Below are 55,869 nucleotides of genomic sequence, written 5' to 3'. Positions count from 1 at the left end.
GTCCTTCATGGCGAGGCCTCGTTGCCGGTGTCCTCGTCGGTGGCGGTGGTCACCGCGAGAGGTTCGGCCGGAGCGGCGTCATCCAGGAGGTCGTCGGGCAGGCCGGTGTCCTGCAAGGCGGGGGAACTGGTGAACTCCCACCACTGCGTCGCTTCGCTGTAACTCTGGCGCATGTACCCAGCCAATTGCTGCAAGTCCGCCGGCATCACCTCGTCCGGGTCCGGCGCCGGCAGCGGCATGCGCACTTTCCAGAGCTGACCGCCCTGCAGCAGCGCGAAGCATTGGCCCTTGGGTAGGCCGACGACATGCGACGGCTCAATCATCGGCACGCTGGACATGCTGATGCGGTCCTGCGTGTTCGACGTGAAGTCCGTCGCCCCGCGAATGTCCGAGCTGTCGGTCGCGCCGCTGACGATGGTGGTCGTATAGACCTCGACCTTCGGCAGTTGCCGGGTCAGTAGTTCAGCAGTGGCCGTCTCGCGCACACGGAGCATGAACAGGTTGTTGAAGTTGCCGATGACCTGACCGGCCTTGGCGCGGTTGCCGATGCGGGCCTCGATGTCCGAGAGGGTCTGCGTGTAGGCCGTGACTTGCAGGCCGGCACCGCCGCCCTTGTTGATCAATGGAATGAACTCGTCGCCCATCAACTCATTGAATTCGTCGGCGTGGACATTGATGGGCACGCGCGCACCGGCCGACGCGCCCGGCAGGCCATCGTCGATCCCATGTTTGTAGATGTGCCCGGCGACCGACACGAGATCGCTGAACATCGAGTTGCCGACCGCTGCGGCGACCTCGGCGTCGGAGAGCGCATCCAGGCCCACATAGACGATGGCCCTCTTACGGATGATCTGCATCCAATCGAAGATCGGGCGCGGGTCGGCCAGGTCGGAGTAGTTCGGGGCCAGGAGCTGCGCGATCTTGCCGCTGGTGAGCTTCTCCAGCAGCGGCAGCAGCGATGCGACGATCTTGTCGAAATAGGTCTTGTCGTAGCGGACGGCCGAGCGCAGGCCGTCCAGCACCGGGTCGTAGTTGCGTGCCTGTGAGAGGTACTGCTCCAGCGCCACCACGCGCTTCTCGCGCCCGATCATGTTGCGCGGGATGTTCTTCTCGTTGAGCTTGGCCTCGATCTGGACGATTACCTCCCAGGCCTTGGGCTCTGTCTTGGCGAAGTAGTGCTGGGCGTACTCGATGAACAGCGCGTCGATGTTGATGACATGCCGCTGGATCAGCATGTAGTCCGGGCGCTGTCCCAGCTCCACCAAGGCGCGGGCGATGATGTTGACGAAGCGCCAGGCGAACTCGCGAAACGCCGCGCTGTTGCCTTCGCCGGAAAGCTGCCCCGCAACGCGGGTGGCGACTTCCGATATGCGCCCGAATCGCCCCACGGCGTTGTAGCGCGCGGAGATGTCCGGCCATCCTAGGTGGAAGACGTAGAACTCCCCTTCACGGCCCGCGCGCTTGGCCTCGACGTACATCCGCTTCAGGAGATCGGCATCGCCCTTCGGGTCGATGACGATCACGACCTCGTGCTCGCCCGCGGCGTTCACGCGCCGGATGTCCTGGGTCACGAACAGTTCGGCCAGCCGCGTCTTGCCCACGCGCGTCGTGCCCAGCACCAGCGAGTGGCCGACGCGCTCGCCCAGCGGCAGGCTGACGTCCACCTCTTCGGGCTCGATGCCGTGCAGCCGAGGCAGGCCGCCCACCGGCGGCAACGGGCGCACCGGATTGAAAGGCACATCCCAGCCGGTGAGCGCAGGCAGCCGGGACAGCGGGAACGGCGCGAACTCTAACCGTTCTTCCAGCCTTCGCGCCAGCCGGTATGCTGGTGTCGGCTCGACGTACCGGCGGAATTCAGGCCGGTACGTCTGCATCAGCCTATGGGTGTGCTTCTGCTCCCACAGGAACCCGCGCCCCACGAACAGCCGCTGCTGGCTGACCGGCACGTCCTTGCTGGTCATCACGTACCGAGGCAAGCGGCGGATGTTGCGCCGGTAGCGCAGGATGATGCGGGCATCGCGGTAGCGGATGGCACCGTAGGCGCCGAACGCCAGCGCGCTGCCGATGCCCATGGACGGGCTCAGCGCGAGCGACCATGGGGCCACCAGGGACAGAAACGCGGCGCCCGCGCATGCGGCAACGGTGTATAGCTCCACCGCTGGGCGAAGCAGTACCTCGACCGGCTGTTTCCCCGACATGGCTTCATTGCTCGATGCCGGTGGCCGTGATCAGCGCCGGGTAGTGCCGCAAGCCGAGGCGCTCGGCCAGGTCGTCGCCGGACGCGGGCGCGAGGGGGACGCCGGGCACCAGTGCGCGCAGCCGCGCCAGGCCCTGCATGGTCTCGACGTTGACCACGAGACCAACCGCGCCACGCTCGCGCAGCGCGGTCGCCTGGCGACGAAGCCAGGCCCGGGACGCCTCGTCGTCGCCGACGACCACGAAAGGCCGCAGGCCCGGAGCCTCGATGACCCGCCGCGCGACGGTGCCGGGCGTGAGCTTGGCACTGCGCACCGGCAGCATCGCGGCCTCGTCCGCCGACGTGGCGGGAACCTGGGGCGTTGGGATGGGCGGCCGGCTCGGCGCGTTGGCACGCGGCTGGAGGTTCAGGGTTTCGTAGTACGGCAGCGCCGACGTGCCCCCGCGGTCTTCGACCACGATCAGCGGCTCGCCGGCAAGCGAGGCCAGCGGCAGACCCGCCAGCAGCACGAGCAGGCCCTTCACCGTGAGTTGGGCCAGATGGGATGTCGTCATGGGGAACTCTCCTGGCGCGCGGTGAGGACCGCGGCGGTTGGGCGCGTGCCCTGCACGCGGGCAAGGTGGCGGGATACGCTGCGGCGATAGCGGGCGGCAGGCTCGCCGCCCGCAGGACGGTGGTAGCGGCCGATCGCCAGCAACCAGTCCTCGCCGGGGGTGTGCTGCTCGCGCAGGATCTCGGCAGCGATGGCGAGGTTGCGGTATGGGTCGAGCAAATCGCAGGCGCTGGCGTAGCGCTGCTGGTGGTAGCCGAGGTTGATCTGGCCCAGGCCCGCGTCGATGCGCGTGTGCGGCGTGGAGCGCATCACCTGCTGCAAGCCCGCGCAGGCATCGGCGCGGGTCGCATAGCGGCGCGACTGGCCGGCGACATTGAGCGACCACGGCCACGGGACGATGCGCCCGTTGCGGCGGATGCCGCTCTCCTGCAAGGCCACGGCGTAGAGCACTGTCGAGGGGATGCCTGCGCGCTGCGCGGCGAGCTGGTAGGCCGGTGGCGGAACCTCCTGGGCCTGGGCGACGCAGGCGCACAGGCCAGCGGCGAGCACCAGTGCGCGCAGGGGTGCGGCTATGGCTGGCGCTGCCATTGGCCGTTTGCCTCGCGCACGACCGCAGGCAAATCGCCCGGCAGGCCCAGCGACAGCCAGCGGCCGCCGTCGTGGTTGAGCGTAATGCTGCCGCCACGCACGCGCGCCGGGTCGACGTTCGCGCGCTTGGCCCAGTCGCGGATGCGCGCGTCGTCCTGGCGGCTGCCGACCATGTACAGGTCGAATTCGGCGCCCGCCGATTGCAGGCGCTGCACGAGCTGGCCGCAGGCCACGCATCCGTCCTTGACGAACACTGCCGTGCGGCCGGAGCCGCGCGTGGCGCCGGCGACCGGCTTGTCGTCCGGCAGGTTCACCCGCTGCATGCCGGGGTTCAGGCGCTGCCAGGCCTCGTCGTAGGCGCGCTGATAGGCGAGCAGCTTCTCGACGCGGCGCGCCTCGACCTGCACCTGCAGTTCTGCGTAGCGGCGCCGTTCCTCGTCGGTGCGGGCCTCGATGCCCAGGGCCGACAGCGGGTCCAGGTTGGGCGAGTAGATGCCCAGCGGCCCGTCCATCAGTTCGCGGTAGCGCGCCCATTCCTGCGGTTGCAGGCCCCAGTCGCTCGCCACCCGGTCGTCCAGGATGCGGGCGGCCAGCGGGCGCTCCTGGCTTTGCGCATTGCGGGCGGGAGCCGTGGCGGGCTGCTGCGCCCAGGCGGGCCACTGGGTGGACGCCAGCAGGAGAACGGAAAGGATGATCGATGGCTGCATGCGATCTGCTCCGCTTAGGGAATCGCCACGCGGCGGGTCAGTTCGCCGGCCTGGAACACCGCGGCGTTGCCCTCGACGGCCTGCAAGCGCCACGGGCCGACCGCATCACCGGGTAGTAGCACCTGAAGCTGGTCGGGCGTGAAGTCGCCAGTGCTTGGTGCGACGGACACGCTGCGCTCGCCGGCACGCAGTTCGGCACCGACGATGCGGAACGGCAGCGGCGGTGGTTCGGACTTGGCGGCGGCCTTGTTCGCTGCGCGTGGCCGGGCGGGTGCTGCGGCGCGTGCGGCGGTCTGCCGCGCCTTGACCTGCTCGACTTCGGCGCGCAGCGCCTGAAGGTCGTCGGCAGCGGCATAGGCGCTCAGCGATTTCTCGACCTGGGCCGCACGTGCTTCCAGGATTTGGTGGGTGTCTTTGAGGTCTGCCGCCGTGGCGACGGCCGGACGCTGCTGGATGGCCTCGATGGTCTCGGCCAGGTTTGTCGCCTGCGCTTCGAGGCGTTGCAGGCGGGAATCGAGGCGCTCCTGGTCGGCCTGGTCGTTCATCGCCTGGTAGCCGAGGGCAACGAGGACACTGAGGCCGATCAGCCAGAGCCACATCAGGCTCTGCACCACCACGGCGGCCGTTGAACGATGGGCGGGCTGCGGGGCGTTCATGGCTGGCCTCCCGATGCCGCGGGCGCCAGCGGGAACGTCTGCACCGCCTCGGTGGCGGGTGGCGCGGGTACGTTGTCGACGATCATGCTGTCGCCGGGCCGCTCGAAGCAGATTTGCCGCGCGCGGTCATCCGCGTGCAGTTCCCAGGCCGGACCAGCCAAGGTGAGCAGCGCATCGCGCAGGGTCATGGGGCCGAGGTGCAGGTGCGCCGCCGGCAGCGGCAGTGTGTAGAGCTCGATCACCGCGTGCGCCGTCTGGCACAAGCCGTAACCGCTGCGCTTGAGCACATGCCGTAGCCCGTCGCCGACCGTAGCGCGTGCATCCTCGGGCATCGACACGTCGATGGTCTGCAAAAGTAGGTCGCGCTGCGCCGCCCTGGGTGTCAGTTCCACGAGGGTGTAGCGGCCGTAGCGCACGACGGGGATGTACTCCGGCGCCTCGGGCTCGGGCGCGGCCGAGACTTCCTCGATGGTGTCGGGCGCGACCGGCGCGCTCGTCGTGGCGCAGCCGCCAGCCAGCACCGACCAAAGCAGGCCGAGAAAACCCGCCAGCAGGCGGCGTTCGGGATGGTGAAACCAGGGTGGAGAGGGGCACATGGCGCGTCGTCCTGAAACATCGAGCCCTCACCATCGCCGCTCGGGCCACGAGCGGCAGCAAACAATGTGAACCAGGCATCGCCCGATTTCCCGGCAGCCTCCCTCCAAAAAAAAGGCCCCCGAAGGGGCCAGTGAAGGTGCAGCCACGTCCACGGAGACCGTGGGCGTGGCTGCAAGGTGAGAACAACGGAAAGCCGGCGGCGCGAGGCCGGCGTTGGCGTGGGGATCAGGCGGCGACCAGTTGCCGGGCCAATGCAACCTCGACGGAATCACCGTCCTGGTTGAGCACATCCAGGCCCGATTCGGGCACGTCGCCCGAGGTGGACTGCGAGACCATGATCTTCTTGGCCATCAGCTCCAGGCAGGTCATCTGCGAGGAACCGGCGTAGCCGAGGTAGATCACGCGCACCGGCTGTTTCTGTCCAATGCGCCAGGAGCGGCGTGCCGCCTGCTGGAGCGAGTACACGTTGTAGCCCGACTGCATGAAAACGATCGTCGGGAAGTCCAACAGGTCCAAGCCCGTCTTGACGAGCTCGGGGTTGGTGATGAGCACGTCGATACCACGGTCCAGTTGCTCGGCGATCCAGTCCTCGCGGCGGCTGGCGTCCACGCTTGCGCGCAGCACCGCCACCCGAAAACCTTCCTGCTCCAGCAGCACCTTCAAGCGCGACGTGGTGTCGCGCGTGCCGGTATAGACCGTGTAGGCCAGGACCTTGCGGCCCTGCGCCTTCTCCTCTTTGCAGATGTCGATCAGCTCGCGCTCTTTCGGCGTCACCTCGAACTCGTTGAACTGAGCCGGGACGAACGCCAAGGTGTTGCGCGTGCGCGGATGCACTACGGCTTCCGACCGGAAGCAGCAGTCCGGCCAGGCCAGCAGCACGTTGAGCACCACACCCAGCAGCGTCGTATCGCGTCGCGCCAGAGCCTGTTTCAGCTCCGCGGTCAGCCGACCCGCCAGGTCGCGGTAGGCCGCGGCTTGCGCCGTGTCCATTGCGACTTCACGGAACTCCTCGTCATACGGCGGCAGGACGTTGCCGCCGATGTCCTTGAGCTTGAGGAAGATTGTGAACGGCAGGATGCACCGCAAGACGCCTTTCGGCCCGAAGCCGGGAGCCTTGACCGTGCGCACCGATACTTTGGTGCCCCTGGCCGTCTTGTGCGCCGTGCCGGTGCTTTCGGAGTAGATGTCCTTGAGGACCCCGTGGTCCCTCATGAACGCCATGGCCGCCGAGGTCATGCTGCCGCTCGTGGTCGGGCGGTAGCCGTCTTCGATCATCCGCCCGGGCAGGGCTCGGAACAGCAGGTAGAACAGGTCGTCCCCGTAGCCGCCCATCAGCGTGCCTGTCAGCAGCAAGGTCTTGCGAGCCTTCGCCGCCAGCACGCCCATCGCCTGACCCTGGGCACTGCCACCGTTCTTGTACTCGTGCGCCTCGTCCGCGATGCACAAGTCGAACGTGCCTTGCGGCAGATAGCGCTTGATGAACTCGGACGGCTGGTAGCCGCCTTCGCCAAAGCCGAACTCCATGTTCGCCATTGCTCTTTCCATGCGATGCGCCTGGCGGTCAGAGAAGACCAGTTCGCCGTTGCCATCCATCAAGTTGATGAACTCGTGGATGTTGTCGCCCAGCATCGACGCCAGGAACCCGTCGCCGAACTTCTGCATCAGCTTCTGCGCGGTGACTTCCCCGATCGTCGGGATGCGCTTCAAGGCTTTCAGCACGGCCGAGGACTGGTCGCTGCCGGACAGGCTGCGCGGGCGGATCAGTGTCCACAGGGGGGCGGCGCAATGGCTGCACTTCCTGCGGTATTCCTCGGCTTGGAGCGCGACCGGGTTGACCGGCTCGCCGTCGAGGTCGGTGATGACCGTGCCGCAGTCCGGGCACGCCGCCACGTTGCCGTGACGGGTACGCCGCTGGGTGAAGACGGGCTTCCAGTGGAACCCCATCCGCATCCTGACCCGGCCCAAGACAAAGAACTCCTGGCCCGTGGGCTGGACATTCAACTGCTCGCGCAGCTTGATGAGCTTGACGAGTATGTCCGGCCCGTTGAGCACCCATACCTTGGCGCCTGCCACCGTCTCCTGGATCTCGCGCCGCCACTTGTAAACAAGGTGCGGCGGCGAAAGAACCAGGGTGCGGCGGTAGCCTTCGGCGTTGAGCACAGCGGCCGTGGCGATGCCGACGGTTGTCTTGCCGCAGCCCATTTCGCCATTGACGATCGCGGCGCGTTCGCCACGATCGATCAGCAGCTCGGCAGCGGCGTGGACGACTTCGGCCTGGGCCGGGAACAGCTTGCGCTTGAGGCTGGCGACGACGAGTTGCCGGTGCGCCTGCGGCTGGCCGTTATAGACCGGCGGGTTCGCGCTATTGAGGGCGTCGAGCAGTTCGTCGCCGAACTCGCCGACGAAATCCTGAAGGCTCAGGGTCAGAGGGGAAGATTCCGCATCGAGTAGTTCGCCCTGTACGGGCGCGGCTTCAGCGGTAGTGGTTTCGAGATCGAGGGACATGGTGATGCTCCAATGAAAAATGGGGCATGCACCACCCCCAGCGGGGCAATGGCATGCCCCGCAGTGGGAAGGAAATCGGCGCTTGGCCGAGGTGGTCGAAGTTGCCGGCCGTGGCGGCCTGCTGGGGAATCGTGCTCAGTCTTCGGACGGCAGCCCGATGACGGTGGCGCTGCGCTCCGCATCGGTGACGATGCGGATGGGCAGCCCCGGATGGATCACATAGCAGGATTCCAGCGATGCACCGGATTGCAGTGCAGTGCTGTTGGCCTGCCATTGCTGGAGGTTGACGTCGCCACGGGTGTGGCGCCTGAAGTACGGGATCGGGTCGAGGCGACCCGTTCGGACCAAGCGATCGATGCCCCTGCTGGAGATGAGCGCGCCGATTGGAAACGCCAGCCTGTGGCAGTAGGTTTCAATGCGATGTGATGCCATGGGCTCCTCCTTGATGAGTCATTGAGCCACGACACCCCTGGCGGAGTGAAGTGGCTCCGGCAGGTGGATGAAGACGACGATGGTGCTGTCAGATCATGTCCCGTTCTTCGGGAAGCTGGATCACCGTGGTCTGATGGTCCTCGCTGGTTTTGACGATCAACACCAGTTCGGGCGTGATCCTGAAGTGGGAGATCATCGGATCGTCCCCACGGATTGCGACATCGTTGGCTTGACGGGTGGCCTCATCGGTCTCGCCCCAGTCACCGCGCACATGGCGCTGGACAAGAGCCAAGGGGTCGATCAGGCCTTTGCGGGCCAGCCAATGCACCTTCTCGCTCAACTGCAACGTACCTGGTGCGAACAACGGTTGTTTCTGCGGCGCGGGCCGCTTGAACAGGCTTGAGAACATGGGTGTTTCTCCTTCGATGTGGTACAGCAGGACGGCAGCGCGTCCGGTGGATTAACGGATGGTCAGGACCTCGCCCCGTGTAGCGGAGCCGGGCGTCATGTCCCACGCGCGGATGACGGGCACGAACTTGTCGGTGAGGATGCGGGTCTCGGCGATGGAGCCGTCTTCGCGTTCGGTGAATTCGCGCTGGAGCGTCTTGTCCTTGTGGGTGTCACCTTTGACGACGAGCACGCGCCCGGTCTTGGAGCGCACAACCCCCGAGATCGCGCCCGCAGCCAGAGCGAGGGCGAGATGCCAGTGGGACAAGGCACGCGCTGGCGGACGCAGCGATTGCTGCGCGGCCCCCAGGTGCGTGTCCTGCGACGGCCAGAGGCCTTGGAGCCGACCTACCTCATCGGCGAACTGCTCCGGCTCCATCGTCACGCGGAAGAAATGCTTCGGCTCGGCCGGACTGGCGGGGACGATGTACGGCAGGAACGGCCATTCACTCGGCAGCTCCTCGGCTTCGACTTCACCAAGCCCGACCTGCAGCAGCAGATTGCGCACGGCCTTGAGACCATCGGGTGCCAGCTCGCGCTGGCGCACCCTGCGGCCGAAGATCACCACCTGCTTGAACTGCGTCTCCACCGCTCGGTAGATCCGCAGGTCCGTGTAGTGGCGCGTCAGCCAGCAGACCAGCTCGGCGTCCAGCACGTAGCCGGGGACGATGAAGACCAGCACACCGCCGTATTGCAGCAACGACAAGCTGCGCTGATAGAACAGCTTTTCGAGGCGTGCCCGGCCCTGGCCTTGATAGCCGATGTTGCCGTTGACGTCCTTGGACAGATCGCCATACGGCGGGTTGAGCCAGAGCAGCCCGAACGACTGCTTGGAGATCATCGTATCCATCAGATCCGCGTGCAGGCAGTGATCGACCAGGCCGCCGGCATGGCGTGCCCGCTCCGCGTCGAACTCGACGGCGAAAGCCTTGGCCTGCTCGCGCCCGAGGGCATGAGCGGCTTCGGCGATCGCCACGCCTTCGCCGGCGCAGGGATCGAGGATGCACATCGGCCCATCGCTGGGCATCAGTGCGTTGAGGGCTCTTTCGAGCGTGGGTTCGTCGGTCGGGTAATACCCGTTCTTGGCGAAATTGCGGGCGAGCCGCGGGAACATGAGGGCCATGGAAGTCTCCTGGTTGGCGGGGATGAAGTGCGAGAGCACGCCTTGGCGTGCTCTCGCGGGTGGGTCAAGCCGCTACCGCTTCCGGCGTCCAAATCTTGGCCGGATAGGGATAGGCGGTGAGCACGTCACTGCGGATCAGGGAGCCCAGCGCCAGGGTCAGCGCCGGCACGTCGATGGCGAGCCGATGGCCTTCCAGCGGCCCGAGGGCGAACGGAAGGCGGGCCAGCATCTCGCGGGTCTGTAGCAGCTCCAGCACGGTTTCGCGCCAGTGGCCGAGCAGCGGCAGTGGGCAGGTGTCCCGTACCAGCATCCACAGGCGGTCAAGCCGGTGGGCGCTGCCCTTGGGCAGCAATGCCAGTGCGCTGGCGTTGGCCTTGTCGGGCTTGACGCAGCGGCGGTCGAACAGCCACACGTTGGACAGCGAACCGAACAGCGTTCGCCGGTAGGCGCGGGTCATGCGCTTTTCCAGACGATCGACGTTGCTGACGAACACCGGGACGCTGCCGCCCTGGTCGGTGATGACGTGGAACTGGTCCAGGCCCTGTTCGTCGCGCCCGAGGGTCAGACGAGCGAGGAACTGCTGGACGGCGGTGTCGCGCGCCCAGATCGACAGAAAGATCAGGTTGCCCTGGTCATCGCCGACGCAAGCGTCGGCCATCACGTCGGAGCATTCGTCGATGCGATACAGCGTGGTGGAAGAAGTGTTTGCGGGCATGGTGGTGTCCTCGGATCAACGGGAACAGCACCGCCCGCTGGGGCAAGTACTGCCCCAGGGGGTGGATGAAAACCGCTCAGTCCGGCTCGAATTGCCGGGTGTGAGGATTGAAGTGAAGCGCCTGGTCCACCGCGGTGATCGGCGTGAAGCCGTCCAGGTAGATGTTGTTGAGGTACTGGTCGCGGTAGGTCAGTGCCTGCCGTGCCTGTTCCTCGGTGAGTCCCTCGCTGATGAAGTACGCCAGCATTTCCTCGTCGGACGAAACTTCGTCGTTGGACAAACTCCCTTCAACGAGCTTCAGCAGCGAGGGCGGAAGCGCAGCCAGGATCGGGTCCATGTCGGTTCCTCCTGGCTCAGGCCATCAGCGCTGCGGTGGGTGCCGCAGGTGCCGTGGGTGTGCGCCGGCGCGCGTGGTAGGCGCGAACGCCTGCACGCCAGTCGGCGGACTGCTCTGGTGCGAGGTCCAGATAGGACAGCGGGCACGTGTGGTGGTACGGGTGCATGGACTCGTCCAGTGGCTTGTAGCCCCACTGGTTGCCGCTGCGTTCGAGCAGATCGCAACGGATGTAGCGCAGGGATTGGCCCGGCGCCAGATGACGATGCACGCCTTCGAGTTTGGCCGTCACTTCCGCGACGGACCACAAGACGTTGCCGCGCAGCGCGTGGGCGATGACCTTGACGCTGGCGCGCTCGGTCTCTTGCGGTGCGATCAGTTCCGCGATCAGTTCAGACCGCGATTGGGGGGAGAAATACCAGCCCATGAAAGGCCTCCTGAAGAATCGAGCCGGAGGCCCCCCCGTGGGGGAGAGCCCCCAGCGGGTGATGGAATGCCGCGCGTGCGGCGATGGAGTCCGGTGCGGACTAGGAACCGCAACCGGCTGGGCAGTAGCCCAGTTCGATACCATGGGAGCAGTAGCCGTTTGCCGCGTTCCACTCCTGGGTTTCCTGCCGTTCGGCAGGCGTTGCGTAGTCCCATTCCTGGGTCGCGATTTCCAGGGCCTGAGCCCGCTGGGTTTCCGGCAACCGACTGGCTTGCGCGTCGATCTCCGAACTGAAAAGCGTGACCCAGTGATCCCAGGACAGGCCGCAACCACGCTGGGCGTGCTCGGCGGCCGTCTTGCAGACAGCGCGCCAGGCGGGTTCGTCCAGCGTGGAATGAGGTGCATCGCAAGCGATGGTGGACATGATGGAGACCTCCAGAAGAAAGCCGGAGCCTCCCCCGCATGGGGAAGGAACCCCGGCGGGTGGATGAAGAACACCACGGATGCGGCGTCTGCGATCACGCAGGTTGCAGTTCGGCCTGGCGGCTCCACTCCTGCGTCTTGAAGTCCAGCGCGTAGCCCAGTTCACCCAGGCGGGCGATCTGCGCGCGCAGGGTGCGGCGGTCGATGGTCGAATCCAGTTTCACGGACTCTCCCAGCGGCCAGAGCAGCCCGAACAGCGCGGCGTCGCCAACTTCGGTGCTGCCGAGGGCAGCAGCCGCAGCGGGCGGCGGGGCATCCACACCAAAAGGCGTGGTATCGATCAGCGGGTCCGCGGACGCCTGCACGGATGCGGGCTTGGCGGGTCTGGATGCCTTGGCGGGCTTGGCCGGCGTTGCCGCAGGCTGCGCGCCCAGTTCTTCATCGAGCGGATCGACTTCCTGGGTGGTGAAGCTGCGTGCCTCGTCGCGGCTCAGTTTGTCGATGCCGTTGAGCGTCATCCCGTCCAGGTTGGCACGGATCTCGAACCGCATGCCGTCGCCGACGGGATAGGACTTCGGGAAGATGTAGCGGATGACGAACTCCCCGTCGTACTTGCCTTCGGGGTACTGCTCCAGCTCCGCATCCTTCACCGCGAACTTGCCGATGGGGGTGACAAGTCGGCCGACGTTGAAAGGGCCGTTTCTTCCGCGGATCGTGCGCAGCGTGAGTTGGCCTGGGACGGTGATGGGCGAACCCGATTGGTCGGGCGCCGATGTGACTGCCATGATGGTTCTCCTTGGGGAATAGGAAAAAGGCAAGGCCCCGTGAGGGGCCATGCCGGATCAGAACGAAGCAGCCAATGCCTGCTCCTGCTCCTCGACTTCACCTGCGGGCTCGCGCTCGGCGGGCTCGACAGGCAGGTCGGCAGCGGTGTCGGCGGCAACCTCGGCTTCGGGCGCGGGTGCGTCCTCGGCTTGTGGCGCCTCGGCTTGCGCCTGGCTCGTCGGATAGACCTGGGTGCCGTCGATCTTGATGAGACCGATGTGGACCAGCGTCGATTCCAGGCTCGCCCCCGGTTCCCCGGCGCGCTCGCCCTTGGTGCGGATGTACGGATCGATCTTCATGTCGTTCAGACGGAAGGCGATCAGCACCTTGCGGTCCCCTTCGATGGCCTGCACGCAACGGCGAACCAGGTGCTCGGCTTCAGGGGTAGCGACGATGGTGTCGAAGTACCGATATTCCGGTTCACCGACAGGTCCGGCCAGCGCCGCGACGCAGCACGACAGGAACGGATCGCCATCCTTGGGGGAGACGTCCTTCGGACGGCTAAGGTAGCCGATGCCGCGGGTGATCAGCTCGTGCTGCTTGATCGAAGCCAGTTCGGCCCGGTCAAGCGGCTCGGCCTTCAGCAGTCGCGCCTTCAGAGACGCGGCGGCCTGGCCCTTGTGCTCACCCTTGTCGCGGATGTACGCATCGCCCCAGAGGTCGCCGAGGCGAAAGCGCACCAGCGGCCGCTGCTTGGGATCGTCAACGCCGATGTAGCGCTCGACCAGTTTCTTGGCCTCGGCACCCGAGACCTTGACGTCGAAGTAGCGGTAGCTGGGGTCCTTGGCGGAACCGACCAGCGCGGCGATGGTGCATGCCAGGAAGGGCTGCGCACGGCGGCCGCCCCGGACGGGAACCTCGCGGGCACGCTGGATGTAGCCGATGCCCGAGGTGTGGAGGTCGAAATACGATTTCTCGTTGGACGTGGTGCTCATGGTGAATCTCCATAGGGATGAAGCGGAGACACACCGGCCCCACGCATGCGGGGAAAGGTGCGTAACCCCGCGGTGGGTTGATAAGGCGAAAGCATCCGCCACCAGAGGCTGGTGGCCGCTCGCGGATGGATGCGGTGCGAGCTGGCTCGGTCACGCAGTGGGAACTGCGCGGCAACCTCGAAGACCGATGGTTGCCTGGCATGTCGCTGACAACGTCAGCAGGCATGGGGGCAGCATGTCCAGGCCTCGCGCGCGTGGCAGCAATCAATCGGCATCCGGGTGTTTCCCTTTGTCCGGGTCGCCAAGTTCTGCCAAAAAAGAAAGCCCCCAAACTGGGGGCTTCGAGGGGTATGCAGAGATTTTTAAGCTATGCCGATTCCACCGCCGCCAGTGACAGGTACGTCGGGGTGGCGGACAGCTCCAGATCATCCGAGCTTTGCAGAATACGGGTGAAAACGCGGTCCTTCGGGTCGAAGAACTCGCCGAAGTCGTCGCCACCCAGCTCGGCGCGCGCCAGTTCCCACCAGTCGTCAAACGGGTCGGTATCCGGGTTGCAGCCGACGGCATAGGCCAGCAGCTTCACGCGGCCATCGGGACGGCGCTCTCCCTGCTCGGCGAGGAAGTACACGCCCTGGTCCTTGGCGAGGACGACGCGGCATTGGTTGGCAACGGCCTCGGCCAGCACGGGGCGCAGGTCGGAACCTTTGAATCGCAGTGACATGGTTGATCTCCTGAAGAAAAAGGCCCTCCACCCGAATGGATGGAAGGCCTATGGGGGCAAGTCGCCGGTAGGCTGCGATCAGCCGTAGCGCCGCTTGGTCGCCTTGGCGTCGATGACGCTCACGTCGATCAGGCGCCAGTGCCCGTCGTCGATAAGCCGCTCCAGCACTTCACCGAGCATGTCGAAATACACCTCGTCGTGCCGATCGACCAGTTCGCCGTCGCGGCGCAGTTCCACCGCGTAGGTGTCGCCGCCGCGGTCGTAGAGGATCGTCACCTGGCCCTCGAACTTCGAGGTCGAAACCGAGAAGCTGATCGCCGGCGGCGTCTCGATGATCTTGGACGGCTTCGGATCGACCCAGGTGAAGTCGCGGGCGCCCGCATCGACCAGCATGTGGGTGATGCGTCGGAACCCGTCGGGAGCCGGCATTTCCTCCAACTGCTGGATGAGCTGTCCCAGTTCCATGCACTGCGGCTCGGGGATGGGCAGCTTGGCAGGCGCGGAGCCGAGGATGTGCCTGGTGATGGTGTAGGGAACACCGTCCGCGGTCTTCTCGGTGATTACTTCCGGGGTGTCCGCGCGCAGGCCGTCGAAGCGGCGGCGAGCATACGGTTGGACATGCACCTTGGCGCCTTCGCTGGGAACGGTGGTCACGAAGTGGGGATCGAGCACCGCGAACTCGCTGGGCTTGAGCTTGACGACGATGGCGTCGTCGTTGGCCGCGACCACCTTGCCGTCGAAGGGCTGGGGGTCGATGGCGAAACCCAGCGTCGAGGACTGCGGCTGATCATCGAACACGCGGTACTTGAACGACCGCACGTTGCGGGGCACATGGCCTGCGACAAGCGAAGGCATCATGGATTTGATGAGGGAACGGTCCATGGGAATCTCCTTGAGGAAGAACAAGGGATTCCCCGCCCGCAAGGGAAGGGTCCCTTGTGGGTGGATGGACGCGGTGCGTCCGTAGGAAGAAACGACCAGCACGGCTTCCCGTGCTTGCAGCCTCGAAGGTCTCGGCTGCCTGGGCATGTGTCGGCAACGCCGACGAACATGGGGGCAGGATGACCTTGGGGCGGGTGGCATGCCCGCAGAAATCCGCACTGCGCGGTTCCCACTTTCATTCGCGTCGAGCAATAAAAACGCCGCAAGCGGTAGCACTGCGGCGTGTTGGGCGAGACTGGGCCAGCCAGTCAGCCGGTGCTCGATGGTTCCGGTGTGGCGGTGGACTGGAGACGCAGCGCCATCGCCGCCGTGACCAGCGCGATGGCGGCCGCGAGCCACAAGCTGGCACGCAGCCCCGTCATGAAGCTGGGTGCCTGCACCAGCAGCGCGCCGAACACCGCCACCGCCAGCGCACCGCCCACCTGCCGGCTCGTGTTGAAGACCCCGCTGGCCGTGCCCGCCAGCGCGCCAGGCACGCTGGACAGCAGCACGGCCGCCACCGGCGGCGCGACGAATGGGCCGGACAGGCCCACCAGCACCATCAGGGCGGCGATCCAGGCCACCGGCGCCGAGGCCGGCAGTGACGCCACGGCCGCCAGTCCGACGGCCATGCTGAGCAGGCCGCTCACGATCATCGTTCGCGCGCCGAAGCGATGGGCCAGCCGCGCACTGAACGGCGTCAGCACGAGCCCGATCAGCATCATCGGCAAGAACGCAATGCCTGTCGCAGGCGCCGAGAGGCCGCGATGCTGCTGCAGGTACAGGCTCATGACGAACGGCAGGCCGAAGTAGCCGACCATGAAAGTGAAGCCCACCGCCATGGAAATCCGGGCATTGCGCGGCGCCAGCAGTCCCGGGGGCACCATCGGGTGCGCGCCGCGGCGCTGCGACCAGACGAAGGTCGCCAGCGCCGCCAGCGCCAGGGCGAAGGCCGCCAGAACCGGCGTCGCGCCGAGCCCTTGCGCGCCGGCCTCGATGGCGCCGTAGATCAGCGTTCCCATGGCGAGGATGGCCGTGACCTGCCCGACCGCATCGAAGGGTGAGGCGCGACGGGGCGACGCCGGTGTCCGCGCCAGGAACGCCAGGGTTAGGAGGCCGACCGGCAGATTGACGAAGAAGATCCAGCGCCAGTCCAGCGAGACCAGCCAGCCGCCGATCACCGGGCCGGAGGTGGACGCCACCGAGCCGCCCATGGCCCACAAGGCCACCGCATGCCCGCGCCGGACGGGATCGGGATAGGCCTGCCGGATCAGCGACATCGACGCCGGCATCATCACCGCCGCGCCGACGCCTTGCACCAGGCGCGCCACCACCAGCGTCGCCAGCGTGGGTGCCCCGCCGCAGGCCATCGAGGCGAGGATGAAGACCACCAGCCCCAGGCCGAATGCCCGCCGTGCGCCGATGCGATCGACCAGCGCGCCGGCCGACAGCAGGAGCGCGCCGAACATCAGCGTGTAGCCGTCCACCACCCATTGCAGGCCGTCCACGCTGGCGCCCAGGTCATGGGCCAGCGTCGGCAGGGCCACGTTGACCACGACCGCATCCAGGGTGATGACGAAGAACCCGAGCAGCGCCGCGATCAATGTCGCCTGCGCGCGGCGCTGTGCTGCTGGCGTGGGGGCATCGGGCGCGGAGGCGGCGTCCGGTTCCGATGGCTTCACGGCAGCAGTGTCCTGGAGCCGACCATGCTCACTTGCCCGGCTTGGCCGCGAGCTGCTGTTGCAGCGCCGTGCTGGCGCGACGCGCCATGTCGGCGTCCACGCGCGCCGCCAGCACCTTGGTGAGCTGGCGCAACTGCCCGGCCGTCAGGCCCACGTTCATGCTGATGCGCATGTGGGCCTGCAGTTGCGATTCGGCCCCGGGCAACGCCGACAGCATGCCCACGGTGGCCAGCTCGCGGCTTTGCCAGTCGAGGTTGTCGCGCTCGAAGATGTCGCCGAACAGGTGGGTGCGCAGATATTCGTTCGCCGCCGGCGCGAAGTCGAACAGCGGCCCCTCGACAGGGCCGCCCGAGAGCTTGGTCTGGTTGGCCGTGCCGGCGGCCAGCAGCGCATCGCCCTTCGGAATGGGGCGGCTGGGCGCGCTGCCGGGCGCGTCCTGGATACCGCACTGTTTGCGCGCGTCGAGCACCTTCATCAATTCGCCCAGCGCATTGAGGCTGCGCGGGAAGCCGGCGTAGGCGTAGAGCTGCACCAGGATTTCGCGGGCGTCGCTGACCGTCATGCCGGCGTCCAGCCCTTGGTTCAGGGAGGCATTGAGCCGGGCCATATCGCCCGCGGCGGCGAAGGCCGCGATGGGCACGATGGCCTGCTGGCGCGCGGTGAGGGTTTCGGACAGGCTGGCTTGGATGGGGCTCATCGGTCGGGTCTCCTGCGCGCACGCAACCGTGCCTGCGGCCATCGCCAGGGCGACAGCGCAGCGGTGCGCGCGGTGGCGCTCAGCGGGCGTTGTATTGCTCATCGGTGACTTTCTCCATCCATGTGACGTTCTTGCCATCCACCGTACCGGTCACGGCCAGGTGCGTCATCGCCGTGCCGGACGCCGCGCCGTGCCAGTGCTTGACGCCCGGCGGGCACCAAACCACATCGCCGGGGCGGATGACCTGCACGGGCTTGCCCCATTCCTGCACCAGCCCGACGCCGGAGGTCACCACCAGGCGCTGCCCCGCGGGATGGGTGTGCCAAGCGGAACGCGCGCCAGGCTCGAAGCTCACCAGGCCACCGGAGGCGTTGACGTTCTTGTCGGCCGGCCAGACGGGATCGACCCGTACCCGGCCGGTGAAGAACTCGGCCGGCCCGGTGGCCGAGGCCTGTTCTCCCGCGCGCGTGATCTGCTGCGCGCGGTCGGCGGCGCCGGCCTGGGGTTCAGCGGCCAGGGCCAAGCCGTTGTTCAAGAAAGCCGCACACAAGGCGACGTTGAGAAGAGAGCGCATGGGGTGTCCTTTCCTGGTGGTGGGCGGGGTCAGGTCAGCGGCGCGGCGGTCCGGCGAGGTATTGCTCGTCGGAGACGTGCTCCAGCCACTCGACGTTCTTGCCATCGAGCGCTTCCTGGATCGCGATGTGGGTCATGGCCGTGGTCGGCGAGGCGCCGTGCCAGTGCCGGTGGCCCGGCGGGCACCAGATGACGTCGCCGGCGCGGATTTCGACGATCGGCTCGCCTTCGCACTGCGTCCAGCCGCAGCCCGCGGTGACGATCAGCGTCTGCCCCAGCGGGTGCGTGTGCCAGGCCGTGCGGGCGCCCGGCTCGAAGGTGACGGCGGCGCACGACACGCGGGCCGGTGCAGGCGGGGCGTTCAGCGGGTCGATGCGAACCGTGCCGGTGAACCACTCGGCAGGTCCTTTGACGGAAGGCTGAGATCCAGCGCGTTTGAGTTCCATGGCGGTTCCTTTCAGGGATGAGGGCTGGGCTACGAACAGCCGAGGAGCCAACGCCGAAACACCCAAGAACGGGCGAAAACAGCAGGCAATATCGTTCGTATAAAACTTTATGGTGTTCCTCATTGGCTGAGAAGATCGTAAAATCGACATACGATGGTGCAGAAAATTCACCAATGCCCAAGGAAAACCTCAACGACCTGCAAGCCTTCGTGGCGGTGGCCCGCGCACGCAGCTTCACCCGCGCCGCAGCGCAACTGGGGCTGTCGCGCTCGGCATTGAGCCACGCGATGCTGGCGCTGGAAGCGCGCCTGGGCGTGCGGCTGCTCACCCGCACCACCCGCAGCGTTTCCACCACCGAGGCCGGGGCCAGGCTGCTGGACGCGGTGGCACCCCGTCTGGACGAGATCGAACTCGAACTGGGATCGCTCAGCGCCGCGCGCGACAAGCCCGCCGGCACGGTGCGCATCACCGCGCACGACCATGCCATCTGCACCGTCCTCTGGCCCCGCTTGCTGCCGCTGCTGCGGGACTACCCCGACGTCCACCTCGAATTCAGCGTGGACTATGCGTTCACCGACATTGCGGCGCATCGTTTCGATGCCGGCGTGCGCATCGGGGATCGCGTGGACAAGGACATGATCGCGGTGCGCATCGCCCCCGACCTGCGCATGGCCGTGGCGGCGTCGCCGGAGTACCTGACCGGCAGGCCGCATCCCCGCACGCCCCATGAGCTGACCGAACACCGCTGCATCAACCTGCGCCTGCCCACGCATGGCGGCCTGTACGCCTGGGACTTCGAGAAGGATGGCGAGGCGGTCAACGTGCGTGTGGGCGGCCAGACCATCTTCAACAACACCTTCCTGATGCTCCAGGCGGCGCTGGACGGGATGGGCCTCGCCTTCGTGCCGCTGGACACCATGCAGGCCCATATCGAAGCGGGCCGGTTGGTGCCAGTGCTGCAGGACTGGTGGCCGACCTTCCCGGGCTACCACCTGTACTACGCGAACCGCCGCCAGATCGCGCCAGCGCTGGCCCTGGTGATCGAGGCGTTGCGGTGGCGGTGAAACGACGCCCTGGACGCGGGCAAAGAAAAGCCCCTCGGATGAGGGGCTGAAGGTCAAGCGTCGTACACGAAGCAGTGCGTGCGCTGCCGCGGGAAGAAGACATGCTTCCAAGAATCGCCGCTGCCGTTGCCACCATCGAACACGACCATTTCGTAGCGGTCGATGTCCGTTTCCACCAGTTCGTCCATGGCGATATGGCGCATGTGCAGCGCGCCCTTGCTGCGCTCGAATACCAGAGTCTGGCCGATGGCGTCGTCCTGGCTCATGGCGTTGACGCAGGCTCCAAGCTGGTGCTCGAAATCGGCTGCGGGCGAGATGAGGTCGGGGAACATGAGGTTGCTCCTATGAAAATGGACCAGCCCGGCTCCTGGGGAGACGGGCTGGCATGGGGGGGGCAATGAGGAAGGCCGGCGTGTCGCGCGGCTGCTAGGGCTCGGCCAGCGGCAGGCCCAGCAGCGCGGGTGCGTCGGCATCGAGGATGAGGATGCGCACATCGGCCTGGCCGGCCAGTTCAAGGATGTTCGCCAGGTCGTCCGGCATGCCCTTGTTCCGGTGCTCCTGCCGAAGCTGCTCGGCGGTGATGCCCTCGGCGTGCTCCAGGTTCTGGTCCGTCCAGGGCGTGGAGATCAGCTTGACGCCGATCGCCGGGCTGTACGGCACACGGAAGGCGATGAACAGCATGGCCTCCGGCGTGGCGATGTCCGCCAGGTCGGCGAGGTAGTGCCAGGTATCGACCGTGATGTGCTCACGGCTGATCTCCCAGCACCGGCTGTAGTAGCCGGTCTCGAAAGTCAGGCGCTGCACCACTTCCCGCGCAGCCTCGCCCGAATAGCTGTCACCGATGTGGACCGGGCGACCGTCGAAGTCGTCGCCATGGACGGCATAGACCACGGCGCCGATCACACCTTCGCCGCTGACACCTTCACCGGCATCGCATTCAGCCAGTACCTCGGCGCTCACGCCTTCGGGGCCATTGCAGACCACGGCGAAATCGTTGGTGACGATGCAGGACGATGAAACCAGTTCCTCGTCGGAGAGGTGCTCTTGCCTCGCGTGGATGCTTCGCCAGACATGCGGGCTTCCGTCCTCGTAGCTGATGGACAGCGTGCGGACGATTTTCAGATTCCAGTAGCCACGGAGAAAGGGATTGGGTTTCTGGGACATGGGAACTCTCCAGATTGAATAATGGAGCCAATTCCCGCCACCGGGAATTGGACCCGGTGGGTTGAAAATGGAAAATGCGTCAGGCGGCGCTGATCGTTGGCATCTGGGCCAGTCGGTCGGCGACGCGACGGCGCACGTTCAGGCGGAACTGCTCGTCGTTGATGCCTGCGAGCAGGTTGGCGGCCTCCAGAGCGATCAATGCCGAGGCCTCTTCGATGTCGGCGGCCAGGATCGTCTTGCGCAGTTGGTCGCCGAGTTGGAGCGCCTGCGAGGACGTTCTGAAGACCTGCACCTCGCGGCTCAGGTAGCAGCCGTCGCCGCCGAACTCGAACAGCCTCGGCTTGCTGCAATACCAGCAGCCCTCGAACTGGATGGCGCTCAGGTGATGGCCGTCATCGAAGCAGGAGGCGATCAGAAGCAAGGCTTCCAGGTCGGCGCTGTCCTCGAACTTGTGGTGTTCGATCAAGTTCTCCAGCTCCGCGTCCTGCTCGGCACCGAAGTGCGCGGCCAGCCGTTCGAGCAGAGGCGGAATCGCCAGTTCTTCGTCGTCGGGCATGTGGATGCCGAGTTGTGTGGCAAGGCCTTCCAGGCCGTCCAGCACATCCGTCCAGCATGGATCATTGGTCTCGGCGATCTGAGCGAAGTAGGCCTGCCCGTTGCCGGGATGGCCATCGTCCAGCGCGAAGGCGCCGAACAGCGCCTTGATGACGGGGGTAACACGCTCCAGCACGAGAACGCCCGTGCCTTCGTAGTAGTTGTTCGCCATGGTGGCTCCTTTCGAGAAAGCGGAGCCAGCCCATGCGGACGATGGCATCCGCAGGGTGATGAAGAAGAAATTGAGGGACATGGCCTTGTGGGCGCATGTCCCTCTCGGGGGGGACGAAAAGCAGTGGTGCGCCGGCGACCGGCTCACCAGCCGTTGTAGTTCACCAGCAGGTCGGCGATAACCTTGCGGCGTTGCAGATCGAGACCGTCGAAGTCCGACAGTCCGTTGAAGTGGCAGCGCTTGAGCATGGCACCGCCCTCGCGCGCGTTGTAGAAGCTGACCATGGCGGACAGGAACATGCGTTCTCCGCTGCTCAGGACGCCGAGGGCGTCGTTGAGTTGCAGCATGTTGGGACGCAGATCCCACTTGCTCTTGGCCTGGTTCAGACCTTCGCGGGTGCCGTCGCCGAACCATTCGGGGCCAGCGATCTCGACACCGCGCTTCCAGGCCTCGAAAAAGGCTTGGGGCGCGGCCGCGAAATGCTGTTCTTCCCGCATGATCTGATCGACGACTTCCCGTGGTAGAAGCTGGTTCATGACGTGATTGCTCCAGTTGGATCAGGGAATGGCGAGCTGGGACCAGCCGCCTCTTTCGAGGGCACGTTGAGCCGCGGCATAGCTGCGGAAGTACTCGCGGGATTCCCGCGAAACGGGGCCTTCGGTATCGCGCGTGCCGATGTAGTGACCGGCGGCGCTTTGCAGGACTTCGAGCGGCAGGAACTTGCCGCAGTAGGTCAGGGCCAGTTGGCCGAAAGAGGCTTGCTGGGACATGGACGGGCTCCTTGGAAAAGCGGGGCCTCGTCCCTCACGGGATGGCAACTCCCGCACGCGGTTGATAAAAAGCATCAGCGTCACGAGGACGCGCGTCCGCGGAATTGATGCGATGCGGACTGGTGGGCAACGCGGGAGAGACCCGCGGCAGCCTGGAACCCTGGCTGCTGGCATGTGCTGACGAATCAGCGAACATGCGGGCAGCTTCGTGCGCGGGCCGCTCTGCGTCAGTTGGAAAATGGCATCCAGCCCACCCCCGATTGATGCGCGCAGAGAAAAAGAAACCCCGCATCGAGTGCGGGGTTGTCAGGAGAGTGCGTCGGTGCTGTGTCAGTCGGGCTTGTCGCCCAGGACATGCTGCTTCCACAGCTCGAATGCCTGCTCGGGTGCAAGCTCGGCTAGGATGACGATGGGCTGGGCCTGCCGAGCGCGCAGCGAAGCGAAGTACGCCTTGCGGTCGGCAATGGCCTTGAGCTTGATGCCCTTGATGAACAGCAGTTTGCCGTCCTTGATGAACAGCACCTTGTTGCCGATGTCGCGTGTGAACGCGGCTCTTACCTTGCGTTCGGCGTGGAAGGCATCGGCCAGTTCATCGACCAGGAAGTCGAGCGTCATGTCGATGTAGTGAGGGTCTTCCCCCTCCTGGCCGAGGTCGAGCGGCGCAGGCGGCAGGCCCTTGGCGAAGGCTTCGGCCTGCGCCAGCAGCGTCACCTTGCCGCTGAGCGCCCGCAGGAGCGTCGAGCCGCCGTGGCCGTCGTTGCGGGCCTCGGCGATGGGAGTGCCGTCGAACACGACGGTGGCGCTGAAGCACATCGTTTCCTCGCTGGCGAAATCCGCCACCTTGAGGTTCTTCAGCGTGATGCGGTCTTGCTTGGTGATGTTGTCCATGGGAAGTCCTGAAATCGACCGGGTGGCGACATGCCCCCGACGGGACGTGGCGGCCATCCCGTGGGTTGGAAAAAAGAGGCATCGATGCCCCGGTGGGCACAGTTCGCCGGTGAGATGCCGAGGCGAACTGGCGGGTGGCGTGGGCGGAACCCACGGCAGCCTTGACACCCTGGCTGCGGGCTTCTGGCGATACATCGGCAATGCAGGAGGGAGAATGGCGCGGCCCGCAGGCTGCGTCGCCGATCAATCCGAAGCGGTCGAGCCCGTCTTGTGCAGGCACTGCACGAGCCGCTGCCCCAGCCATGCCATGCACGGGACGGCCATGGAGTTGCCGATTGCTTTGTAGCGCGGCGCATCCGCGGCGGGCTTGCCGCGGTAGGGGATCAGCGTGTAGTCGTCGGGCATGCCTTGCAGCCGCTCGCACTCCACGGGCATCAGCCTCCGCACCCGCCAATGCGACCAGTCGCCGGGGCCAGGGTCGTTCCAGTCGTAGCGGAAATGCGCCTCGAAGTCGGGGGCCAGGACATGGGGCTTGTCCGCACCGCCACCGCTGGTGCGCAGTGCGCCCGCTACGCTGCCGCCCAGCTCGGCGGCAAGACCCTGCTCGCGGCCGCGCAGGGACACGCAGGCCACCATAGGCACGCCGTAGCCCGGCTTGCCGTTGGACAGCACGGTGCAAGCGACCTGGCCATGGCCCGACTCGAAGCGCACTTCACCGCGGTTGTTCTGCGCGAACGCGATGGCGGGCACGACCCCGGCATTCGCATGGCTGTTGCGATGGCCGCCAGCGCGCAGCGTCGGCGTCAGGTCGAGCGTGGCATCCGCGCCGCTGCCCTGGGCGGTGAAGGCGATGATCGGAACGCCTTTGCCGGTGCCGTCCTCGCTGCTGCCCTTGCCGTTGTTGGCGGTGTCGAGGGTGTGGGCGATACTGCCGGCGACCGACTGCACCATGAACGTCTCGGTGCGAATGTCGTGCTTGGGGCCTGCGGCCATCAGGCATGCGGCCACATCGACGGGGCCAATGCCGCCGCTGAATCCGAACGTCGTCGTGACCTTGCCGTAGGGCTGCTTCAGTCCTGCGAATCCTGCAAGTCCTGCGCATGCGCCTGCTGCTTCAGCACCCGGTCCAGCATCGTGGGCAGCTTCTTGCCACGGCGCGCGGCCCGCACAAGAATCCCCGAGCAGGCCTGCGCGCTCAAAAAGTACTTCTGCGGGATCGAGGTCATCTCCACCACTTGCCACAAGAAACACGCGCTTGCGGCGTTGGGCGACACCGAAATATTGAGCGTCGAGCACGCGCCACGCGATGCGGCGGCGGGGTCCAGACACACAACCAGCGTGCGCCCACCGATCCCCTGGTGGCTGGAGCGCACGGCTTTCTCCGGCCAGTGCCCCCAGGAAGTGCCCGAAGGCATTGCTGCGGTCGTTGAGGACGCCGGGGACGTTTTCCCAGACGAGCGTGGCCGCCGGGCGGCGGTCTTGTTGGCGGGCTTGGTCGATGGCATTGGCAAGCTCCACATAGGCAAGGGAAAGGGCTCCGCGCGGGTCATCCAGCCCGCGACGGCTACCTGCAACGCTGAACGACTGGCACGGCGTGCCGCCGACCAGGATGTCGGGTGCCGGCACGGTGCCGACGCGCACCTGGCGGGCGATCGCGGTCATGTCGCCCAGGTTGGGCACGCAGGGGTAACGGTGGGCGAGCACGGCGCTCGGGAACGGCTCGATCTCGGCGAACCACGCGGCTTCGAGGCCGAGGGGTTGCCAGGCGAGGCTCACGGCCTCGATGCCGCTGCACACGCTGCCATACAGCAGTGGCGCGGCCTGGGGCGCACCGCGTGGGGTGCGAGGTTGCGGGTTCATGTCGGGTCTCCTGTTCGTGTGGCCCAGGACCGTGTGGCCGGGCCGGGACGTTGATCGGCAGGAGAAAGGCGCCGAAGGCCGTGTGGCCTTCGGCTCGGGAGGACGGAACCACCCGTGGGCTGTTGCAGGCCGGTCGTCGCTGGAACCGTCTGCTGTCAGCAATCGCACCCGGCGCATGTCGTGGTTGGCGCCGGCATCTTCTGGCGCACATCCGCGCACAAAAGGAGCCCAGTTTTTCGCCGTTGGGCACGGCATCGAATACCGCTGACCACGAAGGGTCTCCGGGTGGCTCGCAGGCCGGCAAGCCACCGGGGGACCGTTCGCGGATGCGGAAAATGCAGATCAGCAGAACGCGCCGGGAAACCCCGGACATGGTTCGTGGAGAAGCTACCTTCAGGTCCCGCGGCCGGGGACGGCTGGGCGGGACGCGCACACGGACAAGAGAAGGCGTTGCGCGCTGGGCGTCCCGCAGGGCATGCGGGACATGGGCCACGCCGCCGATGGCGGGCACGGCTCTCGGGGAGCGGGGGTCGGTCAGGAGCCCTTGCGGCCGCTACTGCGCGGGCGCGAGGCACCGCGCTTGGACGTGCCGGAATCGACCGGCAGCGTGCCTTTGCAGTCTGGGTAGCGACTGCACGACCAGAAGGGGCCGGTCTTGCCGGTGCGCTGGCGCGTCGGTGCGCCGCACTGCGGGCAAGCGGGACCCTGGGGAACCTTGATGGACAGCGAGGTGCTGCCGTACTGCGCGAGCAGTTGCGAAATCCAAGCGGCCTGCTTGCCGATGAACACGTCGAGGGTGAGCTGTCCGGCCTCGATCATGTCGAGCGCCTGCTCCCACACGGCGGTGGTTCCGGGGTCGGCAATCGCCGCGGGCACGGCGTCGATCAACGTGAATGCCGCATCCGATGCGCGAATTGAGCGTCCTTTCTTCAAGATGTAGCCGCGGGCGATCAACCCACTGATGATGTTGGCCCGTGTCGCCTCGGTGCCGATGCCGACCGTATCCTTGAGCTTCTGCTTCAGGCGCGGGTCCGTCACCAGCTTGGCGACCCCCTTCATGGACTTGACCAGTTCGCCCTGCGTGTACGGCTTGGGCGGCATCGTCTTGAGCGCCTTGATCTCGGCCTCGGCCATCTGGCATGCCATGCCCTCACGCAGCGGGGGGAGTATTTGGCTGCGCGCCGCGGCTTCCCCGTCCTCGTCCGCCTGCGGCTCGGCCAGCACCAGGCGCCAACCCTGGGCGACCACCTGCTTTCCTGTGGCCACCAGCTTCTGCTGGCCACAGGACAGTTCGGCGACCGTGCGGTCGAACTCGTGGTGAGGGAGGAACTGCGCCAGGTAGTGCGCGCGGATCAGCCGGTACACCGCCAGTTCCTTCTCGCTCATGGCCGATAGGTTCGCGGGTTCCAAGGTGGGAATGATGCCGTGGTGCGCCGTCACTTTGCCGTCGTTCCAGGCGCGCGAGCGCTGGGAGCGATCAAGCTGGCTCATGATCGGGCGCAGCGAGGGGTCGGTCTTGAGCAGGCTGTCCAGAACAGTCGGCACCTCGGCGAACATGCTTTCGGGCAGGTAGCCCGAATCGGAACGCGGGTACGTGGTGGCTTTATGGGTCTCATACAGGGCCTGGGCGATCTCCAGCGTCTCCTGCACATCCAGCCCAAGCTGCTTGGAACAAACCTCCTGAAGCGTTCCCAGGTCGAACAGCAGCGGCGGACCTTCGCGCACGCGCTCGGTCTCGACCGATACCACTTGGGCGCTGCCCGCAGTGCGGATCTGCTGCGCGGCTTGCTGGGCGATGGGCTGCTGCAGGCAGCGGCCGGCGTCGTCGGTGCAGCGATTGGGCGAAACCCACTGCGCGCTGAAACCCTGTCCACCTGCGGACAGGGACACGTCGATGGCCCAGAACGGCACCGACTTGAAGGCCGCGATCTCGCGGTCGCGGTCCACGACGAGCTTCAGGGTTGGCGTCTGGACGCGGCCGACGGACAGCACGCCGTCGTAGCCGGCCTGCCGGCCCAACACGGTGAACAGCCGGCTGAGGTTCATGCCCACGAGCCAGTCGGCGCGCGAGCGCGCCAGCGCCGAGTAGTACATCGGCAGCGTGTCGGAAGACGGCCGCAGCTTGTCGAGCGCGGTGCGGATCGACGCATCGTTGAGCGCCGACAGCCATAGCCGCTCGATGTGGCCGCGGTAGCCGCACAGCTCGATGATCTCGCGGGCGATCAGCTCGCCCTCGCGGTCGGCATCGGTGGCGATGACCAGATGGGTCGCCTTCGCCAGAAGCGCCTTGACGACCTTGAATTGCGTGGCGGTCTTCGGTTTGACCTCGACCCGCCATTGCTGGGGAATGATGGGCAACTGCTCCAGCGACCAGCGCTTGAGCGCCGCGTCATAGACCTCGGGGGCTGCCGCTTCTACAAGATGGCCGATGCACCAGGTGACGGTGACGCCGGAGCCGCTGAGACAGCCTTCACCGCGCTGCGTCGCGCCGAGGATTCGACCAATGTCTTTGCCTTGCGATGGCTTCTCGCACAAGAACAGCCGCATGTCCGTCCATCCGATTTCCGTGGTTCATTGAGTTGCTGGAATCGAGGATGCCGAGCCCCACCAGGGGCAGCAGCAAACAAGCCGCATGCGGTCGCGACCACTTTCACGGGATGGAATGGCTGGGACGGAATTGGCGTGCGGCCGAGGGTGTGCGGGCCGGGAGCCGCGATTTTTTGGAGCGCGCGGACGCCGGTGGACGTTGATGGAGCTATCCCCTGGGGATAGCTCGCGAGGGCGTGGGGCGTCGGACGACTGCCGCCGCCCCATGCTGCATCACCTCCTGCGCTTCGGCTCCTTCGGCGCGGTCGGTTCCTGGGTGGCCTGGGAATTCGGCTGCGTGTCCTGCGCGGTCTCCTGCTGCCTGGGGCTGAGGGTCATGGACTCGATGCGGAACGGCAGGATGCCGACGCTGCGCGCATTGATCTGCCAGGTCTCGCGCGGCTGGTCCTCGTTGTCCGTCCAGGGTTCGCGCTCCATGCGGCCGACGACCAGCACGCGCATGCCTTTCTGGTACAGGTCCTTCCAGTGCGCGGCGTCGCGGTGCCAGATTTCCACCGGCGCCCAGAAGCCGCCGCGATCCTCGAAGTCGCCGCCCTTGGTGGGGACGGGGTTGTCGAAATACACGTTCAGCCGCAGCAAGCGCCGCGGTTCGTCGTTGCCGTTGGGGAACTCCCGGTACTCGGGGGGCGAACCGATGTTGCCCTCGCCAGAAAAATGCGTGCTCATGTTGCAATCTCCGTGGTGGTTGAAATACCCGCACCTGGTCGGTGACGGGCGCGTGCTGGGTTCCCCGGCGCGATCACCGATCGCGCAGTGCGGGTGGGGTGGACTTGAGCCGGCGCAGGTAGGCGTCTTCCGCCGCGGCGGCCTTGCTGGCGCACTCCTGCGCTTGCCGGCCCACGGTGTGCAACAGGCTGATCTGCATGTTCAGCGTGATGCGCTGAAGCTCGATGGCGTGCAGGTCGGCCAGCAGGTTGACCGGCGTACTGGTGCTCGCCATCAGCTCCTGCCACAGGGCCACGCCCATGGCCGACCTGTCGTGCCGGCGCCAGCGAAGGAACGTCGTTCCCGCGCCAGTGGCCTGCTGGGCCAGCTCCACGGGTAGCAGATGGAAGGGATGCCCGGTTGCCTGTTGCAGCACCTGTCGCTGCGCCAAGCCGATCAACTCGTCGCGCATGGCGAAGCACTGGTTGGCCCAGGCCTCCAAGTCCCCTTTACCCTTAAAAGGCCTTAAAAGGCCTTTTTGAGAGCCTGCGTGTTCCAGTCGCATGAAGGCGGTCTGTTGCAGCGGGCGGAAGTAGCGGGTTTCGCGATTCGGGTCGCTCATGCCTGCTCGTCCTCGCCGGCCGTCGCTTCAGAGGCCTCGGTGGCGGCGGCTTCGTCACTGGCGGATGGTGTTGCGGCAGGACCATCACCGCGCTGCTGCAGGCCACGACGCACGATGGGCGGCGCGAACTTCGAGCGGCGCGTGCCTTCCAGCACGTCCTGCGGCAACTCGCCGAACTTCTCCAGCGCCGCCCGCGCTGCGGCATTCTTCGCGGCGAAGTCGTCGCGGGTGCAGCCCGAGTAACGGTACTGCTGGGCCAGGCTGAAAAGACTGCGCAGCGCATGCGCGCCTTCGTTGAGCCAGCGTTCGAGCGTCGAGCGATCGATCAGCGCGGTGTGGTGCGCGAGGATCAGCTTACGGGCGATGTCGTCGTAGTCGGCGAGCAGGTACACGGCGGCAAAGCCGAGCTGCGCATTGACGAACAGCGGCAGCTTGACCGGCTGGACGTTGAGGTTTTCGCCCAGGGTGAGTGCCGGCGGCACGCTCGCCAGGGCCTGGTCCACCTGCTCGCGCAGCGATTGCAGCGTGGTCTTCGTCTGGTCGAGCTTGTCCTCGATGCGAAGCAACCAGATGTCGCTGTACGGGTCGTCCTGCTCCGAGCCGCGCCGCATCTTGTTCATCTGGGCGATGTAGCCGTTCAGGCCGACGATGCCCGGTCGCCCTTCGGCGGCGGCGCGGCCGTGCCAGATGCGAGAGGCGTGGTGCGTGTGCAGCGTCAGCGACATCGCGCTGCGCAAGGAGCCGAGATTCAGTTGCAGAGGTTCGTTGGTCGTTGCCATGGTGTCCGCTCGTTGTTGGAAAAGAGCGGCCAGCTTCGGCAGGAAGCGGAAGGCAGTCAGTCAACAAACCGAAACCCGCCAGTCCCCGGTTCACTGCGCCGCGGGCGCATGCGGCGCGAGCTATCCCCAGGGGATAGTTCCATGGAGCGCCAAGGAACGCTGCATGCCCTGGTCAGCGCGGACAAGGCCGATCCCGCGGCAGGCGATCGAGGGCCTGGCGTGCAGCGGTTCGACGTCGTAGCTGTCAGCAGAACTATCCCCAGGGGATAGTTCTGCTGACAGCCACCGGCATCCACTTCACCGCCTTGCACACCCGATCACTTGCTGGCGAGCAGATTGCGCAGTCGCTCGATGTGCTGCTTGGCGACTTCTGGCGGCACAGGCTTGCCCTGCGGCTGGGATGGTGGCGGTGCTGGTGGTGGCCGCTCATTCGGCGGAGCGTGTGCCGATGGTGCATCCTTCTTGGCCCAGGCGTTGAACTCGCCATGGATGGCCCGCTGGATGATGCCGAACAGATACCCCGCAGGATTGCGGATGCCGTGGCTGCTGCATCGCGTGGCCCATTCGTCCAGCACGGCCTGCCTCAGCGAGGCATCGACCTGCTGCAATGCCACCCTGGCGCCTGTCTGCTGCTCTGCCTTCAGTTCCGTGAAGCGCTTGGGCCATTGCAGATCGCCCAGCGCGCGCGCTTGCGCGGTAGTACGTACTTCATTAATACGACTACTACGTACTGTACGGGCCTGCTTCGGATTCCGAAGAGAGGCGTCTGACGCGGGTTTCGGCCCTGCTTCGGATTCCGAAGTGGGGTCATCGGGATTCCGAAGAAGGCTCGTCGGCCCTTCTTCGGAATCGTGAGGGGCATCCTCATGTGGATAACTTTCGGTCGCCGTGATGCCTTGGCTGGCGAGGCGTTCGGCCAGGACCTGCAGCCGTGACGGCAGCGTGCGGCCGGACAGCAGCGGGTCGTCCGCGATTTCCTTGAGCGTGTTCAGGCCGACCATCTGGACGGCCTTCGCCGAGTGGCCGAGGGACTGGCTGACCAGCGCCAGGTAATCGGCGTCGAGCTGCATCGCTTCAAAGGGCGTCAGCGGCTCGTCGTGCAGGACATAGAGGTTGCCGAGGATGCGGCCGGTCTTGGGGTCGCGGCGGCGCCGCACCAGGCTCAACCATCGGGTGAGGCGCAGCAGCGTCAGCGCTCGCGCCACGGTTTCGTGTGAGGCTTGCCCGGCGCAGGGCATCGACGCCAGCCAGGGTCGAAGCTGTTCATACGTCGGGAACGCCGTCACGCCATCGTCGTTGAGCATCAGACGGAAGACCTGCCAGGCGTTGCGCTCCAACGGCGTCAGGCGACGGTCGAGGAACAGCCGCCGCGGTACGGTCTCGTGCCGGTTGCCGCTGAACAGGAAGGCATCGCCAGACGCCGCGCCCGTGGGCATGGCGACAGGCGTGGGTGTGGGCGGGGGCGCATCGGCGTTGGGCTTGGGCACAAGGTCTTTCAGCGCAGCGTCGAACAGGTCTGCGAGTGCGATGGGGCCACGACGTGGTGCGGTGTCGTCCACGGCCATGGTCAACCCAATCCTTGATCGACCCAGCTCTTGATCGAGGCCCAGACCACCGACAGAGGCAGCGACATGCCTTCGGCCAAGCCCATGGCGGCATCGAGGATGGAAGTCTCGTCTTCGAGATCGACGTTCCTGCTGCTGGTCACGACCTTCCATTGCCGCCACAGCTCCGTGTCCTGCTTCTCGTCCAGCACGGGATGGCGACCCTTGCGCTTGGGCAGGCCGAGGATTTCGCGGCGAAGCGCCACTTCCTGGTGGGTCAGGCCGTAGAAGCGGCTGACCATTTCGGTGCTCGCGCCGAGGCGCAGCATGCGATCGACCGTGGCGATCTCTTTCTCCACATCCTGCGCCTGCCTGAGCAGACGCCGGAGCACTTCGCGGTTGACCGTCACCGAGCACCACGACACGTTGGCGTTGGCCAGCACGCTGATCAGCGCGGGATGCTTGAGGGCATCCAGCTCTTCCTCGCCAAACCCCATCAGCTTGCAGCGGCGCAGTTGCCCATTGCGCAGGTCATAGAGGGCCTGGGCGATGACGGCCTGGTTGAGTGGGTGGGGTGCGGACATGCTGGTCTCCCTCGGTCACGTTCCAGGGTCCGCAGCGCCTGCGTCCTGGTCGAGCAGACGGCGGGCCAGCCGCAGCAACCGGAACAGCTTGACGAGTGCGGTGTCGCTCAGTCGCCGGGTTGAGTCGCCTTGTCCGTGCAGCAGCGCCGACAGGTCGATGACGAATTGCCTGTTATCCAAGCCGACGTCGGCGGGCTGTTGACCGGCCAGGCATGCCAGCAGCGCCAGGACGGCACGGCCCAGCGGCCCCGGGTCCTGGGCGTGGGTACGGCAGGCGAAACCGATGCCGTCTGGACGGTCATCGATGCACTCGTCCAGGCGGGCCTCGCCCGCGATCTCGCGGGCGAACTGCGCGACGTGGATGCGCAGGCGCTCGGGCGTGTCCAAGCTCGCGTCGATATACCAGACATCAGAGATCGGATAGAGCCCGCCGGCCTGCACGGGGATGGACTGCAAGACGTTCGCCGAGAAGTCGGGCGGCAGCGCATCGCCCAACTGGTCGGCGACCATGCGCTGGATGGACTGGAGCCGTTCGGTCGTTGGCGCCGGCGAGACGATGTGCTTCTTAAGCAGGTGGTCATCCGCTGTCGGAGTGGCCGTGCCCGCCTCGCTGGCATCCGCGTCGCTCTCGCGCGTTGAGCTGGAAGACGCAGGGCCTGCAGGCTGCGCTGCCGATGCTGGCCCTGTGGTGGGCGGCGAGGCGTTGGCAGGTGGGCGCGCGATAACCCCAGGCTCCGGCAAGGCGGGCGGTGTCGAGGGTGGCGTCGGATCGCTGACCAGAGCGCGCTGGCGGCTCTCGGATTCCGTCATGTCCAGCGCGAGCACGTCGTAATCGACGCCCAGCAGCTCGGCCATCTGACCGATCAGTTCATCCTGTACGCGCTGCGCGGAGAACTCGTCGGCCTGCACATCAAACTGCGACAAGACTTCCTGGAAGAACTCGTCGAAGTCCTGGACCAGTGTGCGGCCCTTGGCGTAACGCTCCCACGCGAACATGCAGGCCTTGCGCATGACCGACAGGCGTTCGACCTGGTGGCGGCCGAGGCCGCCATAGAGCACGGCGGGGATCGCCGGCAGGAGGTAGCGCACCGCGTCGTTCATGCGGCTGATGTGCGACTGCTGGACCGGGAAGCCATCGGCGGCCAGGCGGCGGGCCAGTTCGGACTGGCTCAGAGCGGCGCCGCTTTCCTGCTCGTAGAACTCGCGCGCCTTCTCGACACCAAGGGCGCGCTCGATGAAGGTGAGGCCGCCGCGCAGTTCGTTTTCGGCCAGGTGGCCGGTCAGCATGACGACTTCGCCGCGGCTGGGCCACGGCCGGAACAGGCACGATATGCGGAAAAACTGCTCGTCCTTGGTCTCCGACCACAGTTCACGCAGGATCGCCAGCCGCGTGTTGCCGCCGTTGCGGATGATGTAGTGGTCCTCGCCAGGCCGTCGGGTGATGGCCGGCGCCGCATCCAAGCCGCGCTCGCGGATGGATGCTTTGATTTCCTCATAGGCCGGATTGCGCTTCTTGCGCGGGTCATGGTCGTAGGGGCGTAACTGGTCCAGGGTTACGACCATGGGTGTGTCGGCGATCGGGTCGCTCAAGGCCGACGCGGACGGGCCGCTGCGCTCGAACCCGGCCGCGAGCAGCTTGCCAGCCATTTGCTGGGAGGTGATCTCAGCCATGGCTGTCTCCCTGCGCTTGGGATCTGGCCTCGCGCTCGGCGCGGCGGATCTGCGCACGGGCGTTGAGGGCGGCCCGGTGGTCGCTGGCCGTCGAACTGGTGTATATCGCGGCGCAGCCTGCCTTGGTGAATTTGAGGTGGCCGCCCGGCGTGCGCTTGACGTGCCAGCCTTCACCGACAGCGAACTCGATCAGGGCGCGCAGCCGTTTGTGGCCTCGGGCCAGTTCATGTGCGTTCGCCATGGGGCCTCCCCGTATCAAGAGGGACTGGCGAACGGCCGGACACCGCGGCAAGTCGGTGTTGCCACTGCGGGAACAGCTCGCCGGCGAGGCCGCGCATAGTGTCGAGCGCGGCGGGAGCGACTCTGCCCGGTGGCTGGCGGTATTCGACCCGATGCACTGGCAGGCCGCGCGTCGCGGCGCGCGGATAGGCTTCGATGGCCGGCACGTCGGTGGTCAGCACGCGGATGCCGGCATGGTCCTGGAACAGGTCGCGCAAGGCCTGCTGGATCAGCCGGGCGTTCGCCGACCAGGGGTGGACGCGGTTGATAAGCAGGTGCAGCGGTGGCGGCTCGATGCCGAGGTGCCGGTATGGTGCGATGTCTTCGAGCAACTGCATGGTGCCGCGCCGCAGCTCGCGCGCCGCGAGGATTTCCGGGGTCACGGGCGACAGCGCAACATCGGAGGCGAGCACCGCCATCTCCAGCAGCACCGAGCGCGCGCCCTGGGTGTCGATCAGCACCAGGTCATAGAGGGGAGCCAGGACCGGCAGCAGGTGCCGCAGCCGCAGGCGCCCATCCGGCGCGTGCAGCAGCAAGGTGTTCAACTCGCCCCGGTGGTCGTTGGAGAGCACCAGGTCCAGGCCCGAAATGATTGTGCGGGACACGAGCTGGCCGAGGTCGCGCTCGTTGAAGGCCAGCAGCTCATAGATGCCGCCAGGCGCACGATGTCCCAGTTCGTAGTAGGACGACAAGGTGGGCTGCACGTCGAGATCGAGCAACAGCACGCGCAGCCCCGCGTCGGCGACGAGCCCGCCCAGGTTCGCGGCCGTGGTGGTCTTGCCGACACCACCTTTCGTTGAAATGATGGATACAACCTGCATGGCGTTCTCCGTGTGAGGATGGAAAGTCCGCGGCAGAACGGGTCAGACCCGGTTGTTGACGCGCTCGGCGATCCACTGATCGATTTCGATGGAATCCCAGCCGACGGCGCGCACACCCAGGCGAAGCGCCTGCGGGAACTGGCGCTTCTTCATCAGGTTGTAGATGTGGGCACGCTTGAAGCCGGACTTCGCTTCAACTTCTTCCAGCCGCAGGATGCGGCGCTCGTTCGGTGGCAGTACAGGTGTTTGCGACATGTTGGTCACTCCTGAACGCTCAGTGGCGTTTGTTGGCGTGACCTCTATTCAATAGACACGGCTGCGGAAAGACATTGCAAATGCAATATCCGCGACTGCACATACAAGCTGGAAAATCTCAGAAGGTGGCGCTATGCAGCCGACGCCTGGCGGTGGCGAACTTGCCGTTCAATGTCCGCTCGGCGATCCCTATGACGCTGTGGTGATGGGCGATCAGTGCGCTGACCACGGCCTCCTGCGTCTTGAAGCTGGAGTACGGCGCGCCCGAGGGCGACTGGCCGAGCATGAGCTCCAGCATGCCTCCGATGATGTTCAGGTAGGTAGCCTCCGCCCGATCGCTGATTGGGCACTGTGCGCAGGCGGGGATCACCGTGGACTGCTTGAGCAGCGCATCGTGTTTTTCCTGCAGCTCGCGAAGTTGGCGTCTGGACTGCTCCAAGGCGGATTTCAGCGCCAACTGTTCGACCAGCATGGCTTGCCCAGTCTCCAGCGAGATCACCGGATGGGCGATGCGTTCGCTGCGCGAGAAGAGAAAGCCCGGCCGGTGCTCGGGATAATGCTGGTGCATCCAGCGCTTCAGATCGACGTGGCGGACTGTGAGATCAGGAGAGTCGATCAATGCGGCCTCAAGTGTCGTGATGCCGTTCTGTCCGAAGGGAAGTTCCCCATTCAGGATTCCATCGTAGATGCGATCGGTGTACAGACGAAGCTCATTCCAACGGGGGCAATCCAAAGAGTTCGGCAGGTTCCTTGGCGACGAGATCGAGGCCAGGATGACATGTTTGAACCGCAGCAGCCCGGCCCACCTAATGGAGGCTTCGATCGGGCGATAGAACACCTTGGATAGAGGTGGTTTGTCGTACATGCTCCCATCTCCTTCTAGGAGAACTGCATAGCGACTCCTTTGGCGCCAACCTCATGGTCGGCCTGTGCAGAAGCGAGATCCGAGGTTCGCTCGTCCATTGGCTCAGTCGCGTTGCTACGATTCGCGTTGCTGATAGCCGGCACGTGTTCGATGTGGAAAAATCGATGTAGCTATTAAGCAAAGCCATCGGGTCGTGGACCCGACAGTGACGCTCACGCTATCAGGGTCGTAAGAAGTTGCGGCCTTTGCAAAACCGTTTGGGTATGACCTGATATGCCAACGGTCTCAAGGGATGCGAAGAGGGGGCAATCCCCATCCAACGTCCAGTCAGACGCAGCGAATCCGCTCCCGTCATTCCTATCCTGGCATCCTGATATACCCATAAAGAATCGCGCGCCGACGCACCATGGCGAGGGTGTGCGTTCCTTTGGCGCTGCCTGCTCCGGTGAGTGCGCCGGTGCGTGTACTTCCACCGTGGCATCCGAACTGCGCCGAGAGCGGCGACATCGGAAGGCTGCTAGCCGGTCGGCATCGCATTCGATGTGGAAGCAGAGAAATGGTGTGGCGAGTTTGAGGCCGTCCGTATGGCGATGTAGCCGAATGGGGCTCCGGTGCGGAGTGCATGTCTCTGGACGTCGTTGGATTTCTTTGGACGAACTTGTTGCCGGGGATGAAAAACAAGGCTACAATTGAGGCCTTCGCTAGCCACCTCAGCGAAGAAAGTGATTGGGAAACAACGACTTAGTGTTCTAGTACACGTCTCGTTTCCCGCTCCAGTTATAGATCTGCAGAGTTCCATGGAAGTCTGTAAGTCGTTGAAAAAAGGGCCCTTGGGGCCCTTTTTTCGTTTCGGCACATTTCACTGAAATCGGGCAGTATCCAGAAAAGATGAGGCCAGATTCGAGGCCAGCATTGGGAATGCCCCAATTCGCATTTCCGGTGGAGCATGGTGAAGCACGAAATCCAGGCGAGCAGCGCCTTGCCCTTGGTTTTCCAACGATCATGCTTTCGAGGCCGTGTTTCAATCAGTGGGTGCCGTCTGTCGCTTGAGTCTCAAGGGGCGTCAGAGCGCGCTGTCACAGATGCTGCGCAAGTTTGCCAAAGATGTTCTTCCTTACTTCGGCGACCGCTGCCTTGTTGTTGTATTCGTTGGCGAGTGAGCAAGCGCTCACCTGCGTCTTCATCCATACACTCACCCTTCATCCATCTTTGACATACCCCAGTTCGGCGCTGATTTTCGCGCTGCATTCCCGAAGCAATGCCACGAACGTCTCCATGGCACCCTCGGGATTCATCACGGCATCCGGGCCTGACAGATTGATTGCTGCTGTGACTTCCCCCCGGTGATCCTTGACAGCCATGGCGATTGCAGTCGAGTAATCCGAGCGATGCACTACCCAGCCCTGCGCTCTATCACCTTTGATCACTTCCTGGAGCTCGAGCTGAGTCCGTGGGGCAGGGCTTGGGTAATCGTCTAGGCGAATGTGTTGGTAAAGCGCGGCAAGTTCTGCCTGGTCCAGGCCGGTGAGTAGCATGCGGCCGATCGCCGTGCAGTGACAGGCGATACGGGTACCCACTGGAATGTTCACGGACAATCGCTGAGCCGCGAACGCTCGGTAGACGTACAGGCTTTCGGTAGTCTCCCGAACGGCCAGATGGCAGGAGAGGGAGGTGCGATCTCGCAATTGATTCAAGTGGGGCATGGCGACATCGACAATGTCGCGGCTGGCGAGGTAACTGAAGCCATCACTGATGACGCGTGCCCCGAGTTCGTACTGAGTGTGGTGTTTGTTCAGATAGCCCATGTCGGTCAACGTGAACACGATTCGATACAGCGCGGAGGTGCTGACACTCAAGCGTTCCGCGATCTCCTGCATGCTCAGGCTACGCGTGCGAGCGTTGAACAAGCCAAGCACGGCAAGTCCTCGGGCCAGGGCCGGTACGCTGTAGTCGGCGTCCTTGATGGGGGCGTCAATCATCGTTCGTCGCTCTTGCCGGGGTCTGGGGAGCTGTCTCATGAGTGCTGGCTACGACCTAGGTGGACAGGATCTGTTTCGGCTCGTAGTCAGCACGGCACGGTCTGAATCATCTAGTACAGCGCGTCGATTTGCAGGGCCTGTCCATCGAACTCGGCCATCGCATCCATCAGTGCGCCCTTGAAATACTCGAGCGAAGCGCGATCGCAGAGGATGTAAAAAATCGGTTGTGACGGTGATCCGATATTGATGACGATCACGCTGATCCTTGCCGCCGATGTCTGTGCCACCGCTCCTTGGGCAAACGCAGCGCTGCGCAGATCGACTCCGCACAGCTTGGACATCACTTGAGCGGTGTGCACGCCGCTCAGCTGCAACCACGCATGGCTGTCCTCGCGAGGCAGAAGGTAGTTGGCCAGGTGATCCAGCTCCCAACGCGCTTCTTCGTCGGCAACGCGCTCCCCCCTGTCGCGAAGGCTGCCCAGGATCAGATACTCCGTCTGCGACAGACGCGCCACATGGCTACCATCCGCCTGGGCAACACTCTGGTTTGGCTTGTCAGGCAGGCTGAAGCCACGCGACTGCAGATATTCTCCACTCTGAGTGCCGCGAAAACCAACCCTTGCAAGCTCCGTCAGATCGACCACCGCACATTGCTGAAGTGGGCTCGGCCCGATTTCATTGAGATTGGACATGTCAGAGCTCCTGGCGCTGGTTGTCTGGATCGAAGAAGGGGAGCTTCACGACGGTTGCCTGAACGACGACACCGCCTTCTACTCGGATCGGAATCTGCTGCCCAGGCGTGCTTTGATCGAAGGCGGCGTAGGCCAGGCCGATGATCTGATCAAGGCTTTGCGAATATTCGCAGGAGGTCACGTTTCCGCTGATATCCGGCCCTTTCAGCACGAGGTGGCCCTCGAGCGGTTGCGGGCTGGTCTTCGGCAGCGTGAAGCCCACCAGCTTGCGTTTCTGTGGCTGCGCTTCGAGGATGTCCACGGAGCGACGACCGACGAAGAACGGCTTGTTGCGGCTGACCGCCCAGCCCATGTCGATTTCGCCAGGGTGGGTCATGCCGTCGGTGTCCTGGCTGATGATCACATGGCCTTTTTCGAGGCGCAGAAGACGCTGGGTCTCGACACCGAACGGGCGAATGTCAAATTCCCTGCCGGCCTCGATCAGTGCATCCCAGAGCTTCAAGGCATGCCGTGCAGGTACGTGGATTTCATAACCCAACTCGCCTACGAAGCCCACGCGCAGGAGTCGTGCCTTGATCCCGGCGACGGTGCCCAGGCGAACGCCCAGGTAGGGGAATCCTTCAGCGGACAGGTCCAGATCCGAGCAGACTTTTTCCAGCACCTTGCGTGAGTCGGGTCCCGCGACGTTGACCGCCGAGAGTGCGGCGGTGACGTTGGCGATGTCGACATTCAGGCGCCATTGCGCGTTCCACTTGAGCATCTGTTGATAGATTCGATCCACGCCGCTGGTGGTGGCCGTGACGTAGAAGTGGTTTTCGGCAAAGCGCGCGCAGACGCCATCGTCGATCACCACGCCCTGTTCGTTGGTCATCAACGCGTAGCGTGAGCGACCCACGGGCTGCTTGAAGAATGCGAAGGTGTACAGGCGGTTGAGCAGTTCGGCAGCGTCAGGGCCACGCACGTCCAGGCCGCCCAGCGTCGAAACGTCGATGATGCCGACCTTGCGGCGCACATGCAGCGCCTCGGCCTGCATGCATTCATCGCGCTCGCTCGGTTTGCCGTAGTAGGCAGGGCGCTGCCAGATACCGGCAGGCATCATTTTTGCCCCTGCCTCCAGGTGACGGCGGTGCATGGGAGTCTGGCGGTAGGGATCGAACGCCCGCCCCGCCACATGGGCCAGCTTCTCGGCCTCGAACGGAGGGCGCGCCGTGGTTACGCCTGTTTCGCTGACGCTGCGTTGAGTGGACGCTGCCACCAGTCGAGCGGTTGGCAGGGCTGAGTGGCGCCCTTGGGACGGCCCCATGCCCACGGTGGAGTAGCGCTTGACCAGTTGCACATCGCGATAACCGATCTTCGTGGCGTTGATGATATCGCGCACCTGCAGATCTTCGTCGAAGTCGACGAAGTCCTTGCCTTTGGGGTGCGGGAAAATCGGCCACGGAAAATTGACCGGTGCTTCCGGGCACAGCGGCAGTGGTTTGACGCTGGTGTCCAGGCCTAGCGACGAAACGATTTCGCTGGCGGTGCGAGTGGCATCGGCCAGCACGTTGTCCAGTGCATGGAAACCGTGGGCGGAACCTGCAACGCTGAGATTGTTCGGCAGGCCGCTCAGGGTGAACTCAGCCAGTCGATCGTCGTAAGACAGCTTGCCTCCGGCTTGGCACAGCAATTGGTAGACCGGCATGTAACCGCCAGACATGCAGAGCAGATCGCACTGTAGATGCACGCTGCTATTGGCCACCTGGCCGTGGCCTGTGATTGTTCGGATATCGACGCCACTGACATGCCGCATGCCTTTTTCATGCAGCGCCTCGAACACGGTGCTGCCGAGGTGGCACGTGATTGCGCGTTGTTCCAGTGCGCTCAGCAATGCGTGATCAGCGGGATGGGGGCGCATGTCCACCAGCGCCGCAACCTGAACACCTTGCTCGTGCAGATCGAGTGCCGTGTAGTAACCGTCGTCGTTGCCCGTGAGCACCACTGCGCGCTTGCCAGGCTTTACGGCGTAGAGTTTCATCAGGCGCTGGGCTGCGCTGCTGAGCATCACCCCGGGCAAGTCGTTGTTGCGGAAAATCACGGGCTGATCGAACGACCCGCTGGCGATCAGGCACTGGGTGGCACGCACCTTGTACATGCGCCTGCCCTGAATCACCGGCAGATAGTTATCGGTGAACCATGCATTGCACGTGGCTTTCTTCAGCACCTGAATGTTGGTATGGCCTTCGACAGCGCTGATCAGCTCGCGGCGCAGGGTTTCGGCGCGAGTGTTTTCGACATCGAAACGCGCATAGGTCAGTGAGCCGCCCAGAATGGGTTGTTGCTCGATCAACAACACGTTCGCGCCTGCATTGGCCGCAATCAGTGCTGCCTGCAGTCCGGCAGGGCCAGCGCCGACGACGGCGAGGTCCGCGAACAGGTAGGCCTTGTCGAAGTACTCGGGCTGGAATTGGAGATCCAGCACGCCGAGGCCGGCCTTCTTTCGAATGATCGGCTCCCAGAGTTTCCATGCACCCTTGGGCTTGTAGAACGAGCGGTAGTAGAAACCCACCGGCATGAACCTGGAGAACTTGCCAAGATACGCGTCCTTGTCGTTGTCCAGAGAACCGTTGAAGTTTTGCCCGGTGACCTGCACACCCTTTTCCAGCGGGTGAGTGTCGGCCAGGACATTGGGCTCGTTCGGCAGCTGCACCAGGGTATTGGCGTCTTGGCCGGCCATGGTCAGTGGGCCGCGCGGGCGGTGGTACTTGAACGAACGCGAGAGCAGAAAGCGCCCATTGGCGAGCAGGGCACTGGCGATGCTGTCCCCTGCGAACCCCTGATACGCCTTGCCATCGAAGCTGAAATGAAGCGGCTGATTGCGGTCGATCAACAAGCCCATGGGAGCGGGTAGGCGGCTCATTGCGCGGTCTCCTTGGCGGGGGTGAATTCAACGCGGGTGCTGAACAGTTCCTTGGGGTCGAAGGTGCGCAGGATCTCGTTGCTCCCCGTGTGGCGCTTCGCCAGGAACCAGTAGCTGGAGGGGGTGTGCATCCACCACTCGCACACCACGCCCAGCGTGTCATCGCTGTTGAACACGTAGTCGGCCCATTCGGCATCGGTGCACGCCTGTGGGTCGGGCATCTGCTTGAGTTCACCGCCATAGGTGAACTCGCTGATGTTGCGCGGCCCGTTGAGTGGGCAGTTCATCACTTTCATGTCTTACTCCTCAGTGGCTGGCCGCTGTCGCGCCCATTTCGTTGACTTGCTGGAAGGTGGAGAAACGCTCGAGGCCGAACGGCTTGATCAAGTCAGGTACCTGGCCTCCACTGGCGACGAGTTCGGCCATGGTCTTGCCGCAAATGGGCGTGGCCTTGAAGCCCCAGGTGCCCCAACCGGCATCCAGGTAATAGTTCTTCACCGGGGACAACCCCATGATCGGGCTGTAGTCCGGGGTCATGTCGGTGATCCCGGCCCATTGGCGCATCAGCTTGGCATTGGCCAGGAACGGGAACATCTCGATCGCGTGTGCCAGCAGGCTTTCTTTCAGATCCAAGGTCGAGCGGGTGTTGAACAGCGGGTAGGGATCCGAACCACCCCCAAACACCACTTCTCCACGGCTGGTCTGTTGCACGTAGCAGTGCAGGGCAGAGGAGCTCACCAACGGGTCGAGGAATGGCTTGAACGGTTGGGTCACCATGGCTTGCAGAGGGAATGTCTGGATCGGCGAGCGGATACCCGCTTTCTTCATCAACTGCGAACTCATGCCTGCCACTGCCTGCACCGCGCAGCCACACCCGATGGTGCCGCGATTGGTTTTAACCGCTTTGATGGCGCCGTTCTCGATCACCAGCGCCTGGACTTCGGTGAGCTGATGGATTTCCACGCCGCGCTTGGCAGCCTGTTTGGCGTAACCCCAGGCCACGGCATCATGACGGGCCGTCGCACCGTCCATGTGCCAGAGACCTGCGATGACCGGGAGGTGCCCTGGATCGAGGTTGAGCGTCGGCACGAGCTCGCGAATCTGCTGACGGTCGAGCATTTCGGTGCGACCGCCGAAGTGCTTGTTGACCTCCGCACGCTGACGGAACGAGCGCACGGTGGCGTCGGTGTGGGCGAGCGTCAGTTGGCCACGATGGGAGTACATGATGTTGAAGTCGAATTCGTTGGACAGCCCTTCGAACATGCGCACTGACTCGGCGTAAAAACGGACGCCCTCACTGGTGAGGTAGTTCGAGCGAATGACCGCTGTGTTGCGCGCCGTGTTGCCGCCGCCCAGATAACCCTTCTCCAGCACCGCGATGTTGGTGATGCCGTGGTACTTGGACAGGTAGTAGGCGGTTGCCAGGCCGTGGCCACCGCCGCCGATGATCACCACGTCATAGGAAGGCTTGAGCGCCTTGGGCGCCGGTAAATCCACTTCGACCGGGTACTCAGAGCTGAGCCCATACTTCAAGAGATTGAAAGGCATGTGGCCTCCGAGAAAACGCGTTGTGCATGGGCCTGCTGAACCGCAGCGGTGACGGTGTTCTTCATCAGAAAGGCAATGGTCATCGGCCCGACACCCCCTGGAACCGGGGTGATGGCTGAGACCTGGGGTAGGGCGCTAGTGAAATCGACATCCCCGACAAGCTTGCTGCGGCCATCCTCTTCAATGCGATTGATGCCGACGTCGATGACCACCGCGCCTGGTTTGAGCCAACTGGCATCGATCATTCGGGGTCGTCCAACGGCGGCCACGACGATGTCTGCCTGCCGGCACAGGGCCTTGGCATCGACGCTGCGTGAATGCAATACGGTGACCGAGCAATGCGCCTGTAGCAGCAGAGCGACCATGGGTTTGCCGACGATATTGGATCGCCCGATGACAACCGCGTGCTTGCCGCTCAGATCGCCGCAAGCCTCTTCGAGCAGATGCATGCAGCCGCTGGGGGTGCAGGGCGTCAACACAGTGCGACCCTGGCTCAAGCCGCCAACGTTTTCACTGTGAAACCCATCGACGTCCTTGCCCGGGGCAATGGCCTGTAACGCACGGGTTTCTTCGATGTGCTCAGGCAACGGAAGCTGCAGCAGAATGCCGTTCACGGTCTGGTCCGCGTTCAGGTCTGCGATCAGCTTGAGCAGTTCCCCCTGGGAGGTTTGCCCACTCAGGCGGTATTCGAGCGATTTGATCCCCGCTTCTTCTGCACGGAGGATCTTGTTGCGCACGTAGACCTGGCTGGCAGGATCTTGCCCGACGAGTATCACCGCGAGCGCGGGGAAGATGCCGTCGGCCTTGAGTCGGTCGACGTCTTCTCGAACCCGCTTCATCACACGTGCAGATGCCGCTTTGCCGTCGATCAGTTTGGACGTATTCATCGGAAGATCACCGTTCTGTCTTCGTTGAGAAATACCCGGTGTTCCAAGTGATATTTGACCGCTTTGGACAGAGCCACGGTTTCAGTGTCGCGTCCGATGGCAACCAGGTCGTCTGGCAGGTACGCGTGATCGACGCGCTGGACTTCCTGCTCGATGATCGGGCCCTCGTCCAGGTCGCTGGTGACGTAGTGAGCCGTCGCGCCAATGAGTTTCACGCCGCGCTCATAGGCTTGGTGATAAGGCTTGGCACCTTTGAAGCCTGGCAGGAACGAGTGATGGATGTTGATCGCACAGCCCGATATCTGCCTGCACAGATCGTCCGAAAGGATCTGCATGTAGCGTGCGAGGACTACGAGGTCGGTCCCGGTCTCGTCCACCACTTTCATCAACTCGGCTTCCTGCTGGGCCTTGGTCTCCCTGGTCACTGGCAAGTAGATGAACCGGATGCCTTCGCGCTCGGCCATGGGGCGTAGATCGAGGTGATTGGACACGATGGCGGTGATCGTCATGTCCATTTCGCCCTTGTGGTAGCGGTAGAGCAGGTCGGTGAGGCAGTGGTCGAATTTGCTGACCATCAGCAGTACACGCATTGGCTGGCGGGTGTCGTACAGCTCCCACTGCATGCCGAACGCCTGTGCGACATCCTCGAAACCGGCTTTGAGCTGAGCGATGTCGCCCTCATGGCCAGCGTTGAAACGGAACACAGCCCGCATGAAAAACTTGCCGCTCAACTCATCGTCGAACTGCGCCATTTCACCGATGTAGCAAGCGTTGCCCGCCAGATACGAGGTCACTGCTGCAACGATGCCGGACGTCGCAGGACAGCTGATCTTGAGAATGAAATGGTTTTTTTCATGTTGCATGGTCAGTCCTCGGATGTGCGCGGCGTGGGTTCCGGCAGATGATTCATCGGTGAAACGCAGATTCGCCCGTGAATAAATATTCTCTTAAAGAATTAAATATTCTGGCCGGGGAATTTATAGGCGAATTCTGCTGGCGCGTCTATACGTCAGGGAAATAATTTTTACTGACAGGAAATGTGAGGAGCGAGGGAGGCGCGAAGGGAAGAGGGAAATCGAGTCCAGGTGCAGCCTGGACTCGTGGCAATCGGCGTGGTCAGGCCTCTGATTGGGCGTAATTCATGATCGACAGGAGGCGGATAGGGACGCTTACCAGCTTTTCCGGGCCGTGTGGAACGTCTGCGTCGAATGTCAGGCTGTCACCTGCTTGCATGTGGTAGAGCTGGTTCCCGTGGCGGTACACCAGTTCACCTTCTAGCAAATGTAGAAATTCAGTGCCGGGGTGAGAGAAGGTCGGAAACTCCTCACTGGCGTCGTCCATGCTCACCATGTAGGCCTCAAAGCTTTTTTTGGGCCCACGCGTATGGTTCAGCAGGTGATAGGTATGGCCTTTCTCTGTACCACGTCGAACTACTTCTAGCCCTTCATCGCGCTTGACCAAGATCGCGCTGCTGCCTGGCTGGTCGTATTGGCTGAACAATTTTGACATCGGCATGCCGAGCACGTCGCAAAGGCGGCTCAGATTCTCAAGGCTGGTCGATACCTGAGCGTTTTCAATCTTGCTGAGCATGCCCTGACTGATGCCGGCTATTCGCGCGACGTCTGCGAGCTTCAGCTCCTGCGCCTGACGCTGACGTTTTATCTGGATTCCCAGGTACTGCTCGAGCTTCAGCTTGGGTTGGCTTTCGTGTGTGTTCATGGCTTGCACTAATTCCGTACAGTAAAATTATTTTCGCACTGAGAATGTGCAAATTTTTTGCGTCTGGTAGGATCGCCAGGTGTTATTCATCACGGGAAAAATATTTTCCCATAAACAAGGCAGAAAGACTCTGCCTCGAAACGACTTTTTCGGCAGCCAGCGCGAGTTGGCAAGCTCGTTGCATTCCTTGAGGGAAATTAAATTTCCTGGTCGTAAAAAATGATCGGGCGATTAATCGACCTCCCACCAACGAATTGCTACAGCCAGGAGTCATGCCCAATGTTGCCACAAGAAACGCAGCGCCTGATCGAGACACACGGGATCAAGTACGTCCTGGCTCAATTAGTGGATATCCATGGCTCGGCCAAAACCAAATCAGTGCCCGTATCGGGCCTGGAGATGGTCGCCGAATCCGGGGCGGGTTTCGCAGGGTTCGCGATCTGCGGTATGGGCATGGAACCGCATGGCCCTGACTTCATGGCCAAGGGTGATCTGGCATCGCTCGTACCCGTTCCATGGCAGCCAGGCTACGGTCGTGTGGTATGTATCGGGCATGTGCAAGACAAGCCTTGGCCGTACGATAGCCGTTACGTCCTGCAGAGGCAGGTCGAGCGGTTGAGTGACCGTGGCTGGACCCTGAATACAGGCCTGGAGCCTGAATTCAGCCTGTTCAAGCGCGACCAGCAGGGCAAGCTGCAGATGGTCGATGCCAGCGATGATCTGGACAAGCCGTGCTACGACTACAAAGGGCTGTCCCGCTCGCGTGAGTTTCTCGAGCGTTTGACCGAGGCATTGCAGCCGGTAGGTTTCGACATTTATCAGATCGACCACGAAGACGCCAACGGCCAGTTCGAGATCAATTACACCTACAGCAACGCCATGGAATCGGCGGATCGATTCACCTTCTTCCGCATGGCGGCCGGTGAAATCGCCAACGACATGGGCATCATCTGCTCGTTCATGCCAAAACCTGATCCCAAGCGTGCGGGCAATGGCATGCACTTCCACTTGTCGATCAGCAGCGCGACCAACAAAAACCTGTTCCACGACGCGAGCGACCCCAGTGGCATGGGGCTGTCGAAAATGGCCTACCACTTCGCAGCAGGCCTCCTGGCACATGGCCCGGCGTTGTGCGCCTTCGCCGCCCCGACAGTGAACTCCTACAAGCGTCTGGTAGTGGGCAACTCTCTGTCGGGCGCGACCTGGGCTCCAGCCTTCATCGCCTTCGGCGCCAATAACCGCTCGGCCATGGTGCGTGTCCCGTACGGCCGCCTGGAGTTCCGCCTGCCGGATGCTGGCTGCAACCCTTACCTGGTGAGCGCGTCGATCATCGCAGCGGGACTGGACGGCATCGACCGCGAGCTGGAAATCGACCAGCTGTGCAACGAAAACCTCTACAAGTTGAGTCTTGAAGAAATCGCCGCGCGCGGCATCAAGACCTTGCCTCAGTCGCTCAAGGAAGCCTGTGATGCCCTTGAGTCCGACCCGCTGTTCGCCGAAGTGCTTGGCCATGAAATCGTGGGTGAGTTCATCAAGCTCAAGCGCATGGAGTGGGTCGAATACAGCCGTCACGTCTCGGACTGGGAAGTGAAGCGCTACACCGAATTCTTCTGATCTCGCCCGTTTGACCAACCCTTTCTGACACCCTGCCGATGGGTAGGGGGTCGTCTGCCCAGGAGTTAACGATATGTGTGGAATTGTGGGGCTATACCTGAAAAATCCGGCGCTGGAGCCCCAGCTCGGCAAACTCTTCGAACCCATGCTGCAGGCCATGACCGATCGCGGCCCAGACAGTGCCGGCTTCGCCATCTACGGTGACGAAGTCGCTGATGGCTGGGTGAAGTTGACTTTGCAAGCAGCCACCGATGACTACGACTTCAACGCCCTGGTCGGCGCGCTGGAGAGCAAGCTCGCGGCGTCTTTGGACTGGTTCCGAAATGCGAGCGCCATCGTGTTGAAGATCAAGGCAGAGGAAGCTGCCGTACGCTGTGCTTTGGCCGAGTTGGCCCCGGACGTGCGCGTCATGAGCGCCGGCAAAAGCATCGAGATCCTCAAGGGCATGGGCTTGCCAAGAGAGATCTCCGAGCGTTTCGGCTTGGGCTCGATGAAAGGTAGCCACATCATCGGCCATACCCGCATGGCGACTGAAAGCGCTGTCACCCTGGAAGGCAGCCACCCATTCTCCACCGGTGCTGATCTGTGCCTGGTCCACAACGGCTCGCTGTCCAATCACTTCCGTCTGCGTCAGGAACTGCGCCGCGAGGGCATCCAGTTCGACACCGAGAATGACACCGAAGTCGCGGCCGGTTACCTGGCCTGGCGTCTACAGCAAGGTGACAGTCTGAAGACCGCCTTGGACAGTTCGCTTCAAGCACTGGACGGCTTTTTCACCTTCGCAATCGGCACCCGCAACGGATTCGCCGTGATCCGCGATCCGATTGCTTGCAAACCGGCGATTCTTGCCGAAACCGACGACTACGTCGCGATGGCATCGGAGTATCAGGCGCTGTCGAGTCTGCCGGGCATCGAGAACGCCAAGGTCTGGGAACCGGTACCGGCCACCATGTACATCTGGGAACGCGAGTCGGCTCAAGGAGCACGCACATGAAAACCTTCGATCTCAGCAACACCACCGTGCGTGACCTCAACCAGGCTCTGCACGATCAAGCCAAGACCCTTGAAGAAAGAGAGTGGGTCGTCACTCACCCTGGCGGCGCGCACAACATCGCCGTCGGCGTCAACGAAGCGGTTTCCGTGGATATCCAGGGGCATGCCGGCTACTACTGCGCCGGTATGAACCAGAAGGCTTCCATCACCGTACACGGGAACGTCGGCGTCGGGTGCGCCGAGAACATGATGTCCGGCTACGTCCGAGTGAAAGGCAGCGCGTCGCAAGCAGCGGGTGCTACGGCCCATGGGGGGCTGCTGGTGATCGAGGGCGATGCAGGCGCTCGTTGCGGGATCTCCATGAAGGGGGTCGATATCGTGGTCGGCGGCAGCATCGGCCACATGAGCTGCTTCATGGGCCAGGCGGGCCGCCTGGTGGTGTGCGGAGACGCTGGTGATGCACTGGGTGACTCCCTGTACGAAACGAAGATCTTCGTCAAAGGCAAGGTCGAGTCGCTGGGTTCAGACTGCATCGAAAAAGAGATGCGCCCGGAGCACATCGAAGAGTTGCAAGCGCTTCTGAACGAAGCCGGCTTCAACGAGAAAGCCAGCGACTTCAAGCGCTATGGCTCGGCTCGCCAGCTGTACAACTTCAAAGTCGACAACGCCTGCGCGTACTGATTCAGGAGCAAGAAAATGAGCGAGAAAACCACGCCAGTCCTGCGCGAGTCGGCCACCTTCGACCGCCTGACCATCCAGGAAATCCAGCGTGCCGCCGAGACCGGCATCTACGACATTCGCGGTGGTGGTACCAAGCGCAAGTTGCCGCACTTCGACGACCTGCTGCTGCTCGGCGCGAGCGTCTCGCGTTACCCGCTGGAAGGCTATCGCGAGAAATGCGGAACCGATGTGATCCTCGGCAACCGCTTCGCCAAGAAGCCGATTCACCTGAAAATTCCGGTGACCATCGCCGGCATGAGCTTCGGGGCGTTGTCGGCCAACGCGAAAGAAGCACTGGGTCGCGGCGCAACCATCGCAGGCACCAGTACCACCACTGGCGATGGGGGTATGACGCCGGAGGAGCGTGGCCAATCCCGCCACCTGGTTTATCAGTATCTGCCTTCGCGTTACGGCATGAACCCTGATGACCTGCGCAAGGCCGACGCCATCGAAATCGTCCTGGGGCAGGGCGCCAAGCCCGGTGGCGGCGGTATGCTGTTGGGCATGAAGGTGACCGAGCGTGTGGCCGGCATGCGTACCTTGCCCATCGGAGTCGACCAGCGGTCGGCATGCCGTCATCCGGACTGGACGGGGCCTGACGACCTGGCGATCAAGATTGCCGAGATTCGTGAGATCACCGACTGGGAAAAACCGATCTACGTGAAAATCGGGGCCAGCCGTCCTTACTACGACGTCAAGCTGGCAGTGAAGGCTGGTGCCGATGTGATCGTGCTCGATGGCATGCAAGGCGGTACCGCCGCGACTCAGGAAGTTTTCATCGAGCACGTCGGTATCCCAATCCTCCCAGCCATTCCACAGGCGGTTCAGGCGCTGCAGGAAATGGGCATGCACCGCCAGGTGCAGCTGATCGTCTCCGGCGGCATCCGTAACGGTGCAGACGTTGCCAAGGCCATGGCACTGGGCGCCGATGCCGTGGCCATCGGTACGGCGGCCTTGGTTGCTCTGGGTGACAACCATCCACGCCTTGATGAAGAACTCAAGAAGATTGGCTCTGCGGCGGGCTTCTACGATGACTGGCAGAACGGTCGCGACCCGGCAGGCATCACCACGCAGGATCCAGAGTTGTCAAAACGTCTGGATCCGATCGAAGGCGGGCGCAGGTTGGCCAACTATCTGCGCGTTCTGGTGCTGGAGGCGCAAACCATGGCCCGGGCCTGCGGCAAATCCCACCTGCACAACCTCGATCCTGAGGATCTGGTGGCCTTGACCGTGGAATCCGCAGCCATGGCTCGCGTGCCGTTGGCTGGGACTTCGTGGATTCCGGGTAGCCAATACTAAACGCCACTCAACGTAGTACGCGCGTAGCCCGTGATGGCGAGTTGTCTTCAACTGAAGCGTTGATCGACACGACACCTTCACGGGCACGCACGCGTCTGCGTCAAAGCATTCATGAGGCTCGAACGGCCCGCGCACCCTGACCTCGCTTTCTGCCAGACACTTTTCCATTCATCGCAGGAGCTTCCACAATGGTTGATCGTCTACCCGCCAAATCACTTCTTGCGTTGCTCGCGCTCAGTGGCTCCATCCCTCTGGCTCAGGCCGCCGAGGCCCCGACATTGAATACCGGCAGCACCGCCTGGATGGTAACGGCAGCCGTTCTGGTGCTATTCATGTGCCTGCCAGGCCTTGCGCTGTTTTACGGCGGTCTGGTGCGAGCCAAGAACATGCTGTCGCTGTTCACCCAATGTTTTGGTATCGCCGCACTGGTGGGGGTGCTGTGGGTGATCTATGGCTACAGCATGGTGGTGGATAACACCAACATGGTAGAGGGCGAGGTCAGCTTCAACAGTTTTGTGGGCGGTCTGAGCCGGGCTTTCCTGGCAGGCATGACGGCTGACAGTCTGGTGGGCGACATTCCGGAAGGCGTGTTCGTCACCTTCCAGATGACCTTTGCCATCATTACGCCGGCGCTCATTGCCGGCGCTTTTGCCGAGCGTATGAAGTTCTCGTCCGCGCTGCTGTTCATGGCGATCTGGTTCACCCTGGTCTACGCGCCGGTGGCTCACATGGTATGGGGCGGACCGGGGGCTTTGATGCACAACTGGGGTGTGCTGGATTTCGCAGGCGGCACTGCAGTTCACATCAATGCCGGTGTCGCTGCGCTCGCAGCCTGCTTGCTCCTTGGCAAGCGCAAGGGGTACGCAAACGCGCCAATGCCTGCACACAACCTCAGCCTCACCATGGTCGGCGCGGCGATGCTCTGGGTCGGCTGGTTCGGATTCAACATTGGGTCCGGTGGAGGCCTCAATGGGCTCTCAGGCATCGTGATGCTCAACACTCAGCTGGGTGCCTGTGCCGGTATTCTGGGCTGGATGTTCACCGAGTGGCTGAGGGTCGGTAAGCCGAGTGCGTTGGGGCTGGCCAGTGGTGCTTTGGCCGGCCTGGTGGGCATCACGCCTGCCTGTGCGTATGTGGGGGTTGGCGGTGCGCTGGCAATCGGTTTGCTGTGTGGCGTGATCTGTTATCTCAGCGTGACCGTGCTCAAGACGCGCCTGGGTTACGACGACAGCCTGGATGTATTCGGCTTGCACGGCATCGGCGGGATGGTTGGCGCCATTTTGACTGGCGTGTTCTGTGTTCCGTCGTTGGGTGGCCTGGTCGAGAACGTCAGCATGGCTGATCAGGTTATCGCTCAGATCAAAGGCGTGGCACTCACCACGGCTTACTGTTTCGTTGCGAGCTGGATCATTCTTGGCGTGTTGAAGGCCGTCGTTGGGTTGAGGGCACATGACTCGGTCGAGGAGATGGGCCTCGACCTGGGTGAGCATAACGAGCGGGCATACAACCATTGAGTGATTGACCGATGTTGCCGCTGCTGAGTCCTCATCGATTTCTCGAACTCACGCGACTGGGCCAGAAGGCTCAGCTGGTCGGTGATGAGGTTTTCGTCGGCAAACGGCGGCAAGATCAAGGCCGGAACCGCCGGCCTTGTCCTGCAAGCTCAAAAGCCGTAGCGCGTCCGATGCCCGGTGATGCACCTGTGATGAGATCGACTTTTGGTTTGGACACAGCGGATTCTCGTTGTGTGGTGAGCTGGGACATGGCGATCAGCCCTGCGCACCCGCCGGCCTGATCCTGAACCAGATGGAGTACATGGCCGGCAGAAATACTAAGGTCACGACGGTGCCCGCGAACGTACCGCCGATCAGGGTGTAGGCCAAGGTGCCCCAGAACACCGAGTGGGTGAGGGGAATGAACGCCAGGATGGCGGCCAGTGCGGTGAGCAGCACAGGCCGTGCGCGTTGCACCGTCGCTTCGACCACCGCCTCGAAGGGCGCCAGGCCTTCGAGCTGGTTGTGTTGAATCTGGCCTATCAGGATCAACGTGTTGCGCATCAGAATCCCGGAAAGCGCGATCAAACCCACCAGCGCGTTGATCCCAAATGGTTGCCCGAACAGCAGCAATACTGGCACGACGCCGATCAACCCCAGCGGCGAGGTCAGGAACACCATCATCATGGCTGAGATCGAGCGTACCTGGAGGATGATGATCAGCAGCGTAAAGGCGATCATGATCGGCAGCAGCGGAACGATCGCCTGGCTGGCCTTGCCCGATTCCTCGGTGGAACCAGCCATTTCGATCCTGTAGCCGCTTGGCAGCGAAGTGACGATCGGTTGCAGGTCTTTCCAGAGGGCAGCGGATACATCCGGTGGCTGCAGGCCTTCGGCGATATCGCCGCGCACCGTCATGGTGGGTGTGCGGTCGCGGCGGCGCAGGATGGGGTCTTCCATGCGGATGCTCACCTCGCCGATTTGTGAAACCGGAACCCGCTGGCCACTCGCACCTATCAGGGTGAAGTTTTCGATCTGGGCAGGATCCAGCCTGACCTGTCCGGCGGCGCGGCCCACCACTTGCACCAGGCGGATGTCTTCCCTGACCGAGGTGATCGGCACGCCGGTCAGTAGAAATTGCAACTGCTGCGCTACCGATGACGAGGTCAGGCCAAGCGACTGCAAGCGGTCCTGTTGCAGGGCGAAATGCAGGGTCGGCACCCGAGGCCCCCAGTCGGTGTTGACGGTCTTCATCATCGGGCTGGCCTGCAGCACGCCCTGGACCTGTGCTGCAATCTGGCGCAGTTGCGCGGTATCCGGACCCATCACCCGAAACGCGACGGGGTAGGGGGAGTAAGGGCCGAACACCAGTTGCGCGACCCGCACCTGAGCTTCAGGCGCCAGACCTTCGGAGGCTGCCACGCGCAGGCGGTGCTTGAGGCGTTCGCGAGCCTCCTGATCTTCGGTCAGTACGACGATCTTGGCGAAAGACGGGTCGGGCAATTCCGGGGCCATGGCCAGGAAGAAGCGCGGTGGGCCCTGGCCGATGTAACTGGTGACGATCTTGGCTTCCTCCTGCTTGCGCAGCCAGGCCTCGACCTTGATCGCGGTGGCCTGGGTCTGTTCGATGGACGTACCGTAGGGCATCTGCAACTCCACCAGCACTTCGGGGCGGTCGGAGGTCGGGAAGAATTGTTTCTTCACCAGCCCCATCCCCAGCACAGCGATCACCAATGCGCACAGCACAGCGCCTGCCACTAGCCACTTGCGGGCGATCACCCAGCCCAGCACCGCGCGGAACCGATTGTAGTGGCGAGTGTTGTAGATAGCCGCGTGGCCGCCCTCGACCGTGTCGATCCGCGGCAGCAACTTCACCCCCAGGTAAGGCGTGAATGCGACAGCCACCACCCAGGATGCGATCAGGGCGATGCCAACGATCCAGAACATGTTGCTGGTATATTCGCCCGCGGTGGACTGGGCGAAACCGTTGGGCATGAAGCCGATGGCGGTGACCAGCGTACCCGCCAGCATCGGCGCCGCGGTATGGCTCCAGGCATAGGCCGAGGCCTGGATGCGATCGTAGCCTTCCTCCATTTTCACCACCATCATCTCGATGGCGATGATTGCATCGTCCACCAGCAGGCCCAATGCCAGGATCAGCGAACCGAGGGTGATACGGTCGAAGTTCTTGCCGGTGGCGGCCATCACCACGAACACGATCGCCAGGGTCAATGGCACTGCGGCTGCCACCACGATGCCCACCCGCCAGCCCATGCTGACGAAGCAGACCAGCATCACCACCAGCAAGGCCACGAAGAACTTGACCATGAACTCGTCGACCGACGAGGTGATGTTCACTGCCTGGTCGGTCACCTTGCTCAGGGTCATGCCCAAGGGCATGCCCGCGTTCATCCGGGCGGTTTCCAGCTCCAGGGCTTTGCCAAGCTCAAGGCCGTTCCACCCTTCACGCATGACCACGCCCAACAGCAGCGCCGGTTCGCCATCATTGCGTACCAGGAAGGTCGCGGGGTCTTCATAGCCGCGCTCGACGCTGGCCACGTCTTCGAGCTTGAGCGTACGGCCCTGGGTCACCACGGGCGTTTCGCGAATTTTGGTCAGTTGATCGAAGGCCCCGTCGACCCGCACCACCACTTGCGGGCCGCTCGTCTCTACGGAACCTGCCGGCGACAGCGCATTCTGGCTGTCCAGAGCCGCAAAAATGTCCTGGGGGGTGACGCCGAGCGTGGCCAGGCGGTCATGGGAAAACGACACGAAGATTCGCTCGGCCTGCTCGCCGATGATGTTGACTTTCTTCACGCCGGGCACATGCAGCAGTTGCTGACGCAGGGCCTCGGCATCGCGCACCAGTTCCCGCTGGGGTTCGCCTTTGGCTTTGAGGGCATACACGGCAAAGGTGACGTCCGAAAACTCGTCGTTGAGCATCGGACCCACCACACCGGCAGGCATGAGCCTGGCTTGATCACCCGCCTTCTTGCGAGCCTGGTAGAACTCCTCCTGCACCGCAGACGGCGGGGTCTTGTCCAGAAGTGAAACCAGGGTGAAGGCCAGGCCAGGTCGGGTGTAGGTTTCGCTACGGTCGTACCAGCGCAGTTCCTGCATGCGCTTTTCCAGAGGCTCGGCAACCAGGTCCTGCATCTGTTGCGCGGTGGCGCCGGGCCAGGCGGTGATGATGGTCATCTGCTTGACGGTGAAGGGCGGGTCTTCGGCGCGCCCCAGCTTGAAGAAGGCGAGCGTGCCGGCGAAGGCGATCAGCACGATGAAAAACAGGGTGATGGAGCGCTCACGAACGGCCAGCGCAGACAAGTTGAAACGCGGCTGGCTCATCGCGGCTGCTCCGTACCCAGGCCGGTCTGAGCGGCTTGCATGACCTCGGCACCCTCATGCAGCAGGTGCGCACCCAGCGCCACCACCCGATCGCCAGGCTCGAGCTCACCCCTCACCACCGCGCTTTCATCGCTGACACTCAGTACCTCGACAGCGCGCCTGGTCACCTTGGCGGGCTGGCCGGTGATCATCCAGATGCCTGCGCCGCCACCCTGGTCGAAGAGTGCGCCGACGGGCACTTGCCTGGCCTGGGAAGCGTTCGTTGACCTGGCGATATCGAGCGTGACGGTCGCGCCCAATGGAGCGCTCGCCAAAGGCCCAGTGAGCACGTATCGGGCCTCGAAAGTGCGCGTGGCGGCGTCAGCGGCATCAGACAGCAGGCGCAGTCTGGCAGGCATCGCCTGCGCAGGCTTGCCGAACAGCGTCGCCAGGGCGCTCGATCCAGGCTCGGGCCGCAGGGTTTCGGGCAGATGCACGAGCGCTTCACGCTGGCCGGCCCTGGCCACCCTCACCACGACCTGGCCCGCGCTGACGACTTGTCCAGGTTCGGCGAAGGTCTCCATCACCACACCGTCGGCATCGGCCAGCAGTACCGCGTATCCGGTGGCGTTTGTGGCAACGTCGGCCTGTGCCTGGGCGGCACTGAGCTCGGCTTTCGCCGAGTCGGCTGCCGCCTTGAGCTGGTCGTAGGCCGAAGCCGACACCGCCCCCTCGGCCACCAGCCTGCGATAACGCGCTTCGTCGTCAGCGGTCTGCCTGGCCTTCGCCCGCGCCGCCGCCACCGCTTCATGTTGCGCGCGCGCCTGCAAGTTCAAGTCCACCGGGTCCAGGCGCATCAGCGGCTGCCCTCGCGTGACGGTTTCGCCGGTGTCGACCAGACGTTGGAGGATCTTGCCGGATACGCGAAAGCCGAGGTCGCTCTGGGTGCGAGCGACCACTACCCCGGTGAAGGTGCGTGCAGGGTCTCTGGCGTCCTGCACCACCGCAGCTCTG

Annotated in this window: 57 protein-coding genes (2 of these 57 running past the window's edge); 6 read left to right on the top strand and 51 right to left on the bottom strand. The window is 64.0% G+C overall.

Features of this window, described 5'->3' with window-relative positions; translation table 11 throughout:
• From IAE34_RS01485 to IAE34_RS01375, 23 genes are all read right to left on the bottom strand, one after another.
• Positions 1-9: the 5' portion of a TIGR03747 family integrating conjugative element membrane protein gene (locus tag IAE34_RS01485; RefSeq protein ID WP_200137089.1), read on the bottom strand. 753 nt of this gene lie to the left of the window's left edge; 9 of the gene's 762 nt are visible here — the first part of the coding sequence; it begins with the start codon at positions 7-9; its stop codon lies off the left edge, out of view.
• On the bottom strand, positions 6-2,198 hold the full coding sequence (gene traD / locus IAE34_RS01480) for a type IV conjugative transfer system coupling protein TraD (RefSeq protein WP_200137088.1): 2,193 nt from the start codon (positions 2,196-2,198) through the stop codon (positions 6-8). Before traD ends, IAE34_RS01485 begins: the two co-directional genes overlap by 4 nt.
• A gap of 4 nt (positions 2,199-2,202) precedes the next feature.
• A complete protein-coding gene (locus IAE34_RS01475) occupies positions 2,203-2,751 on the bottom strand; it encodes an integrating conjugative element protein (RefSeq protein WP_200137087.1) in 549 nt (182 codons plus the stop codon).
• On the bottom strand, positions 2,748-3,338 hold the full coding sequence (locus tag IAE34_RS01470; protein WP_194273005.1) for a transglycosylase SLT domain-containing protein: 591 nt from the start codon (positions 3,336-3,338) through the stop codon (positions 2,748-2,750). The genes IAE34_RS01475 and IAE34_RS01470 overlap by 4 nt, the downstream gene beginning before the upstream one ends.
• A complete protein-coding gene (locus tag IAE34_RS01465; RefSeq protein WP_200137086.1) occupies positions 3,320-4,045 on the bottom strand; it encodes a TIGR03759 family integrating conjugative element protein in 726 nt (241 codons plus the stop codon). Before IAE34_RS01465 ends, IAE34_RS01470 begins: the two co-directional genes overlap by 19 nt.
• A gap of 14 nt (positions 4,046-4,059) precedes the next feature.
• The gene (locus IAE34_RS01460) at positions 4,060-4,701 is read right to left on the bottom strand and encodes a hypothetical protein (RefSeq protein ID WP_200137085.1); all 642 of its coding nucleotides are present in this window, start codon (positions 4,699-4,701) and stop codon (positions 4,060-4,062) included.
• Entirely contained in the window at positions 4,698-5,297 is a 600-nt protein-coding gene (pilL2, locus tag IAE34_RS01455; RefSeq protein WP_200137084.1) for a PFGI-1 class ICE element type IV pilus protein PilL2, read from the bottom strand. The genes IAE34_RS01460 and pilL2 overlap by 4 nt, the downstream gene beginning before the upstream one ends.
• Positions 5,298-5,523: 226 nt before the next feature.
• The gene (locus IAE34_RS01450) at positions 5,524-7,803 is read right to left on the bottom strand and encodes a helicase-related protein (RefSeq protein ID WP_200137083.1); all 2,280 of its coding nucleotides are present in this window, start codon (positions 7,801-7,803) and stop codon (positions 5,524-5,526) included.
• A 135-nt stretch (positions 7,804-7,938) separates the two neighbouring features.
• On the bottom strand, positions 7,939-8,235 hold the full coding sequence (locus IAE34_RS01445) for a hypothetical protein (RefSeq protein WP_200137082.1): 297 nt from the start codon (positions 8,233-8,235) through the stop codon (positions 7,939-7,941).
• Between the two features lie 88 nt (positions 8,236-8,323).
• Complete coding sequence (locus IAE34_RS01440; RefSeq protein ID WP_033448821.1) at positions 8,324-8,644, bottom strand: hypothetical protein; 321 nt, start codon at positions 8,642-8,644, stop codon at positions 8,324-8,326.
• A gap of 51 nt (positions 8,645-8,695) precedes the next feature.
• Positions 8,696-9,829 (bottom strand): DUF6094 domain-containing protein, encoded by a 1,134-nt coding sequence (locus IAE34_RS01435; protein WP_325100964.1) that lies wholly within the window; start codon positions 9,827-9,829, stop codon positions 8,696-8,698.
• Positions 9,830-9,869: 40 nt separating this feature from the next.
• A complete protein-coding gene (locus IAE34_RS01430) occupies positions 9,870-10,520 on the bottom strand; it encodes a hypothetical protein (RefSeq protein WP_200137080.1) in 651 nt (216 codons plus the stop codon).
• 76 nt (positions 10,521-10,596) lie between these two features.
• Positions 10,597-10,857 carry a hypothetical protein gene (locus IAE34_RS01425; RefSeq protein ID WP_200137079.1) on the bottom strand — a complete coding sequence of 87 codons (261 nt, stop codon included), beginning with the start codon at positions 10,855-10,857 and terminating at the stop codon, positions 10,597-10,599.
• A 16-nt stretch (positions 10,858-10,873) separates the two neighbouring features.
• Positions 10,874-11,281, bottom strand: a complete 408-nt coding sequence (locus IAE34_RS01420) for a hypothetical protein (RefSeq protein ID WP_200137078.1) — start codon at positions 11,279-11,281, stop codon at positions 10,874-10,876.
• Positions 11,282-11,381: 100 nt separating this feature from the next.
• Entirely contained in the window at positions 11,382-11,705 is a 324-nt protein-coding gene (locus tag IAE34_RS01415) for a hypothetical protein (RefSeq protein WP_200137077.1), read from the bottom strand.
• Positions 11,706-11,799: 94 nt separating this feature from the next.
• Positions 11,800-12,489, bottom strand: coding sequence for a DUF3275 family protein (locus IAE34_RS01410; protein WP_200137076.1), 690 nt, complete (start codon positions 12,487-12,489; stop codon positions 11,800-11,802).
• A gap of 57 nt (positions 12,490-12,546) precedes the next feature.
• Positions 12,547-13,464, bottom strand: a complete 918-nt coding sequence (locus tag IAE34_RS01405; protein ID WP_200137075.1) for a DUF3577 domain-containing protein — start codon at positions 13,462-13,464, stop codon at positions 12,547-12,549.
• A 367-nt stretch (positions 13,465-13,831) separates the two neighbouring features.
• A complete protein-coding gene (locus IAE34_RS01400; RefSeq protein ID WP_200137074.1) occupies positions 13,832-14,185 on the bottom strand; it encodes a DUF3085 domain-containing protein in 354 nt (117 codons plus the stop codon).
• A gap of 78 nt (positions 14,186-14,263) precedes the next feature.
• Positions 14,264-15,067: a GTPase gene (locus IAE34_RS01395; protein ID WP_200137073.1), complete on the bottom strand. Its 804-nt coding sequence runs from the start codon at positions 15,065-15,067 to the stop codon at positions 14,264-14,266.
• 308 nt (positions 15,068-15,375) lie between these two features.
• A complete protein-coding gene (locus IAE34_RS01390) occupies positions 15,376-16,788 on the bottom strand; it encodes an MFS transporter (RefSeq protein WP_200137072.1) in 1,413 nt (470 codons plus the stop codon).
• A 28-nt stretch (positions 16,789-16,816) separates the two neighbouring features.
• Complete coding sequence (locus tag IAE34_RS01385) at positions 16,817-17,527, bottom strand: carboxymuconolactone decarboxylase family protein (RefSeq protein ID WP_442793180.1); 711 nt, start codon at positions 17,525-17,527, stop codon at positions 16,817-16,819.
• Positions 17,528-17,564: 37 nt separating this feature from the next.
• The gene (locus IAE34_RS01380; protein ID WP_200137070.1) at positions 17,565-18,059 is read right to left on the bottom strand and encodes a (R)-mandelonitrile lyase; all 495 of its coding nucleotides are present in this window, start codon (positions 18,057-18,059) and stop codon (positions 17,565-17,567) included.
• 34 nt (positions 18,060-18,093) lie between these two features.
• Entirely contained in the window at positions 18,094-18,504 is a 411-nt protein-coding gene (locus IAE34_RS01375; protein WP_200137069.1) for a (R)-mandelonitrile lyase, read from the bottom strand.
• A gap of 173 nt (positions 18,505-18,677) precedes the next feature.
• Between IAE34_RS01375 and IAE34_RS01370 the strand changes: the two genes are divergently transcribed.
• Positions 18,678-19,568, top strand: coding sequence for a LysR family transcriptional regulator (locus tag IAE34_RS01370; protein ID WP_200137068.1), 891 nt, complete (start codon positions 18,678-18,680; stop codon positions 19,566-19,568).
• Between the two features lie 53 nt (positions 19,569-19,621).
• Here IAE34_RS01370 and IAE34_RS01365 read toward each other — a convergent pair whose 3' ends face one another.
• The 26 genes from IAE34_RS01365 to IAE34_RS01240 all read right to left on the bottom strand — a co-directional run bounded on the left by IAE34_RS01365 (position 19,622) and on the right by IAE34_RS01240 (position 45,412).
• Positions 19,622-19,900: a uridylate kinase gene (locus tag IAE34_RS01365; protein WP_088578112.1), complete on the bottom strand. Its 279-nt coding sequence runs from the start codon at positions 19,898-19,900 to the stop codon at positions 19,622-19,624.
• A gap of 94 nt (positions 19,901-19,994) precedes the next feature.
• Positions 19,995-20,732: a DUF5983 family protein gene (locus IAE34_RS01360; protein ID WP_200137067.1), complete on the bottom strand. Its 738-nt coding sequence runs from the start codon at positions 20,730-20,732 to the stop codon at positions 19,995-19,997.
• Positions 20,733-20,811: 79 nt separating this feature from the next.
• Positions 20,812-21,498, bottom strand: a complete 687-nt coding sequence (locus IAE34_RS01355; RefSeq protein ID WP_200137066.1) for a hypothetical protein — start codon at positions 21,496-21,498, stop codon at positions 20,812-20,814.
• A 143-nt stretch (positions 21,499-21,641) separates the two neighbouring features.
• Positions 21,642-22,034, bottom strand: a complete 393-nt coding sequence (locus tag IAE34_RS01350; RefSeq protein WP_003290188.1) for a hypothetical protein — start codon at positions 22,032-22,034, stop codon at positions 21,642-21,644.
• A 21-nt stretch (positions 22,035-22,055) separates the two neighbouring features.
• The gene (locus IAE34_RS01345; RefSeq protein ID WP_003290186.1) at positions 22,056-22,268 is read right to left on the bottom strand and encodes a hypothetical protein; all 213 of its coding nucleotides are present in this window, start codon (positions 22,266-22,268) and stop codon (positions 22,056-22,058) included.
• 330 nt (positions 22,269-22,598) lie between these two features.
• On the bottom strand, positions 22,599-23,156 hold the full coding sequence (locus IAE34_RS01340) for a hypothetical protein (protein WP_200137065.1): 558 nt from the start codon (positions 23,154-23,156) through the stop codon (positions 22,599-22,601).
• Positions 23,157-23,399: 243 nt separating this feature from the next.
• The gene (locus IAE34_RS01335) at positions 23,400-25,016 is read right to left on the bottom strand and encodes a DNA cytosine methyltransferase (RefSeq protein WP_200137064.1); all 1,617 of its coding nucleotides are present in this window, start codon (positions 25,014-25,016) and stop codon (positions 23,400-23,402) included.
• 534 nt (positions 25,017-25,550) lie between these two features.
• Complete coding sequence (locus IAE34_RS01330) at positions 25,551-27,563, bottom strand: DNA topoisomerase III (protein WP_200137063.1); 2,013 nt, start codon at positions 27,561-27,563, stop codon at positions 25,551-25,553.
• 273 nt (positions 27,564-27,836) lie between these two features.
• On the bottom strand, positions 27,837-28,289 hold the full coding sequence (locus tag IAE34_RS01325) for a single-stranded DNA-binding protein (protein WP_200137062.1): 453 nt from the start codon (positions 28,287-28,289) through the stop codon (positions 27,837-27,839).
• Between the two features lie 73 nt (positions 28,290-28,362).
• Positions 28,363-28,890, bottom strand: a complete 528-nt coding sequence (locus tag IAE34_RS01320; protein WP_200137061.1) for a DUF3158 family protein — start codon at positions 28,888-28,890, stop codon at positions 28,363-28,365.
• On the bottom strand, positions 28,887-29,669 hold the full coding sequence (locus IAE34_RS01315) for a PFL_4669 family integrating conjugative element protein (protein ID WP_200137060.1): 783 nt from the start codon (positions 29,667-29,669) through the stop codon (positions 28,887-28,889). Before IAE34_RS01315 ends, IAE34_RS01320 begins: the two co-directional genes overlap by 4 nt.
• 317 nt (positions 29,670-29,986) lie before the next feature.
• Positions 29,987-31,234, bottom strand: coding sequence for an STY4528 family pathogenicity island replication protein (locus tag IAE34_RS01310; protein WP_200137059.1), 1,248 nt, complete (start codon positions 31,232-31,234; stop codon positions 29,987-29,989).
• Between the two features lie 2 nt (positions 31,235-31,236).
• On the bottom strand, positions 31,237-31,797 hold the full coding sequence (locus IAE34_RS01305) for a DUF2857 domain-containing protein (RefSeq protein WP_200137058.1): 561 nt from the start codon (positions 31,795-31,797) through the stop codon (positions 31,237-31,239).
• Between the two features lie 15 nt (positions 31,798-31,812).
• Positions 31,813-33,468 carry a ParB family protein gene (locus tag IAE34_RS01300; RefSeq protein WP_200137057.1) on the bottom strand — a complete coding sequence of 552 codons (1,656 nt, stop codon included), beginning with the start codon at positions 33,466-33,468 and terminating at the stop codon, positions 31,813-31,815.
• Positions 33,461-33,709, bottom strand: coding sequence for a type II toxin-antitoxin system HicA family toxin (locus IAE34_RS01295; protein WP_200137056.1), 249 nt, complete (start codon positions 33,707-33,709; stop codon positions 33,461-33,463). The genes IAE34_RS01300 and IAE34_RS01295 overlap by 8 nt, the downstream gene beginning before the upstream one ends.
• Positions 33,693-34,568, bottom strand: coding sequence for a ParA family protein (locus IAE34_RS01290; protein WP_200137055.1), 876 nt, complete (start codon positions 34,566-34,568; stop codon positions 33,693-33,695). The genes IAE34_RS01295 and IAE34_RS01290 overlap by 17 nt, the downstream gene beginning before the upstream one ends.
• A gap of 42 nt (positions 34,569-34,610) precedes the next feature.
• Entirely contained in the window at positions 34,611-34,823 is a 213-nt protein-coding gene (locus tag IAE34_RS01285) for an AlpA family transcriptional regulator (protein WP_200137054.1), read from the bottom strand.
• A 118-nt stretch (positions 34,824-34,941) separates the two neighbouring features.
• The gene (locus IAE34_RS01280) at positions 34,942-35,688 is read right to left on the bottom strand and encodes a hypothetical protein (protein ID WP_200137053.1); all 747 of its coding nucleotides are present in this window, start codon (positions 35,686-35,688) and stop codon (positions 34,942-34,944) included.
• A gap of 1,199 nt (positions 35,689-36,887) precedes the next feature.
• Positions 36,888-37,667 carry an IclR family transcriptional regulator gene (locus IAE34_RS01275; RefSeq protein ID WP_200137052.1) on the bottom strand — a complete coding sequence of 260 codons (780 nt, stop codon included), beginning with the start codon at positions 37,665-37,667 and terminating at the stop codon, positions 36,888-36,890.
• A gap of 110 nt (positions 37,668-37,777) precedes the next feature.
• On the bottom strand, positions 37,778-38,359 hold the full coding sequence (locus IAE34_RS01270; protein WP_200137051.1) for a sarcosine oxidase subunit gamma: 582 nt from the start codon (positions 38,357-38,359) through the stop codon (positions 37,778-37,780).
• 1 nt (position 38,360) lies between these two features.
• Positions 38,361-41,258 (bottom strand): 2Fe-2S iron-sulfur cluster-binding protein, encoded by a 2,898-nt coding sequence (locus tag IAE34_RS01265; protein WP_200137050.1) that lies wholly within the window; start codon positions 41,256-41,258, stop codon positions 38,361-38,363.
• Positions 41,255-41,554: a sarcosine oxidase subunit delta gene (locus tag IAE34_RS01260; protein WP_200137049.1), complete on the bottom strand. Its 300-nt coding sequence runs from the start codon at positions 41,552-41,554 to the stop codon at positions 41,255-41,257. Before IAE34_RS01260 ends, IAE34_RS01265 begins: the two co-directional genes overlap by 4 nt.
• A 10-nt stretch (positions 41,555-41,564) precedes the next feature.
• Positions 41,565-42,806 (bottom strand): FAD-dependent oxidoreductase, encoded by a 1,242-nt coding sequence (locus IAE34_RS01255; protein ID WP_200137048.1) that lies wholly within the window; start codon positions 42,804-42,806, stop codon positions 41,565-41,567.
• The gene (folD, locus tag IAE34_RS01250; protein ID WP_200137047.1) at positions 42,788-43,693 is read right to left on the bottom strand and encodes a bifunctional methylenetetrahydrofolate dehydrogenase/methenyltetrahydrofolate cyclohydrolase FolD; all 906 of its coding nucleotides are present in this window, start codon (positions 43,691-43,693) and stop codon (positions 42,788-42,790) included. The genes IAE34_RS01255 and folD overlap by 19 nt, the downstream gene beginning before the upstream one ends.
• Positions 43,690-44,556, bottom strand: coding sequence for a formyltetrahydrofolate deformylase (gene purU, locus IAE34_RS01245; protein WP_200137046.1), 867 nt, complete (start codon positions 44,554-44,556; stop codon positions 43,690-43,692). Before purU ends, folD begins: the two co-directional genes overlap by 4 nt.
• A gap of 253 nt (positions 44,557-44,809) precedes the next feature.
• On the bottom strand, positions 44,810-45,412 hold the full coding sequence (locus tag IAE34_RS01240) for a cupin domain-containing protein (RefSeq protein WP_200137045.1): 603 nt from the start codon (positions 45,410-45,412) through the stop codon (positions 44,810-44,812).
• Between the two features lie 279 nt (positions 45,413-45,691).
• Here IAE34_RS01240 and glnT point away from each other — a divergent pair, with 279 nt between their 5' ends.
• The 5 genes from glnT to IAE34_RS01215 all read left to right on the top strand — a co-directional run bounded on the left by glnT (position 45,692) and on the right by IAE34_RS01215 (position 51,552).
• Positions 45,692-47,026 carry a type III glutamate--ammonia ligase gene (glnT, locus tag IAE34_RS01235; protein WP_200137044.1) on the top strand — a complete coding sequence of 445 codons (1,335 nt, stop codon included), beginning with the start codon at positions 45,692-45,694 and terminating at the stop codon, positions 47,024-47,026.
• A gap of 73 nt (positions 47,027-47,099) precedes the next feature.
• Positions 47,100-48,020 (top strand): class II glutamine amidotransferase, encoded by a 921-nt coding sequence (locus IAE34_RS01230; protein WP_200137043.1) that lies wholly within the window; start codon positions 47,100-47,102, stop codon positions 48,018-48,020.
• Positions 48,017-48,700 carry a protein glxC gene (locus tag IAE34_RS01225; RefSeq protein ID WP_200137042.1) on the top strand — a complete coding sequence of 228 codons (684 nt, stop codon included), beginning with the start codon at positions 48,017-48,019 and terminating at the stop codon, positions 48,698-48,700. Before IAE34_RS01230 ends, IAE34_RS01225 begins: the two co-directional genes overlap by 4 nt.
• A gap of 15 nt (positions 48,701-48,715) precedes the next feature.
• Positions 48,716-50,038 (top strand): FMN-binding glutamate synthase family protein, encoded by a 1,323-nt coding sequence (locus tag IAE34_RS01220; protein WP_200137041.1) that lies wholly within the window; start codon positions 48,716-48,718, stop codon positions 50,036-50,038.
• A 188-nt stretch (positions 50,039-50,226) separates the two neighbouring features.
• Positions 50,227-51,552 (top strand): ammonium transporter, encoded by a 1,326-nt coding sequence (locus IAE34_RS01215; RefSeq protein WP_200137040.1) that lies wholly within the window; start codon positions 50,227-50,229, stop codon positions 51,550-51,552.
• A 255-nt stretch (positions 51,553-51,807) separates the two neighbouring features.
• On the opposite strand, the gene IAE34_RS01210 is transcribed toward IAE34_RS01215, so the two are convergent.
• Together IAE34_RS01210 and IAE34_RS01205 are read right to left on the bottom strand one after the other, a co-directional pair.
• A complete protein-coding gene (locus IAE34_RS01210; RefSeq protein ID WP_200137039.1) occupies positions 51,808-54,876 on the bottom strand; it encodes an efflux RND transporter permease subunit in 3,069 nt (1,022 codons plus the stop codon).
• Positions 54,873-55,869: the 3' portion of an efflux RND transporter periplasmic adaptor subunit gene (locus IAE34_RS01205; protein WP_200137038.1), read on the bottom strand. Its footprint extends 107 nt past the window's final position; only the last 997 of its 1,104 coding nucleotides appear in the window; its start codon lies off the right edge, out of view; the stop codon is at positions 54,873-54,875. The genes IAE34_RS01210 and IAE34_RS01205 overlap by 4 nt, the downstream gene beginning before the upstream one ends.

Source organism: Pseudomonas sp. S30 (assembly GCF_016518545.1).
Classification (GTDB): Bacteria; Pseudomonadota; Gammaproteobacteria; order Pseudomonadales; family Pseudomonadaceae; genus Aquipseudomonas.
Note: the sequence above shows the minus strand (reverse complement) of the source record. Positions and strands in the feature narration are given on the sequence as shown.

Bases quoted from the DNA above. Each gene is read 5' to 3' on its own strand.
- IAE34_RS01470 (WP_194273005.1), bottom strand. From the start codon at position 3,338: ATGGCAGCGCCAGCCATAGCCGCACCCCTGCGCGCACTGGTGCTCGCC.
- IAE34_RS01265 (WP_200137050.1), bottom strand. From the start codon at position 41,258: ATGAGCCGCCTACCCGCTCCCATGGGCTTGTTGATCGACCGCAATCAG.
- IAE34_RS01280 (WP_200137053.1), bottom strand. From the start codon at position 35,688: ATGTACGACAAACCACCTCTATCCAAGGTGTTCTATCGCCCGATCGAA.
- IAE34_RS01300 (WP_200137057.1), bottom strand. From the start codon at position 33,468: ATGGCTGAGATCACCTCCCAGCAAATGGCTGGCAAGCTGCTCGCGGCC.
- IAE34_RS01290 (WP_200137055.1), bottom strand. From the start codon at position 34,568: ATGCAGGTTGTATCCATCATTTCAACGAAAGGTGGTGTCGGCAAGACC.
- IAE34_RS01400 (WP_200137074.1), bottom strand. From the start codon at position 14,185: ATGTCACTGCGATTCAAAGGTTCCGACCTGCGCCCCGTGCTGGCCGAG.
- purU (WP_200137046.1), bottom strand. From the start codon at position 44,556: ATGCAACATGAAAAAAACCATTTCATTCTCAAGATCAGCTGTCCTGCG.
- IAE34_RS01325 (WP_200137062.1), bottom strand. From the start codon at position 28,289: ATGAGCACGCATTTTTCTGGCGAGGGCAACATCGGTTCGCCCCCCGAG.
- IAE34_RS01255 (WP_200137048.1), bottom strand. From the start codon at position 42,806: ATGCCTTTCAATCTCTTGAAGTATGGGCTCAGCTCTGAGTACCCGGTC.
- IAE34_RS01270 (WP_200137051.1), bottom strand. From the start codon at position 38,359: ATGTCCAATCTCAATGAAATCGGGCCGAGCCCACTTCAGCAATGTGCG.
- IAE34_RS01345 (WP_003290186.1), bottom strand. From the start codon at position 22,268: ATGTCCCAGCAAGCCTCTTTCGGCCAACTGGCCCTGACCTACTGCGGC.
- IAE34_RS01220 (WP_200137041.1), top strand. From the start codon at position 48,716: ATGAGCGAGAAAACCACGCCAGTCCTGCGCGAGTCGGCCACCTTCGAC.
- IAE34_RS01335 (WP_200137064.1), bottom strand. From the start codon at position 25,016: ATGAACCCGCAACCTCGCACCCCACGCGGTGCGCCCCAGGCCGCGCCA.
- IAE34_RS01430 (WP_200137080.1), bottom strand. From the start codon at position 10,520: ATGCCCGCAAACACTTCTTCCACCACGCTGTATCGCATCGACGAATGC.
- IAE34_RS01330 (WP_200137063.1), bottom strand. From the start codon at position 27,563: ATGCGGCTGTTCTTGTGCGAGAAGCCATCGCAAGGCAAAGACATTGGT.
- IAE34_RS01225 (WP_200137042.1), top strand. From the start codon at position 48,017: ATGAAAACCTTCGATCTCAGCAACACCACCGTGCGTGACCTCAACCAG.
- IAE34_RS01460 (WP_200137085.1), bottom strand. From the start codon at position 4,701: ATGAACGCCCCGCAGCCCGCCCATCGTTCAACGGCCGCCGTGGTGGTG.
- IAE34_RS01210 (WP_200137039.1), bottom strand. From the start codon at position 54,876: ATGAGCCAGCCGCGTTTCAACTTGTCTGCGCTGGCCGTTCGTGAGCGC.
- IAE34_RS01340 (WP_200137065.1), bottom strand. From the start codon at position 23,156: ATGGACAACATCACCAAGCAAGACCGCATCACGCTGAAGAACCTCAAG.
- IAE34_RS01450 (WP_200137083.1), bottom strand. From the start codon at position 7,803: ATGTCCCTCGATCTCGAAACCACTACCGCTGAAGCCGCGCCCGTACAG.
- glnT (WP_200137044.1), top strand. From the start codon at position 45,692: ATGTTGCCACAAGAAACGCAGCGCCTGATCGAGACACACGGGATCAAG.
- IAE34_RS01305 (WP_200137058.1), bottom strand. From the start codon at position 31,797: ATGTCCGCACCCCACCCACTCAACCAGGCCGTCATCGCCCAGGCCCTC.
- folD (WP_200137047.1), bottom strand. From the start codon at position 43,693: ATGAATACGTCCAAACTGATCGACGGCAAAGCGGCATCTGCACGTGTG.
- IAE34_RS01215 (WP_200137040.1), top strand. From the start codon at position 50,227: ATGGTTGATCGTCTACCCGCCAAATCACTTCTTGCGTTGCTCGCGCTC.
- IAE34_RS01475 (WP_200137087.1), bottom strand. From the start codon at position 2,751: ATGACGACATCCCATCTGGCCCAACTCACGGTGAAGGGCCTGCTCGTG.
- IAE34_RS01365 (WP_088578112.1), bottom strand. From the start codon at position 19,900: ATGTTCCCCGACCTCATCTCGCCCGCAGCCGATTTCGAGCACCAGCTT.
- IAE34_RS01440 (WP_033448821.1), bottom strand. From the start codon at position 8,644: ATGTTCTCAAGCCTGTTCAAGCGGCCCGCGCCGCAGAAACAACCGTTG.
- IAE34_RS01380 (WP_200137070.1), bottom strand. From the start codon at position 18,059: ATGCGCTCTCTTCTCAACGTCGCCTTGTGTGCGGCTTTCTTGAACAAC.
- IAE34_RS01465 (WP_200137086.1), bottom strand. From the start codon at position 4,045: ATGCAGCCATCGATCATCCTTTCCGTTCTCCTGCTGGCGTCCACCCAG.
- IAE34_RS01260 (WP_200137049.1), bottom strand. From the start codon at position 41,554: ATGAAAGTGATGAACTGCCCACTCAACGGGCCGCGCAACATCAGCGAG.
- IAE34_RS01360 (WP_200137067.1), bottom strand. From the start codon at position 20,732: ATGTCCCAGAAACCCAATCCCTTTCTCCGTGGCTACTGGAATCTGAAA.
- IAE34_RS01405 (WP_200137075.1), bottom strand. From the start codon at position 13,464: ATGAGCACCACGTCCAACGAGAAATCGTATTTCGACCTCCACACCTCG.
- IAE34_RS01425 (WP_200137079.1), bottom strand. From the start codon at position 10,857: ATGGACCCGATCCTGGCTGCGCTTCCGCCCTCGCTGCTGAAGCTCGTT.
- IAE34_RS01420 (WP_200137078.1), bottom strand. From the start codon at position 11,281: ATGGGCTGGTATTTCTCCCCCCAATCGCGGTCTGAACTGATCGCGGAA.
- IAE34_RS01240 (WP_200137045.1), bottom strand. From the start codon at position 45,412: ATGAACACACACGAAAGCCAACCCAAGCTGAAGCTCGAGCAGTACCTG.
- IAE34_RS01445 (WP_200137082.1), bottom strand. From the start codon at position 8,235: ATGGCATCACATCGCATTGAAACCTACTGCCACAGGCTGGCGTTTCCA.
- IAE34_RS01320 (WP_200137061.1), bottom strand. From the start codon at position 28,890: ATGAGCGACCCGAATCGCGAAACCCGCTACTTCCGCCCGCTGCAACAG.
- IAE34_RS01370 (WP_200137068.1), top strand. From the start codon at position 18,678: ATGCCCAAGGAAAACCTCAACGACCTGCAAGCCTTCGTGGCGGTGGCC.
- IAE34_RS01375 (WP_200137069.1), bottom strand. From the start codon at position 18,504: ATGGAACTCAAACGCGCTGGATCTCAGCCTTCCGTCAAAGGACCTGCC.
- IAE34_RS01285 (WP_200137054.1), bottom strand. From the start codon at position 34,823: ATGTCGCAAACACCTGTACTGCCACCGAACGAGCGCCGCATCCTGCGG.
- IAE34_RS01350 (WP_003290188.1), bottom strand. From the start codon at position 22,034: ATGAACCAGCTTCTACCACGGGAAGTCGTCGATCAGATCATGCGGGAA.
- IAE34_RS01385 (WP_442793180.1), bottom strand. From the start codon at position 17,527: ATGGCCGCAGGCACGGTTGCGTGCGCGCAGGAGACCCGACCGATGAGC.
- traD (WP_200137088.1), bottom strand. From the start codon at position 2,198: ATGTCGGGGAAACAGCCGGTCGAGGTACTGCTTCGCCCAGCGGTGGAG.
- IAE34_RS01310 (WP_200137059.1), bottom strand. From the start codon at position 31,234: ATGGCCGTGGACGACACCGCACCACGTCGTGGCCCCATCGCACTCGCA.
- IAE34_RS01410 (WP_200137076.1), bottom strand. From the start codon at position 12,489: ATGGCAGTCACATCGGCGCCCGACCAATCGGGTTCGCCCATCACCGTC.
- IAE34_RS01395 (WP_200137073.1), bottom strand. From the start codon at position 15,067: ATGGACCGTTCCCTCATCAAATCCATGATGCCTTCGCTTGTCGCAGGC.
- IAE34_RS01415 (WP_200137077.1), bottom strand. From the start codon at position 11,705: ATGTCCACCATCGCTTGCGATGCACCTCATTCCACGCTGGACGAACCC.
- pilL2 (WP_200137084.1), bottom strand. From the start codon at position 5,297: ATGTGCCCCTCTCCACCCTGGTTTCACCATCCCGAACGCCGCCTGCTG.
- IAE34_RS01295 (WP_200137056.1), bottom strand. From the start codon at position 33,709: ATGGCGAACGCACATGAACTGGCCCGAGGCCACAAACGGCTGCGCGCC.
- IAE34_RS01230 (WP_200137043.1), top strand. From the start codon at position 47,100: ATGTGTGGAATTGTGGGGCTATACCTGAAAAATCCGGCGCTGGAGCCC.
- IAE34_RS01275 (WP_200137052.1), bottom strand. From the start codon at position 37,667: ATGATTGACGCCCCCATCAAGGACGCCGACTACAGCGTACCGGCCCTG.
- IAE34_RS01315 (WP_200137060.1), bottom strand. From the start codon at position 29,669: ATGGCAACGACCAACGAACCTCTGCAACTGAATCTCGGCTCCTTGCGC.
- IAE34_RS01355 (WP_200137066.1), bottom strand. From the start codon at position 21,498: ATGGCGAACAACTACTACGAAGGCACGGGCGTTCTCGTGCTGGAGCGT.